The 57,671-nt window shown below is 44.7% G+C and carries 51 protein-coding genes (1 of these 51 running past the window's edge); 19 read left to right on the top strand and 32 right to left on the bottom strand.

Annotated features, from left to right (window positions below):
• The 4 genes from IPJ71_18295 to IPJ71_18310 form a co-directional block, all read right to left on the bottom strand.
• A partial coding sequence (locus IPJ71_18295; protein ID MBK7845599.1) for a hypothetical protein occupies positions 1–1,876 on the bottom strand: 1,876 nt, incomplete at its 3' end.
• 301 nt (positions 1,877–2,177) lie between these two features.
• Positions 2,178–3,386 carry a trypsin-like peptidase domain-containing protein gene (locus tag IPJ71_18300; GenBank protein MBK7845600.1) on the bottom strand — a complete coding sequence of 403 codons (1,209 nt, stop codon included), beginning with the start codon at positions 3,384–3,386 and terminating at the stop codon, positions 2,178–2,180.
• A 1,036-nt stretch (positions 3,387–4,422) separates the two neighbouring features.
• Positions 4,423–6,090: a hypothetical protein gene (locus tag IPJ71_18305; GenBank protein ID MBK7845601.1), complete on the bottom strand. Its 1,668-nt coding sequence runs from the start codon at positions 6,088–6,090 to the stop codon at positions 4,423–4,425.
• Between the two features lie 173 nt (positions 6,091–6,263).
• Positions 6,264–6,479 carry a hypothetical protein gene (locus tag IPJ71_18310; protein MBK7845602.1) on the bottom strand — a complete coding sequence of 72 codons (216 nt, stop codon included), beginning with the start codon at positions 6,477–6,479 and terminating at the stop codon, positions 6,264–6,266.
• 226 nt (positions 6,480–6,705) lie between these two features.
• Here IPJ71_18310 and IPJ71_18315 point away from each other — a divergent pair, with 226 nt between their 5' ends.
• A complete protein-coding gene (locus IPJ71_18315; protein MBK7845603.1) occupies positions 6,706–7,935 on the top strand; it encodes a hypothetical protein in 1,230 nt (409 codons plus the stop codon).
• Positions 7,936–8,556: 621 nt separating this feature from the next.
• Here the strand turns inward: IPJ71_18315 and IPJ71_18320 are convergent.
• Together IPJ71_18320 and IPJ71_18325 are read right to left on the bottom strand one after the other, a co-directional pair.
• Entirely contained in the window at positions 8,557–10,116 is a 1,560-nt protein-coding gene (locus tag IPJ71_18320; GenBank protein MBK7845604.1) for a hypothetical protein, read from the bottom strand.
• A 305-nt stretch (positions 10,117–10,421) separates the two neighbouring features.
• Positions 10,422–11,738: a hypothetical protein gene (locus tag IPJ71_18325; protein MBK7845605.1), complete on the bottom strand. Its 1,317-nt coding sequence runs from the start codon at positions 11,736–11,738 to the stop codon at positions 10,422–10,424.
• Between the two features lie 642 nt (positions 11,739–12,380).
• Between IPJ71_18325 and IPJ71_18330 the strand changes: the two genes are divergently transcribed.
• Both IPJ71_18330 and IPJ71_18335 read left to right on the top strand, forming a co-directional pair.
• Complete coding sequence (locus IPJ71_18330) at positions 12,381–13,214, top strand: hypothetical protein (protein ID MBK7845606.1); 834 nt, start codon at positions 12,381–12,383, stop codon at positions 13,212–13,214.
• Between the two features lie 367 nt (positions 13,215–13,581).
• Positions 13,582–14,229 carry a hypothetical protein gene (locus tag IPJ71_18335; protein ID MBK7845607.1) on the top strand — a complete coding sequence of 216 codons (648 nt, stop codon included), beginning with the start codon at positions 13,582–13,584 and terminating at the stop codon, positions 14,227–14,229.
• 763 nt (positions 14,230–14,992) lie between these two features.
• Here IPJ71_18335 and IPJ71_18340 read toward each other — a convergent pair.
• Complete coding sequence (locus tag IPJ71_18340; GenBank protein ID MBK7845608.1) at positions 14,993–15,349, bottom strand: hypothetical protein; 357 nt, start codon at positions 15,347–15,349, stop codon at positions 14,993–14,995.
• 160 nt (positions 15,350–15,509) lie between these two features.
• A complete protein-coding gene (locus IPJ71_18345; protein MBK7845609.1) occupies positions 15,510–15,791 on the bottom strand; it encodes a hypothetical protein in 282 nt (93 codons plus the stop codon).
• A gap of 199 nt (positions 15,792–15,990) precedes the next feature.
• Here IPJ71_18345 and IPJ71_18350 point away from each other — a divergent pair, with 199 nt between their 5' ends.
• The 8 genes from IPJ71_18350 to IPJ71_18385 all read left to right on the top strand — a co-directional run bounded on the left by IPJ71_18350 (position 15,991) and on the right by IPJ71_18385 (position 26,867).
• Positions 15,991–16,749 carry a hypothetical protein gene (locus IPJ71_18350; protein ID MBK7845610.1) on the top strand — a complete coding sequence of 253 codons (759 nt, stop codon included), beginning with the start codon at positions 15,991–15,993 and terminating at the stop codon, positions 16,747–16,749.
• Positions 16,746–21,023, top strand: a complete 4,278-nt coding sequence (locus IPJ71_18355) for a S8 family serine peptidase (GenBank protein MBK7845611.1) — start codon at positions 16,746–16,748, stop codon at positions 21,021–21,023. Before IPJ71_18350 ends, IPJ71_18355 begins: the two co-directional genes overlap by 4 nt.
• A gap of 70 nt (positions 21,024–21,093) precedes the next feature.
• Positions 21,094–21,396, top strand: coding sequence for a hypothetical protein (locus IPJ71_18360; GenBank protein MBK7845612.1), 303 nt, complete (start codon positions 21,094–21,096; stop codon positions 21,394–21,396).
• A complete protein-coding gene (gene tnpB / locus IPJ71_18365) occupies positions 21,393–21,749 on the top strand; it encodes an IS66 family insertion sequence element accessory protein TnpB (GenBank protein ID MBK7845613.1) in 357 nt (118 codons plus the stop codon). The genes IPJ71_18360 and tnpB overlap by 4 nt, the downstream gene beginning before the upstream one ends.
• A 32-nt stretch (positions 21,750–21,781) precedes the next feature.
• The gene (locus tag IPJ71_18370; GenBank protein MBK7845614.1) at positions 21,782–23,335 is read left to right on the top strand and encodes an IS66 family transposase; all 1,554 of its coding nucleotides are present in this window, start codon (positions 21,782–21,784) and stop codon (positions 23,333–23,335) included.
• Positions 23,336–23,513: 178 nt separating this feature from the next.
• Complete coding sequence (locus IPJ71_18375; GenBank protein ID MBK7845615.1) at positions 23,514–24,758, top strand: hypothetical protein; 1,245 nt, start codon at positions 23,514–23,516, stop codon at positions 24,756–24,758.
• A gap of 275 nt (positions 24,759–25,033) precedes the next feature.
• Positions 25,034–25,465, top strand: a complete 432-nt coding sequence (locus tag IPJ71_18380; GenBank protein ID MBK7845616.1) for a hypothetical protein — start codon at positions 25,034–25,036, stop codon at positions 25,463–25,465.
• Between the two features lie 148 nt (positions 25,466–25,613).
• Positions 25,614–26,867 carry a hypothetical protein gene (locus IPJ71_18385; protein ID MBK7845617.1) on the top strand — a complete coding sequence of 418 codons (1,254 nt, stop codon included), beginning with the start codon at positions 25,614–25,616 and terminating at the stop codon, positions 26,865–26,867.
• 14 nt (positions 26,868–26,881) lie between these two features.
• On the opposite strand, the gene IPJ71_18390 is transcribed toward IPJ71_18385, so the two are convergent.
• The gene (locus IPJ71_18390; GenBank protein ID MBK7845618.1) at positions 26,882–27,994 is read right to left on the bottom strand and encodes a tetratricopeptide repeat protein; all 1,113 of its coding nucleotides are present in this window, start codon (positions 27,992–27,994) and stop codon (positions 26,882–26,884) included.
• 315 nt (positions 27,995–28,309) lie between these two features.
• Between IPJ71_18390 and IPJ71_18395 the strand changes: the two genes are divergently transcribed.
• The 4 genes from IPJ71_18395 (at position 28,310) to IPJ71_18410 (ending at position 32,809) form a co-directional block, all read left to right on the top strand.
• On the top strand, positions 28,310–28,705 hold the full coding sequence (locus IPJ71_18395; GenBank protein MBK7845619.1) for a hypothetical protein: 396 nt from the start codon (positions 28,310–28,312) through the stop codon (positions 28,703–28,705).
• A 447-nt stretch (positions 28,706–29,152) separates the two neighbouring features.
• Complete coding sequence (locus IPJ71_18400; GenBank protein MBK7845620.1) at positions 29,153–30,736, top strand: IS21 family transposase; 1,584 nt, start codon at positions 29,153–29,155, stop codon at positions 30,734–30,736.
• Between the two features lie 28 nt (positions 30,737–30,764).
• The gene (locus IPJ71_18405; protein ID MBK7845621.1) at positions 30,765–31,526 is read left to right on the top strand and encodes an ATP-binding protein; all 762 of its coding nucleotides are present in this window, start codon (positions 30,765–30,767) and stop codon (positions 31,524–31,526) included.
• A 545-nt stretch (positions 31,527–32,071) separates the two neighbouring features.
• A complete protein-coding gene (locus IPJ71_18410; protein MBK7845622.1) occupies positions 32,072–32,809 on the top strand; it encodes a hypothetical protein in 738 nt (245 codons plus the stop codon).
• A 3-nt stretch (positions 32,810–32,812) separates the two neighbouring features.
• Here the strand turns inward: IPJ71_18410 and IPJ71_18415 are convergent, their stop codons facing one another.
• The 3 genes from IPJ71_18415 to IPJ71_18425 form a co-directional block, all read right to left on the bottom strand.
• Complete coding sequence (locus tag IPJ71_18415) at positions 32,813–33,064, bottom strand: hypothetical protein (GenBank protein MBK7845623.1); 252 nt, start codon at positions 33,062–33,064, stop codon at positions 32,813–32,815.
• Between the two features lie 25 nt (positions 33,065–33,089).
• Positions 33,090–34,055, bottom strand: coding sequence for a hypothetical protein (locus IPJ71_18420; GenBank protein MBK7845624.1), 966 nt, complete (start codon positions 34,053–34,055; stop codon positions 33,090–33,092).
• A 74-nt stretch (positions 34,056–34,129) separates the two neighbouring features.
• The gene (locus tag IPJ71_18425; GenBank protein MBK7845625.1) at positions 34,130–34,531 is read right to left on the bottom strand and encodes a hypothetical protein; all 402 of its coding nucleotides are present in this window, start codon (positions 34,529–34,531) and stop codon (positions 34,130–34,132) included.
• A 40-nt stretch (positions 34,532–34,571) separates the two neighbouring features.
• Here IPJ71_18425 and IPJ71_18430 point away from each other — a divergent pair, with 40 nt between their 5' ends.
• Positions 34,572–34,982 carry a hypothetical protein gene (locus IPJ71_18430; GenBank protein ID MBK7845626.1) on the top strand — a complete coding sequence of 137 codons (411 nt, stop codon included), beginning with the start codon at positions 34,572–34,574 and terminating at the stop codon, positions 34,980–34,982.
• A gap of 82 nt (positions 34,983–35,064) precedes the next feature.
• A complete protein-coding gene (locus tag IPJ71_18435) occupies positions 35,065–35,424 on the top strand; it encodes a hypothetical protein (protein MBK7845627.1) in 360 nt (119 codons plus the stop codon).
• A gap of 391 nt (positions 35,425–35,815) precedes the next feature.
• On the opposite strand, the gene IPJ71_18440 is transcribed toward IPJ71_18435, so the two are convergent.
• From IPJ71_18440 to IPJ71_18525, 18 genes are all read right to left on the bottom strand, one after another.
• Positions 35,816–36,031, bottom strand: coding sequence for a hypothetical protein (locus IPJ71_18440; GenBank protein ID MBK7845628.1), 216 nt, complete (start codon positions 36,029–36,031; stop codon positions 35,816–35,818).
• Between the two features lie 131 nt (positions 36,032–36,162).
• Positions 36,163–36,819 (bottom strand): hypothetical protein, encoded by a 657-nt coding sequence (locus tag IPJ71_18445; GenBank protein ID MBK7845629.1) that lies wholly within the window; start codon positions 36,817–36,819, stop codon positions 36,163–36,165.
• A 584-nt stretch (positions 36,820–37,403) separates the two neighbouring features.
• Positions 37,404–37,967 carry a BrnT family toxin gene (locus IPJ71_18450; GenBank protein ID MBK7845630.1) on the bottom strand — a complete coding sequence of 188 codons (564 nt, stop codon included), beginning with the start codon at positions 37,965–37,967 and terminating at the stop codon, positions 37,404–37,406.
• Between the two features lie 127 nt (positions 37,968–38,094).
• Positions 38,095–38,916, bottom strand: coding sequence for a hypothetical protein (locus tag IPJ71_18455; GenBank protein MBK7845631.1), 822 nt, complete (start codon positions 38,914–38,916; stop codon positions 38,095–38,097).
• Between the two features lie 60 nt (positions 38,917–38,976).
• A complete protein-coding gene (locus IPJ71_18460; protein ID MBK7845632.1) occupies positions 38,977–40,632 on the bottom strand; it encodes a hypothetical protein in 1,656 nt (551 codons plus the stop codon).
• A complete protein-coding gene (locus IPJ71_18465) occupies positions 40,616–41,671 on the bottom strand; it encodes a ParA family protein (protein ID MBK7845633.1) in 1,056 nt (351 codons plus the stop codon). Before IPJ71_18465 ends, IPJ71_18460 begins: the two co-directional genes overlap by 17 nt.
• A 149-nt stretch (positions 41,672–41,820) precedes the next feature.
• Entirely contained in the window at positions 41,821–43,935 is a 2,115-nt protein-coding gene (locus IPJ71_18470) for a TraM recognition domain-containing protein (protein ID MBK7845634.1), read from the bottom strand.
• Entirely contained in the window at positions 43,919–44,737 is an 819-nt protein-coding gene (locus tag IPJ71_18475; GenBank protein ID MBK7845635.1) for a replication-relaxation family protein, read from the bottom strand. Before IPJ71_18475 ends, IPJ71_18470 begins: the two co-directional genes overlap by 17 nt.
• 314 nt (positions 44,738–45,051) lie before the next feature.
• On the bottom strand, positions 45,052–45,459 hold the full coding sequence (locus IPJ71_18480; GenBank protein ID MBK7845636.1) for a hypothetical protein: 408 nt from the start codon (positions 45,457–45,459) through the stop codon (positions 45,052–45,054).
• A gap of 22 nt (positions 45,460–45,481) precedes the next feature.
• Entirely contained in the window at positions 45,482–46,411 is a 930-nt protein-coding gene (locus IPJ71_18485) for a hypothetical protein (protein MBK7845637.1), read from the bottom strand.
• A gap of 1 nt (position 46,412) precedes the next feature.
• On the bottom strand, positions 46,413–47,093 hold the full coding sequence (locus IPJ71_18490; protein MBK7845638.1) for a hypothetical protein: 681 nt from the start codon (positions 47,091–47,093) through the stop codon (positions 46,413–46,415).
• Complete coding sequence (locus IPJ71_18495; protein MBK7845639.1) at positions 47,090–47,641, bottom strand: hypothetical protein; 552 nt, start codon at positions 47,639–47,641, stop codon at positions 47,090–47,092. The genes IPJ71_18490 and IPJ71_18495 overlap by 4 nt, the downstream gene beginning before the upstream one ends.
• The gene (locus tag IPJ71_18500; protein ID MBK7845640.1) at positions 47,638–49,032 is read right to left on the bottom strand and encodes a hypothetical protein; all 1,395 of its coding nucleotides are present in this window, start codon (positions 49,030–49,032) and stop codon (positions 47,638–47,640) included. Before IPJ71_18500 ends, IPJ71_18495 begins: the two co-directional genes overlap by 4 nt.
• Complete coding sequence (locus IPJ71_18505) at positions 49,029–49,637, bottom strand: hypothetical protein (protein ID MBK7845641.1); 609 nt, start codon at positions 49,635–49,637, stop codon at positions 49,029–49,031. The genes IPJ71_18500 and IPJ71_18505 overlap by 4 nt, the downstream gene beginning before the upstream one ends.
• Positions 49,637–51,874: a hypothetical protein gene (locus tag IPJ71_18510; GenBank protein MBK7845642.1), complete on the bottom strand. Its 2,238-nt coding sequence runs from the start codon at positions 51,872–51,874 to the stop codon at positions 49,637–49,639. The genes IPJ71_18505 and IPJ71_18510 overlap by 1 nt, the downstream gene beginning before the upstream one ends.
• Positions 51,875–52,124: 250 nt before the next feature.
• Positions 52,125–52,457 carry a hypothetical protein gene (locus tag IPJ71_18515; GenBank protein MBK7845643.1) on the bottom strand — a complete coding sequence of 111 codons (333 nt, stop codon included), beginning with the start codon at positions 52,455–52,457 and terminating at the stop codon, positions 52,125–52,127.
• Positions 52,458–52,513: 56 nt separating this feature from the next.
• Complete coding sequence (locus tag IPJ71_18520) at positions 52,514–52,999, bottom strand: hypothetical protein (protein ID MBK7845644.1); 486 nt, start codon at positions 52,997–52,999, stop codon at positions 52,514–52,516.
• A gap of 126 nt (positions 53,000–53,125) precedes the next feature.
• On the bottom strand, positions 53,126–54,493 hold the full coding sequence (locus tag IPJ71_18525; GenBank protein MBK7845645.1) for a hypothetical protein: 1,368 nt from the start codon (positions 54,491–54,493) through the stop codon (positions 53,126–53,128).
• A gap of 340 nt (positions 54,494–54,833) precedes the next feature.
• Between IPJ71_18525 and IPJ71_18530 the strand changes: the two genes are divergently transcribed.
• Positions 54,834–55,667, top strand: coding sequence for a hypothetical protein (locus IPJ71_18530; GenBank protein ID MBK7845646.1), 834 nt, complete (start codon positions 54,834–54,836; stop codon positions 55,665–55,667).
• Complete coding sequence (locus IPJ71_18535; GenBank protein ID MBK7845647.1) at positions 55,664–55,963, top strand: hypothetical protein; 300 nt, start codon at positions 55,664–55,666, stop codon at positions 55,961–55,963. The genes IPJ71_18530 and IPJ71_18535 overlap by 4 nt, the downstream gene beginning before the upstream one ends.
• A 114-nt stretch (positions 55,964–56,077) precedes the next feature.
• On the opposite strand, the gene IPJ71_18540 is transcribed toward IPJ71_18535, so the two are convergent.
• Positions 56,078–57,529, bottom strand: coding sequence for a hypothetical protein (locus tag IPJ71_18540; GenBank protein ID MBK7845648.1), 1,452 nt, complete (start codon positions 57,527–57,529; stop codon positions 56,078–56,080).
• A protein-coding gene (locus tag IPJ71_18545) for a hypothetical protein (protein MBK7845649.1) crosses the window boundary here: on the bottom strand, positions 57,526–57,671 show its final stretch. It continues 502 nt past the right edge of the window; only the last 146 of its 648 coding nucleotides appear in the window; its start codon lies off the right edge, out of view; it ends in the stop codon at positions 57,526–57,528. The genes IPJ71_18540 and IPJ71_18545 overlap by 4 nt, the downstream gene beginning before the upstream one ends.

A 57,671-nucleotide genomic window follows, 5' to 3' on the forward strand; every position in this document is an offset into this window, starting at 1 on the left:
TTTCAAGAACACCACTAAAGCTGGAATATCCCTCACGAGATTCAGCTCCAAGGGGACTTGCGGAATATCCTCCTCCTCCACTCACTCCTTTTAAAATATCCGTATCATAGCCGGGGCCTCCATAACCGCCCCCCCCTCCAGAGTACGGCATCGAACCACCGCCGCCACCACCCGCAAAGCCTCCACCGTTATTGGGAATGGCATTGGCCCTTGCTTCTTCTCCCAATCCTTCACCAAAGATAGGAGCCTGTGATTGTGCATTGGTATCAGGCACACTGAGGTCACTGCCATCAACGGCTCTGGTTCCAAATCCTGTGTTCTGAAATGAGCTTCCACTGCCAGAGCTACTTCCAGTCGAGGCACTGCCTCCGCCCAATCCTGAACAAAGGGGATCGGATTGAGCATTCGGACCTCTGCAATTAACGCAAATTGGATTTGAAGCGTTGACGGGATCATTACAATCGCCGTTAAAGACGGGCTGTTGATCGACATTGGGAAAACCTGTGACTTGATTTGTGGCGGCCTGTTGGCAAAGGTCAGCAAAACTGCTTGCGGCTGCTGATTGAGCAGCCTGTGCTCCCATAGCCGATACATTTGCGTTGTATCCTGTGCAGCGAGTTCCTCTTCCTTCGGCATTGGCCTGAGCCGCACGATAGTCGCTCACCCAAGTGGAGGGGCAGCGTGGACCTTTGCCTCCATTGGCACTCCAAATTGTGTCGAGGTTTGAACACTCTGTGAGCACTCTTCGATATTTGTTCACAACTTCGGTGCATTTGTCTTCGCAAGAGCCCTTGTCAGTGAAGCATTTGCCACCGAGAGCTGTGTTGGCCCCCGCACCACCCAATGCCACGATCTTCATAAACTCGCAGCTCTTGGCAATTCCTGCCGAATCTCCACCTGAAGCTCCACCCATGGCAATCATTCCAGTCGCTCCAACCAAGAGTGTTCCCATCGCCGTCATCGAACTAGAACTGGGTCCATCAAGGCCAGACACACACTTGACGGGATCGGTGCAACAGGTGAAGGCTTTCTTATGCGCTTGTTCGCAAAGAGCTCGATCTCCCTCTACTTCTGGAGGTTGAGGAAATCCCTGAGGGAGATCTCCGGCTCCACCTGTGGCTTGATCCCCTCCATTGCCTTCGTTTGCAGAGGCCACGGGTTTTCCATCAGCTCCGCATTTTGGAAGACCACTGTCTTTTTGCGAAGACTTGGTCCAGCAGGAGGGACTGCCCTGGGCATCGCACATCGGCTGGCCTGCCACTTGTCCTATATCTTCAGTCCAACAAGAAGTGCTCTGTCCTGTGTACGACTCTTCTCCCGCTTGTTTTTTATTTTTACCTTTTTGAGCGGAACCTGAAGAGCTGTCGTCACTCTCACTATCTTTATCTGAGGTGCCTCCCTTACTAGAGGAGTCCGTCTTTCCTGTAGTAGTTTTTGGTTTGCGATTGCTGCTACTGCCACCGCCGCCAACATTGGTTGGCTTTGTGGAGGGTGGACTGGAGACGGAATCAGTCTCGGGACATTCTTCGCCAAAGCCGCAGTCTGTCTTCCTTTCACTTGGTGCATCCTTATTTGAATTTGACTCAGGAGCTGAAGCCACGGGTTCACATCCTCCAGCACTCATAAAATGGCTCCAGAGAGTTCCACAGTTTGGAAATTTAAGTGGATCTCCTTCGCAAGGAAGCACATAGGACCGATAAAAAGCGATCGATTTATCACAGAGGGGAAATCTCCCCTTGCCATCTATCGCACGAACGCAGCCAAATACATCCTGCCGATACCCCATAGGACATGAAAGGCCAAAGGCCAAGTATGACTTGCTTACAAAAACAAAAAGTAGACTGAGTCTTATCGGAGAAAAAGAAAGCGTTAGCAAACACATCCCTTCAGTAAGACTTAAAAAGCGAGATATTGGGACTGACCCGATCTTCCACTAATACCTATCAATCGCTTCTTATCGGCAGCCCGGCTGTTTCACTTTAGGACTTAGGTCTATAAATAAAAATTAATTATTCCAGAGGGATACCTTGAATTAGTAAGAATAAGCCACTGCCTCTTCACTCTGCTGAGAGGAACTATAGAAAACGGCAATCGATTGAATCAGTGGTAGAAGGGAAGAATCGAAGGGAAAGTATACAATCCTACATAAGAACTGAAAAGCCCAATTCGCTTCCATTTCATCTAGACTCTGCCTGGGCGAATTCCATAAAAGATTTGTAGAACGTGCTCGCATTGATGGCAATATTTCTCAGGGCGTTTCTGTCAGAAATTGAAGCAACCCCACCCCCCTCAGATTTTGTGCCACTTTGGCCTGAACTGGAACTCATTTCGTTCCGGAAAGCAGAATCTGAGCCTCTGTGAAGAGCCGCATAATACGGCTTACCATTCTCATCGAGAAGGGCGATTGCAGAGCCCGAAGCCCCCTCAAGAGTGTCCCCATTATGGAAATACAACTTCTCTGGATTATTGAATCGATTCGCCCCTGACCGGACGTCATTTGCTCCTACGGTGAGACTAAACGGCGCACAATTCTTCGAGAAATCGCGAATTTCCGAATTGTACCCGACCGTTAGCGCGGCGTTTGGAGCTTTATTCTGATCAACAATTTTAAATGGTAACGGTTTTATCTGGTGTTTTTCTGGCACTTCCATGCCATCAACTATTTTGCCGACCTGTTCCTCCAAGCGAAGGAACACATAATCCAGCTCTGGATGTTGATTTGGATTATCGGTTCCGAAAAAAAACTCTTTGATCTTAAATCGCCGAATAACATATCCCTTGGTTTTTGGACTCCACACCCTGGTGCTAAATGTGAAACCTTTCCTTGGATCAGCTTGAAATTCATCATTGTCACCGTACCGAAAAACGTGAGCGTTCGTAATGACTAAATTTGTGTCATGAACCAGGTGGCCGGTTCCGGTGCAATTTGCCCTTCCATTAACCAAAGGCCCACATTGACCCTCGCGATCAAAAAGCTGGCCCGTCCCATACATTGCCCGATCTGCATCTGTTGCATCAGGCCCATACCTTAGCGGACAGCGATCGTCCTTACCAATAATCTTTGTTTTGATAAAACGACCCACTTGCTCAATTTGGCGGGCGTTCTTAGAAAGACCCGGGGCATTTTCGCAATCGCGGCCAAAGTTACTTAAACTGGAATCCGTCTGCCAGGCAGAGCGTCCGGAATAGTCGTCTTCCACAAAGCCTGTGCGCTTCTTGTTCGGATCTCCGCCAAAAGGCACATAAGAATCTGTTTCGGGATGGTAGCTGTAATCTCCAGGGGGGAGGCTAGTGCTTGACTGAGCCACCGATGCAACTAGCGAGAATGGCAGAGATGCAAAAGCGAAAAAGCTACTTAAAAAAAGATATTTTGAAATGATACCCATAAAAGCCAGACCTACTTTAATTCCTCTTGATAGAGAAGCTATGAGACACTTTCACTGCTAAAAATATGCCATCCGTTATGATGGCGTCAAAAAAACCTAAAAAGCCCGGCCCCCGGTCATTTCAGGGGCCAGAACGAAACTACCCCTATCCTAGAGAAATGTACAAGCGTTAAACAGGCACCTGTTTAGACGCCATTTGGGCACTTTTGGGTCAAATTGGGTCAGAACTGAGTCCCAAGTTCCAAATGGACTGCGCAAATAAATCAAAGAGCCTGTAAAGTCTGCTCGCTGACCAACCTGTACGGTCAGATCACAAGCTTCTAACTTTCTAAATGCCAGGAATTTCCCTCCACGGTCATGACCCCAACGTGAAGAAAACATTCAACTGAATAGTTTCCTCTTGCCAGTGCGTATCCAAAATCCGTCCCGTTTCATCCGAAATTTGATGAGCATATTCGGACAGAATGTTGATTGAAATCAATTTGGACGAATACAGCTCTGGCATAAAATTCCCATTCTCCATCAATCAAATGAAGAGGAGAGTCACAAAATGAACAACTGCTGCATCGAATATATGAAGACAATGAGCCCCCTGTCAGAGGAGAAAATCGAACAAAGGGTATGCAAGTGCCAACAGGCAGTCTGGGTAAAATACCAAGATGGACGAGTGTTCCAATTTATCCAAACTAAAAAATACTCAGAATCTCAGCCGAGCCCTTTTGATTTATTCCAAGATCTGATCCCGACGGGTATCTCATGACATATCCAACAAATAGTGTCTGATATGAAAAGTAGCTGGAGCGAGCAGATCCATAAAGCGGATTGGGAAAAAAGCATTTCTACATATGAGTGACATGCTTCTCTCAGTTATAAAAACTTGTGACATCAGTGAAGCCAACTCCTTTAACTATATGGTGTCCATTTAAAAAAACTTTGAATTGGTCAGGTCCAACCCCGATAACTGGATGCCATGGGACTACACACGAAATTTGGAAGCAGTCATTCACAGTCAGTGAACGGATACGGTCGACTCTGCCTATTCTTTAGCTGGGTTATATACGTACAGGTCGCCGCCCAAAATATATATTTTGCCGTTATAGATATGAGCTGATCGCGGATCTATGTAACCCGTAGGAACGCTTATTTGAGTCCAACTGTCATCGCTAGCGCTGTACTTCCAAAACTTATTGTAACTCAATGACTCCGCCGTCATGGCGTACAATATACTGTTGTAGCTCGTTATCATCTGAAGATACTGTGCGGAAGAAACCGTCGAATTCGAGATTGATAATGTGCTGTACGTACCACTCTGCGGGTCGTAGATTTCTACTGGCAAACTCTCCCGACCGCCTACATAAATCTTACTGTTGTAAGCAACTCCTGTCGGATACAATCTAGCGTTCGAAAGCGCCGTAATCCACGTCCACTGATTCGTACTTGGATCAAATACCTCCGACGAGGTCGTTGAGTTATCGCCAAACACATAGACCTTGTTGTTAAATGCTACGGCACTCCAAGCATGTTGATGATTGCCACTTGCTGACGCATTTTGGGTCCAGGCTCCTAGAATCGTATCATACTCCCACATTTCATTTCCTGAAGACCCTACGTATCTTACAAAGTATAGCTTCGAGCCAATCACCACCAGTCTCGCATACCCGTACCCATGACTAAACGGCAGGGCCGTTAAAGTGGTTACTACCTGAGTCTCTAGATCTATCTTCTTAAAACTCGTGAACGGACCGAGGAGATAGCAAATATTTGAGACGCACGCCATGCCACTCGGTTGGTCTGCAAACGTAGCGACCTTACTCCATGGATTTGTAACGTGCTCCGAAAAATCAGGAATGGTCACGGACAGACCAAGATCATTGTATCTTTGAGCGAGATTCGTCCTAATTAGGCCAAAATCTACGTTTGCTGACGCCGCTGAAATTGCTGCGGTATAAGTACTGCTATTCATGACGCCATCGAGTTCTAAATCGGTTCCGATTGCGGAGATGGCCTCTGATAATTTTGCCGTCCACTCGCTCGACGTCGTTGACAGATTGTGAGCCACCTGAAGTACAATCGATGACGCCGCTAAAAGTTCAGATGACCCAGCGGAATTCGATGCAATACTTAGGTTTGAAAACTCCCCACTCACTGCAGAGCTAATCCCAAAAGACGTAAGAACCTGACTGGCTGATGTGTCGTATGCGCTCATAAATGAGCTTCCATATTGAATTAGCTTTTTAAGCCTTGGGTTTTGAAGGGTCGTTAGAATGTTCACGTTTGCCGGAACTACGGTTCGACCTTTATTGTCTTTCCCTCGAGCCATTCCGCTTTCGTCACCTCTTTCAAATTTCAACGAAACGATTGATCTCAACGTCAGAGGGCCACCCGACAAAGCACCGCTGATCTCATCGAAATAGTATCCTGTAATGATAATTTCGGCGTATTTGCCAGTGAGCTTCCCCGCAAACTTAAATTCCCCGAAATCATTCGTTGTCTGAGTGAGATACAGGCTCCCGGACGGATTCAGATCATTGTCAAGCTCTTGAATCTTCACTTCACTACCCAGCACGAAAGGTCCTTTTTGAATATACCCACTGACGTAATACGATTCTTCAGATGCAACTGTTCCGCCTGAATCCGCACTTTTGGTACATGCCATGTGAAGCAATGTTAGAGCAACAATTCCAAAGAGCGTCGCGATTCTCATACTCGAATCCCCTTTGCGTAATTAACTACGGCTACTTATCGGCGCTAACTTTGAATGACTAGACTCATCGACCTCAGTAATGGAACTATCATTCATGATGATCTCCGATGATTCATTCTGAGACTGTTTTTCATCGGAAGTTCGACTAAACTTTTGAAGGGAATTGAGTGTGTTTATTGATTGGTCTTCGCCTGAAAGTTCAACTGCGGAATGTCACATATGAACCCAAAAATGCCCTCAATTTGTAAGAGATACTCAAGTTCAAACAAATAGAGATAAACAGTCCATTTCTGGAGTGGCCCGGGATTTGCCATTAAGGACGCAGCTAACTGGAGGTCTCCTTTGCCAAATTTTGCCCAATTGACCTTAATCATTGTCTTTTCAATCACACTCCCCTCTTGCAAGAAAAGTAATGATCGCGAAGATTCGGTAATTATACAAAAAACAGACTATAAAAAATCAACTCGTGCCACCCGTCTGAGCGACGAATTCAGCCTGTCGTGTGAATCAAAAAAGTGCCCTAAAAGCACAGGGGTTCTGTTTTTCTCAAATCTACTTGAAAGGGGCTCATGCACAACATGGGTCGCTGGTGAATTGGATGGAAAGACCATAGTGATGACAAACAAGCATTGTGTAGAAAATGTCACTGATTGCGCAGAAGAGCTAGCCTTCAGATTTCCTGATACCAGCGAATCGGCCCAATGCCAAAAAATTCTGAAAATATCAGAATTCCCATTAAAAGATAAGAACAAGTTAATAACGCAGGTGCCAGACTATGCGATCATACTTTTGGATCGCAAATTGACTGCGAAAGCACTTCCGCTTAGCCAAGATGGTCTTGTTGCTAAATCCCCGATCACGATTCGAAAAGCGTGGAGCACCGGAAACCGTTCGTATGAGATGCGGGAAAGTTCATGTGAAACCGGAGTTCCTAATCCATTTACGATTCATTACACCGCCCCAACTTCACCTGTCATCAGCTTGTTTGGCTGCCTAGCACAGCATGGAGTGTCCGGCTCACCTGTTTTGAACTCCAAAGGCGAAGTAGCCGCAATTCTCTCTGATGGCATAGACGAGACCAAGTTGTTTCATCCCATTGACAAGAGTCAGAAACAGGACGATTTCAATCCTTTAAACTTATCTTATGCTACAAATCTCTCCTGTGTTGATTATTCGAGTTTGGGATTGTACCCACGAAAAACCGGCTGCGAGGTGCCCTACATAGATGACATCGGAGTCCATCTAGAATCCAAAGGGCAAGACTTTTTTACCCAGTCTGAAAGCAATGCAAAGGCGGAGTTACTTAAGTTTGTTGAGTCTACGGATCTGTCGGAATATAAGACCGAGGGTTCTTATGAGGAAATATTCGAGTGGACAGTGCGAGCCGACGACGGCCAACGAGTGAAATTCGATAAACCTGGGATTCGTGATGTTACCATCGAAATGGTGCCAGAGTGTGTGTCGAGACCCGAGAATCCAAACAACCCCCTGAAAGCGAAATTCTATAAAGAAGACACTCCTGGAGAATCTGAAAGATGGAAGTTTTCCGATAAAGTTACATTAGATACACCAGGTTGGGCGATGACTAGAAAACTGGATAAATACGGCGGCGCCATTAATGCAAAACTTGAGCGAGGCAGGAAGGCCGCTAAATATATAATACACCCAAGGGAAATCGCAAGCCTCAAAGAAGGTCAGACAGTATTAGTGGTCGAGATCGTAAATGGTCAATGGATAGATCTCCGACTACCACTTTGTAAAGATAAGACTCCCGCCGATAATAACGGAATTCTTCCTAGATCAGATGAATTAACTGGTACGGGACGGGATTCGACAAAAAATTAGAAGGAAACTGGCCCCTGCAATGAGTGCCGTCGATACGGCACGGTTACTAGAGCGAAAGCAAGACGAATCCAAAGGCCACAAAATTGGCCCACACTTAGGATTGATTTTCCACGGCCGCCTTTTTTCTAACACAGCTTGCTAGAATTTTGATATTAGATAAGCAAACAATAGTGACCTGGAAATATAGCGGCGCAAGATCCTTTTCGATCCGAAAGGAGTTGAGTCAGAAGAGCGTCTTATCTCGAGCGTGAGAGTCGGCAAGGTTCGGGAGCATCGGTAAATTTCATGGAAGAGACGTTGGGCTTCGTGTTTAAACTCGAGAATTCGTTTGTCAGAAGTCTCGAGAGGAACGCACTGTTGAGTTGGAAGTTCGAGAACCAACGCCCATAGGGTATTGAGGAAAGTGATAAGTCGCGCAGCCTGCATGACGGGCAAAAAGACGTGCTGAAGTACTTAAGGCCCAATTTATCGAGATTTTCTCTGGCCAAATTTTCGTTTTGATTGTTAACGCAAGGGCAAGGAAACGTGCCGTATCGACGGCACTCATTACTTATGCGGTTAACCGTATTTTCAATGAAAGAGTTGGTGTTGGCACCGTGGTGGACCGAGACGAACCGAACCTTACTTGGACATTAGCTTAAATGTGTATCCATCTCTGTGTGGTGAATTAGCCTTCAAATGCTTCGTAATCGTCGCAGAAGCGAGGCCGAGTGCTTTTGCTGCCTTAGTGATCGAGGAGAATGTTCCCACCAACCTTCTATCTTTGAAGATTTTTATTGAGTTTGAGCGAGCCGCAATCGAAGACTCTTTGCCGCAAATTGGGCAACCATGTCCTGCTAAGGTTCTGCTTTTCACTACAGATCGATAGTTTGGATGACCCTTGTTACAGACCCACCAAACTTTTCTATGACTTCCGTTATGAAGCATCTTTGGCCGAAGACCTCCATTGCCACGAATCGCTAATTCCGATGCAATTTGTGGTGAAATCTCCGCCAAACTCTTACCCTCTATTGGCCCCGGAAGGTGCTTTAGCAACTTATTGAGAAGAGACTGGTTTTTTAGAATGCCTCTGTTTAGATAGGTAACGATCTTTTTTGTTTGGGCCTCACCTAGGCCATGCTGCTGAATCATTGAAAGAGATGAAAGCACTAGCTCAACGTCACTAAAGACTCTCTTGAATGGCACATCAACTGCCGAGATTTTCTTTAACCCTATTTGACGAACGTTCATGGCTCGAACTTTATTGGCAATAAGTACTTTGAATTTCTTTAAGTCAGCCTTGTACTTCCTCTTGTGCCAATGTCCACCGTCAACCTCAATAGATAGGTTGAGATCAGGGACAAAAATGTCGGACTCTACTCCAAAGTGCTTTTTTCGGTGCTCCGTCTTGGGGAATAACCATTTCAGCTCTGAGTAAAGAAGTAGCTCAGGATAAGATGTGCTCATTTTACATTTGGGGCACCAGTTACCTTGTTGAATGTAATTGTACTTTGCCTTCCAACGATGACCCTGGGAACACTCCCATACCATGTAGGCTTTGTTGCTGCGGTATTTAGGAGTTATGCATCGACCGCCTCTGGATTTAGCCGCAGAACGACAATCTACTATTGATAACTTCTTTACCTGGGCACAGTGAGGACACCATTTGCCTTGCTTAACATGACCTGGAACTGCAAACCATCGGTGCTTGTTTTTACATTCCCATTCCAGATGAGTGTGAGAATTTTTGTATGAAATTGACAGACATCGCCCACCACGCTCTTTTGCAATAGACTTCATCTCGCCAATCGTAAGGCGAAGTCTACTTGCGTTTGATTCGATTGCACATTTAGGACACCATTTTCCCTGGATAACATCTGACGGAGTAGCAGACCACCGGTGATTCTTTTCACACCGCCAGTTTATTTTTGTTTTGGTATTTCGATAGGTCTTAGATAGACACTTGCCGTTCTTGCTTTTTGCAAGTGAGTACATCTCTGAAATTGTCTTTTTCTTTTTACCAGCACAAACAATGCACCATGAGCCTTGCTTTACGGTATACGGCTTTGCTAACCAACGATGCCCCTCTTTGCATTGCCACTTCAGTGGGTGGTGAGCGTTTACATACTTCGGAGATAGGCAACGGCCGCCTCTCTTCTTGGCAATAGATTTCATTTGTTGAATAGTTAACGGTTCAGACAAATCGTCCCCACCCCATAAAAAGCCCGAAGTCTGTATTGTCTCAGCCCCTCGGGTTCAACGTTTTCGTCCCCAATTTTCATTTCTGGATTTGCCGCTTCATCGAGACGGCGAAGACTAACTCATCCAAACTAGTATCAAAAACCAAGTTCTGAGTTGCGAGAATTCCGGGGGACGACCCGGGTTCTCAAACTCTGAAGATGGTGGACTCGACAGTTTTGATGTCGAACCCGTTGATCTCGAATTTAAGCTGGTTATATGAGGTAGGCAAGCCACAAGTAGAGTTCCCGGTAATCCTATTGTGCAGGTCAATTATGCCTTACGATAAATGATACCACAGTTCCAAGTAAGATCGAGTAGTAGCAAAACAGAGTTACCGCAAAACCATGATCCAAAATCGTGCTTTCAAAACGGGTGGAGTGTTGCATTGTGGCATAGCTAACAAACCTATTCGTAGTTCCTGCAGCCGCACGAACAATCTTCTCCAGTGTCGCACTGGAATGTACTTGGGAGTTTCTTTCCATGTCCTCTACCGAAGATCCTAAACTCGCGAAAAACAATGCACAAAAGATCACCATACCTATGAACACAACCCTGCGTGCGGAAGTTCCCCAGTCTGTTAAAAGGCCCCAAGTCTTCAGCATGGTACGCTCTATCCACGAAGGAGTAAGCGTTGGATAAGTGGCAAGAGATGAAAGCCTCAAGCGATTGATTCTATCAACCATAAATGTATTGCCAAATGTCTTATAGTTCTCTCGTAGTATCCCAAGTTTCCCATAGTTTTTAGGTCCAACATTTTCGTGAAATGGAAAGTGTTGTTCGACCGAATTATATATCTTTGCAAAGTCAGAAAGAAAATTTTGAGCAAGCCCGTCCATTTTTCCAGAACCCTGCTCAATTCCAAATACCAAGAAGTCAAATAGCTTTCTGGTTAAATACTGAGGCAAATCCTTGTATTCCGAACCATACTGAGCTTCAAGCCTTGGCACAATGGCTGTCCAAAAATAGTAGAGATCGGACACGTCATTCTTAATGTGATATCGGAAAAGATAGCTTGCAGAAAATACCGGACCAGGCATTTGACGACCCCCAACAACCATATATGGTTCAAGCCGACCGATTTGTTCAATCAGAGACAACAGCTTATCTTCTGAAAAATCAGCCTCAACAGAGTTTAGAAAATAATCAGCTCTTACATTCCATAGAAGCACAATTCCAAAATATAGATTCGCTGCTTCTCGAAATGCGGAACTGTTGGCACTCTTGACCGCATCATCAATTTCCAAAAGAACTTTGTTTAAAAGTGATCCGAGCAATTTGTTCTGTAAAGACCGCTTTAACTGTTCTCGAATTTCCTCAAGCTGTGGCCCAGTCTTTCCTGGGAAAGCAGGGTTTAGACTTTGAGGCCGTGGCACTAAAAGGTTTGTAAACGTCGTAACCTCATTTAAAAAACCTAAGTTAGAATCGTTAACGGCGTTTGGTAGAACTGTCGCCTCTACTCTCGAAATATATGAATCACCAATGGTCGTCAAAATTTCTTCCAGTTTCATGCTACTTGCATTTGCCTCATTGCTTGTCACTACCCCTCCAGCCATAAGTATCAGAATCATGATAAGAAAACGCATACCCTACCCATTTTTATCCATTTAAACGGACCACCTCCATGCAGTTGGTCTCCGTTCAAGCATAAAATCCCTCGATAAAACAACCCTATCTCACGTTCCTCAAATACGATCAATACAACTGAACTCAAGCGGATTATCTTCCTCAGTAGTCGCTCCGTGGCAAAATCAAATTCAACATCTAAAACACGGAAGGTTGAATTTGAATTTACCTGTATCAGTTGGCAATTTTGTAAAAATCGGAAGTCTCGAAGGCACTCCCTTTCTAAAGCTCACGCGTGGTTCGATTCAGAACGTTGTGGACACTAGACTGATTAATGGAATTCAGGAAATCCAAATCGAACGGCAGCATCGTGGTCTAATGTGACATTCCGCAGTTGAACTCTCAGGCGAAGACCAATCAATAAACACACTCAAATCCCTTCAAAAGTTTAGTCGAACTTCTGATGAAAAGCAGTCTCAAAATGAATCATCGGAGATCATCATGAGTGATAGACCCATTACTGAAGTCGAGCAATTTGGTCATTTAGGTCTCGTGGCAGCTCTGTTTTGGTGACATTTCGCAGTAGAACTCTCAGGCTAAGACCTATCCACACAGCCCTTTCACAAGTTTAGGAGATACTGTTTTCGACCGATCAAACCGTCATGCGGTATTGGGTTGTAATACATGATTATTCTGCATTAAAAGTCGAGCCGACTCTCATCGGCAAAAAGTTACGGCTTAAAGGTAAAATTGATCGCATAGCAAAGGGCGATAAAGTCTTGTACTACGCAACTGGCGACATGGTTATAGAAGGCGCTTATACGGTTGTGACAAGGGGATTTGACTATACATCTGATCATCAAATTGAGCCGTGGGATGGTACAAATTGGGCTTACAGAATAAAGCGTAGTACAAGAGCCAAGAACCCTGTGTCAATCAAAGAAGTTGTTGAGGTTCTTAAACTTGATCTTTTTCCTAAAAACAGGTTTCGACCAATTCTATTCAAGGGACGCACTTCCGTTGAAATCAGTAAAGGCGACTTCATTAAAATCGAAAAGTTTATTAAGAACTACAAGCCGTCAGTTATCAACCTATTTAAGGGTGCGCCGAACGAGGGCAATCTTGGTGCTCCGATTGACTTAGATATTCTAAATTATGCACCTACGTCAGAGCAGGGTGCAGTTGTCCTGTTTGCCTCTTTTATGAAGCAGTTGCCATACGGATTTGTAAAAATGGAATTTGTGAGAAGCGGCTTTCCGGATGCGTGTGTAATTCAAAAAACGGGTAGTCAGTATACACGTCGATATATCGAGTTTGAGTTTCGCGCGAGTTCTTTCAAGGACCATATTCGCAATGAAAACCATAAGAATATCAAATGTGACTATGTTGTTTGCTGGGAAAACGACTTCCACACTTGCCCCATTCCAGTAATTGAGTTGAAATCTGAAATTTCGAAATTGTCAGATCTTATTAAGCATAAAAAAAGGCGCATATAGTGACATTGGCCCAACTAGATTAAATAAAGTCGAAGTCCTCCACATGATCTTTAAAGATCAATCTGGCTATTTGCCCCTATTTCATCGAGATCCAATTAATTCCTATTGATCACTCATTTCATACTAGCGAACCAACTCACCCAATTTGCAAGCCAAGAATGGGTTTGATCGGGTTTAGGATGCAGAACCTTGCTTTCTCTGTCTGGTACTTCTTTTCATGAGGGTGCCTTTCTTTTGTAAGATAGTGGAATCATTCCACGAAAGGCTGGTGCCCTCGGCTTTCAACTAGATTTTCTAGTTTGTGTTGTTGAATGCGCCAAAAATCAACTACTCTTATTTATGTTAATCACATTTTCAAAGGGAACCGATGAGACCTTTAATCGCCTTGATGTTATTTTTTCCAATGCTGGCATTCGGCAACGCAAACACAGATTTCAAGTCTGATGATCCCTCGGTCGAAGAAAAGAATTCAACTATTCAGATGCCTGACCATCACTCGGCCCTTAGAAAAAGGGAACATTCTCTATCTTGGAAGTATTCCTCTGGCAGAGGGGAAATTGAAATTGAAGGCCTGGCAGGAAGCCTAGAGACAGACTCAGGCGAATCAAATATTTCATATGGCTACAATACAGGTAGATTTGAACCCGGCATTTCCTTTTCTTCGAAAGTAAGTAAAGGTGAAGATACTAAATCGTCAGTTGGTCTATTTACCCTTTATGGTAGGCTTAATATTATTGAAAACATACCAGGAAACGACTACATTCCTTACCTGGCTCTCGCTTTTCAGTCATATGCAGAAGAAGGCGAATCATCTGGAATTGATTATGACGCTGACGGAAGAGGATTGGCATTTCAGCTGGGAATCTCAATATTCCCTCTAAGTGAAATCTTTGCAGTGGAGATCGGATTTTTCTCAAGCAAGATTTCAGGGGACTTCAAATTGGATGGATCGCAATCGGTCGACTTTGATCTAAAGAGGTCTGGTCTTGGAATTGGGTATTCAATCTATTTTTAAGATTGATGTGACATTTCACAGTAGAACTTCAAATCCACCTCTCAATTTTTTTAGTCGAGCGCCAAAATGATCTACGGCAGCAGCCCTTAGCTTCTTCAAATCGAAGCTAGATTCTAAATGACCTCTGATCCATTTTCTTCTGGAAAGGGAGAACTCCGTTCGGACTCCTTAGAAATGATCCAGAAAACCCAAAAAATTACCCTCTCAGATAAAATTGTATAAATGGATGGAGGATTCAACCCATCTTTGCGCTCGACTAGAAAAAATTGAGAGGTGGATTTGAAGTTCTACTGCGAAATGTCACTTTAAAGGGCTCGAGTCCTCTCAGCGGATTATCATCGAGTGCTTCGGTTCGAGCGCCAAAATGATCTACGGCAGCAGCCATTAGCTCCTTCAAATCGAAGCTAGATTCTAAAAGACCTCTGATCCTTTTTCTTCGGGAAAGGGAGAGCTCTGTTCGGACTCCTTAGAAATGATCCAGAAAACCCAAAGAATTGCCCTCTCAGATAAAATTGTATAAATGGATGGAGGATTCAACCCATCTTTGTGCTCGACTAGAAAAAATTGAGAGGTGGATTTGAAGTTCTACTGCGAAATGTCACATCCTACCAGCTCTCACAAGGACGGGAGTAAGAACTAACAAGCGTAACGGCGAGGAACATAACTGCAATTGCGGGTGGTTGGCCCGAGCTCCCTTTGACCACTGCTAAAATAACGCCTTTAGGTTTTTACCCAAAATAGTGTCGCGACATGGATTAACCACCTAGAACAACCCCGAATCCATCAAGCCTTTTTTCCCTTCAATACACTCCCTCTTTGAATTGTACCAAACATAAAAAGCCGTGCTCTTGGGGGTAGGGTAACAGGTCACATTTTGGCCAAGAATAAACTCTCCACATTTCGTGGTAACCCCCAAAGTAAGTTTTTTTCTTTCAGGAACCTCCGTCTTTGAATCTTTAATGATGTTCTCAAGTAATTCACGCCCAGCATCCTTGGTACACTCTGTAAACGGCCCACTACTTATCTGGACTATATACCACGGCTCCTTCGAATAAATTGCCTCTTGTGATTCAGATGCCAGATTGATCGCTAGGATTCCAATAGATATTAGGAACTTCATTTCGACACTCTCCCCTTTTTGAGTTTTAAATAGATCGGATTTACTGATGAAAAATTAAACGTATTTTGCGTATTGCAACATTGATTTCGATCAACATCAATACGACCCAGCCTAGGACAAACTATTTGCATTGATACAAGTGACATTTCGCAGTCGAACTTCAAATCCTCCTCTCAATTTTTGTTGATCGAGCGCAAAAATTGAGAGGAGGATTTGAAGTTCGACTGCGAAATGTCACTTTAAACTCTTCATACATACGGCCAAAAATACTCACCCGTACCTTGATGACATTTCTCATCGTTTGAAAGGCCCATTTTAAGGTCGGTCTTTGAGTTTTATTCCCGTTCTGACTCGGAAGTCTCAGCTGTTTGGTCTTCAGCGCTTCTCTCAGCTTCAATTGCCCTAGGTTATTTACAAATAGCGATAGAGCCATGACCGCCATTAAGGACCCTATTGGGCTCTGGTTTCATCCTAACGAACGAACGATTTTATCTGAGATTCAATAGATTCAGGTCAAAAATAATATGTCTCACTATAACCAAATTGCGAATTCTCGACTCTACTCACTCACTTTACAAGCCCAGAAAGGGATTGATCGAGTTTAGGGTACAGAACATTCCTTATAAATCCGATAGTTAGATATGAATGATCCAATACAGTGGATACGAAAAATTGATCAGTCACGAGCTATTTTGATGGCAAAATATATTTTACTAATCACTATTTTGATCGCCCTTTTAGGAAACCTATATTTTTTCAATTTGCCGGATATTGACAAGCTGTCAAACGCTGAGAGGTCTCAACAGAAGCGGCCAGAGTTGGCGGTTAATGGTCACATCCTCATTCAATCTTTTCAAACAACGGATACTGAAAGTGCGGTCATCAAAACTCCGACAAGGCAACTGGCTTCTGAAAAGAGGAGACTTGTAAAAACACGATCATCCAGTTCCCGAAAGAATGATAGCAGCGAACAATCAAACATTCTGGTCAATGACGCTTCGTATATCTGGCTCAAAACTCTGTCTGCAAGAAAGACTGCGCAATATTCTGAGAAGTCCGAAGCGGCAGACGGATATGAGATATTAGTTTCTCCAGTTCCTAGAAACACTTTTGGAATATTTGATAGCAATGCGCTGTACGTAGTTATCGATGGCCCAGGATACGAAAAAAAGATTGTGACAGGCGCCTTCATTTTGAAAATGGAAAGCACTGACAATGTCGATTCGCTGGCACGCTCTCATAATCTTTCAGTGAGCTATAAAGCGACTCATATCGGAGTGGCAATTCTCCAAGCACAAGATGGTCAAAATCTTTTTGAAATTGAGTCAGCTCTAAAAGCTTCGCCTGCGATTATAAGTGTAGAGATTGAGATTCTGGGCAAAGGAGCGAGGGTCAAATGACAAGGATGACAGTTCGTTTCATTGGATCATCGCTTTTTATTTTTCTGGCCGCTTGCTCAGGCGGTGGCGGGGGAGATAGCGCCGGAGGTGGCGGTACTGCGCCGCCAACAGATAGTATTACTATGCCAACTACAGCTTATCAGGATAAAGCCCTTTCTGTTGATTTATCTGGAATAAATTCACTGTCCTCTATCACTCTTCATAATGCACCAAGCTGGCTGACATTCAATTCGACTTCCAAAACGTTGGAAGGAATACCTAACGACAATGTAAATGTTGCGGATTTAAATATTCTCGTCACAAAAACAGATGGCACTAACAAGACGTTCGGTCCCTACTCGATAACGGTCATCGGGGACCCGCTCAAAAAATATCAATGGCATATAAAAAATGAAGGCCAAGCCAATTTCGCAACTAACCCCGGACTGCCAAACAACGATGTCAACGAGGCGCAAACAATTCAGGATGGTATTACTGGGAACAACGTCAAGGTCGCAGTCAGTGATTCAGGAGTAGAAATCGCCCACGAGGACCTTGCAGCAAATGTGCTCTCTGGCGCATCCAGAAACTACACCCTATCCGCACCGTATATAGGCAACCCCACTCCTACGAGTACAACTGACTATTCCGTTTTTCATGGAACTGCCGTAGCGGGAATTATTGGCGCGGTTGGATGGAACGGGAAAGGTGGCCGAGGCATTGCGCCAAGCTGTCAGTTAGCTGGATTCAGATATATTGGAGCCACTCAAAATACGGCGACTTCAATTGATCAGGCCAATGGCTCATTTGATATTTTTAACTATAGTTACGGAGGCGAACCGATTTTTCCAAAGCCTGAAAATACGACCTATCAAGCACAACTACGGTATGGAACAACAAGCCAACGGAATGGAAAAGGGTCCCTCTATGTGAAGTCGGCTGGAAATGAATTTGAATCGGAGTGGGAATATGATGCCTCTGGTGGAACCGCGAATTGTTTCAATGTCGGATCGGGTGCTAACGGAGTTTGCCATTATTATGGGAACTCAAATCTCGGAAGCATTGAAAATACGAGTCCCGACATTGTTGTCGTGGGAGCGCTGAGTGCTAAGGGAACACGGTCTTCATACAGTTCCCCTGGTAGTAATATCTGGGTTTCTGCTCCTGGAGGCGAATTTGGCACTGACGATCCTGCGATCATGACAACAGACCTTCAAACTTGTAGTAAGGGACGATCATCTAATTTGATTAGCCCTGCAAATTCATTTGAAAATAGTGCCTCGCTTAATACGAATTGCAACTATACTTCCGCGATGAATGGCACATCGTCAGCAGCACCAGCTACTAGCGGAGTTATTGCACTTATTCTCCAGGCAAACCCGAATCTCACCTGGCGGGATGTAAAATATATTTTGGCTGCGACTGCTACAAAAACTGACGCATCAGCAATTGCTACTCAGCATCCTGGCAATATGAATTTGGCTGGGTATACTTATCAACAAGGTTGGGTGCAGAACGGTGCAGGCTTCTGGTTTCACAACTGGTATGGTTTTGGAAGAGTCAATGCTGACAATGCGGTCAGCATGGCAAAATCTTATCCTGGCACTCTAAATCCGATGCAAATTACACAGGAATCAAATGGGGATTGGTACTACACATCGGGTACGATCTCTCAATCGATACCCGACAACTCTGCTGCTGGAACAAGTTCATCCATCAATGTTCGCCATAATCTAATAGTTGAAAGTGTCCAAATGAAATTTGCGACCACTCATCAGTGGATGACTGATCTAGGCGTTGAAGTTACATCCCCTTCAGGAACCAAAAGTATCCTCTTAAATATTAATAGCGGAATTTTTAAAAATCCAACTCTTACATACGATGCACTTCTCTTAAGTAACGCCTTTTATGGAGAACCTTCTGCGGGAAACTGGACATTAAAAATTGTTGATGGTGCCACCGGAGGCACAGGCACTCTTACCAGTTGGCAAATTGATATAATAGGGCACTTAGATCCATCTCCGTCTGATACGACTCCCCCACAACCCGTCACAAATTTAACTCATGCGTCTGCATATAATTCAAGCTCGTCAAGTCCGATCTTTTCGTGGGCGGACAGCTCCTCAGGAGACGTATTAAGATACGAGTATTCCATAGGTACATCAGCTGGTGGAACGGAAAAAAAGGGGTGGACATCCGTTGGAGCTATGACCTCTAGTCAAGCTGAAGGAATGTCTCTTATCCCAGGACAAACATATTTCGTTACTGTTAGAGCTATTGATACTTCCGAAAATATTTCTCCTGTTTTAATTTCTACAGGCTGGTTGTACTCAACCGAAGCAGAACCAACTCTCGCAATTTCTTCTCCCTCAGTATTAAAAATGAATTCGAGTTTTTCATCAGACTATATTGTTGCGTACTCGGGAGCTTCAACTATAACTCTTGTGGCTGAAGACGTAACCCTAAATCAAACAGGTGGTGTCTCGTGTTCAAAATCAGTCGGAGGTTCTGGAATTACAACAAGAACGGTAACGATATCAAGCTGTACAGGTAATGGCACTTTAACAATATCCATAGGACCTAATACAGCAGTCAACGGAGTTGGTGTTCAAACTTCATCGTTGGGTCCCAGCTCGATTATTACAATAGATAATACAGCACCTTCGGTTTCCGGCTTGACAAATGATGGCGCTGTAACAAAAACGAAATTTTGGACATGGAGTTGTAACGATTCACCATGTACTTATCGGCATTCGATTGATACCTCAGCAATTACAGTACCAAGTGGAGGATACTCTTCATCTGTTACAGCAACACAATCAACTGGTACATCGACGTACTATATTCATGTTCAAGCAAAAGACGCTGCTGGAAATGAAAGTTCAGTCGCACACGTGTCTGCTGTTCTCGACAATACTGCTCCGAATTTAACTGGTTTAAGTAATGATTCAAGTTGGGCGATATCTAAAATTTGGACTTGGGGTTGTGATGAATCTGGTTGCAATTACCGCTTTGTTGTAGATACAAATTCTAATACGGTACCTAGCGATTCCTTTTCCTCAACTGCTTCAACAAGCAAAACAAGTGCGACTGGCACTTTTTATATTCATGTTCAGGCCCAAGACCCCGCAGGGAATACGTCCTCTGTAGCTCATGTATCGGCTAATATTGACAATACCGTACCAACTCAGCCCGGTACTATCACTAAGGCCAACTACTCCACAAGCTTAACCTCATCCCCAACATTATCATGGGTTACTTCCTCCGATATTGGAGCCGGGATTAATCGTTATGAAGTTGCAGTAGGGAGCACTTCTGGTGGCGCTGAAGCATTAAATTGGACATCTGTTGGAAATGTTTTAGGTACGACCGTCAACTCTCTCGATCTATCGAATGGGACAGCTTACTTTCCATCCATCCGCGCAGTTGATGTGGCTGGTAATATTTCGGTTGTCAGAACTGGAACGTCGTGGACGGTAGACAATGTCGCTCCCACTACGGTATCAAGTCTTAACGACGGAACTACCACCCATTTGGTAGACCGTAGTCCTTTGCTAACGTGGAGTTCGTCATCAGATTTAGGTTCGGGTATATCAACTTACCAGATTGCCATTGGGACTACTTCTGGTGGCACTAATGTAACTGGTTGGACCTCTGTTGGAAATGTAACAAGTCATACAATAACAGGTTTAACTTTGCTTCCTGGGTCTACCTATTATGCATCAATTCGTGTTGTTGATAGTGCTACCAATATTAGTTCAATTGCAAATGGAGATGGTTGGTTAGTACACCCCTGTTCCCCTACTGGATCGATAGTCTTTCTCGCTCTGACTAACACAGAACAGAGTTTTCAAGTGCCCTCAGGATGCGATGAAATACTTGTAAAATCTTGGGGTGCCGGTGGTGGAAATGGTGGAACAGGTTCGTCAACACAAGGAGCATCAGGGGCAGGAGGTGCGTTTGCATCTGGTGAAATTCCCGTAACACAAAATGAAACCCTCACAATAGTCGTTGGTGAAAAGGGATCTGACGGTGTCGGGGTCATAAGCGGTGTTGGTTCCGGTGGAGGTGGCGGTGGTGGTGGTTTTACTGCTGTTTATCGTAGTTCATTACCTTTATTAATTGCTTCTGGCGGTGGTGGAGGCGGTGGTGGAGCAAGAAACCCATCATATTCACCACTGCCCGGTAATCCAGGAGGAATCATTGCTGCAAGCTGTACATCTGAGTTTAATTGTTCACTTATGTTAGGCGGTATTGGTGGTGGTTCAGGGTCTCTTTCTGCTGGTGGTACGTAAGCGCTCCATAAACCCTATTTTTGTGATTTGAACTTTCCACATATATTGCTCAGCAACCAAGGAGGCTTGAGTGGAAAATTCTGATCAAAGATTAAAAACCAAACAATATTGGCAAACTAAAATCAGGGAGGCAGAAAATTTCTCTGGCTCCGAGACCGAGTTCTGTCGACAAGAGGGACTGAACAACACCACGTTCAAGAATTGGAAGTATCGACTATCCATGGGAAGCAAGAGAGGGAGTGTTGGACGCCGAAAGCCGGTGAGCTCTGCTTTTGTTCCAGTGAAAATTCAGAAACCAAGAGCGGTTCGTTCGCTCCCTGACGCACAATGGGTGGCTGAGCTGATCTTTTATCTGCAGGGAGGTACTAGGTGAAATCTCCCAGTCAATTTGAGGGTGTTTTTCTGCATCGAGATCCTGTCGATTTGCGCCGTGGGATTCCGGGATTGAGTCAGATTGTGGAGAGTGCCCAGATGGGAAAGTTGAACGGGAAAAATCTTTTCGTGTTCTGTGGTCGACGACGGCACACGATCAAGATTCTGTATTTTGATCGAAGTGGGTTCTGTCTATGGCAAAAGCAATTGGATGTGGAAAAGTTCCCATGGCCGAGGAAATCTTTGCAGGAAGTAGTCCACATATCCACAGAGCAATTGAGCTGGCTTCTGGAAGGTTATGATGTTTGGAAAATGAAGCCATTTTCAGAAATAAATTTTGAAAGAGTCTGTTGATCTTTCGAAGAAAATGTTGAAGAGTCCCGCGCATGCAGCCGCGAGAGCTATTTTCAAAACAAGAAGAGTTGTCCTCAGAGAATGAAGGCCTGAGAGCGCGTGCTCGTCTTGATGAAGAGAAGATCAAGTTCCTGCAAAGTGAGGTCACTTGGTTGCATGAGCAGATCCGTTCTCTCAAACGAGCGCAGTTTGGTAGAAAGTCGGAGTGTTGGGTGTCGCCGGAGCAGGGGGTGCTCTACAACGAAGTGGAACTTGAAGTCTCCAAAGGAACATCCGAAGAGGATGAAACGCAGGTCGAGGTCACGGTTCCTGCGCATAAAAGGAAGCGAGGTCATCGTCGTCCAATCCCCGAGAATCTTGAGCGGGAAGTGGTGAAGATCGAGCTTCCAGAAAATGAGCGATTTACTGAAGAGGGAGACCCTCTCAAGGTGATTGGCTGGGAGGTTTCCGAGAAGCTCAAATATGAGCCAGCCAAAGTCAGTGTCCTCCGCTATGAGCGGGCCAAGTATGGAGTGGATAGCGGGGACTATGTGAAGACCGCTCCGCCTGTGCCTTGCGTGATCCCTAAGGGGATTGCCACTCCCGAGTTGCTTGCCGCCATTATCACCTCCAAATATTGCGATGGACTTCCGCTGTACCGGATTGAGGAGATCATGGAGCGTCAGGGAGTTGATCTTCCCCGCAGCACGATGGCCCGCTGGGTTGTGCAAGTGGCGCAGGCTCTTGTGCCTGTCTGGAATGTTCTTTCAGACCGGCTGATAACCTCTTTTTATGTGGCCGTGGATGAGACGCAAGTGCAGGTTCTCAAAGAGAATGGCAGGAAGGCCGAAGACAAATCATGGATGTGGGTGAGGAGTACGCCCTACGGGGACGAGAAGATTGTTCTGTTTGATTACCGCATATCCCGGAGCCAGGAAGCGGCCAGGCAGCTTCTGGACGGGATTACAGGATATCTGCAATGTGACGGATTGAATGCCTATGATGTGTTGGAAAAACAAGAGGGCGTGATCCGCATAGGATGTGGGATGCACTCCCGCAGGAAGTTTGAATCTGCCACAGTGGATGGGGCTAAGTCCGGCCGAAGCCTTGGAGAGGCAGGACTTGGTTACTTTAAAAAACTGTATGATCTGGAAGAAAAAATCGGCGAGAAGCCGCCTGATGAGCGGTACCGTCTGAGGCTGGAAATAGCTGAGCCCATCTGGAAAGAGATGAAGGAGTGGGCTGAAGGGCATCAGCCCAAGGTTCCAGCAAAAAGCAAGATCGGAGGGGCCCTCCGCTACTTTTTGAATGAGTATGAGTACCTGACGGGCTACCTCAAGGATGGGCGTCTGGAGGCGGACAATGGCTTTACGGAGAGAGCGATCCGCAAGTATGCCATCGGAAGGAATGCGTGGCTGTTTTCCGACACCCCCGCAGGGGCCGAAGCCAGCAGTATCATGTACAGTTTCACTGTCACAGCCAAAATCAATGGGGTGAACCCCTACGCGGCCATGGTTCGAATGCTCACTGAGCTACCACTGGCCAAATCCCTAGAAGACTTCGAGCGCCTCGCTGAGATCATTTTATCACCTGATTCTCGAGCCTGAAAAATACAGGTTATGAATCGCTTACCTGTCGACTCTTTCTTTTTTTCATTTGCTTAAAGCCTATCCTCCATCCAGATTGCTCATTAAGTGGCTCTCTTATTGCAAATCCCCAATTCGGATTTTTTAGTTTTTTGTCAGATTTATCGAACTACCAAATTTTATTTTCCGGAGGAAGCTAATGATGAGTAAAAGTATTTTAAGCCTGAGTTCACTCGTGGCCGTTGCCTTAATGACGGCTTCAACAATTGGTTGCAGTAAGCCCACACATAAGGGTCAGAAGACATTTGACAAGGACCTGGTCGGGTACTGGGCTCCTTCTCCAAAAGATGTAGACTCTCCTGAAAAGGCCTCTGGCGCAGAAGACCAATCTAACGTGGCTCAGGTCACACGGATTGATCCTAACGGCGATGTCTTTGTTTTCGACGAAGAGAAACGTAGTTTCAACAAAATTGGAGTCGTGCAGGCGGACGGCTCGATTCTCCTGACGCCAGAGGTTTCAAATAGCGAGTTCGGTCCTGTCTCGTTTGTGTTAACTAAAATCGATATCGATAATATCAAGGTCGTTGGAACTGGTCCGGTGTCATCGGTACCAGGTTCAGGAGAGCCGGTGGGCAATCAGAAATTGGTGAAGAAGGACATATATTTTTTTAAGAGATTCACTCAAAGCCAACAAGAAGAATTTAACAAGGCCTTAGCGGCGGGAACCCAAAGGAAATCCCCCCCGAGCTCAGGTACGGTAGGCGGCCCTAGTGCGGCTACTCCTGGTGCCTTTGATGTGGATTTTGTGGGATACTGGGTGTTTCAGGGGCCGTATTATAACAATTATTACGATGTCTCGCCAGGGTCTGAGATTCCAAATGAGGCGAGAGTCCTTAGAGTTGATCAAAATGGGCAGGTCTTTATGTTAGCTCCTGCTCTTGGTCTTGCCATTGAAGATGGCGCACCCCCTTCTGTAAATGTTGGCGTTGTGCAATCGAACGGCGAGATTCTTTTGACACCAGAGTTTTTAGAGCTCGCTCCTGTTGGACTTATGGTTCTAATAAAAGATCAGTTCGGTCAGGTCCAAATTCGAATTGTGGAGGCTCAATTGGATTCAGACGGAGAGAGAATGGGTCGTCTTGATGATGAGTTCCACGTCGAACACTTGGCAAGAGTAACGGAAGATCAATTTAAAAAGGCTGTCGAAAAACGAATCAAGAAGAGCATATCTGTCGAGGCTGTTGAGCCAGAAGCGCCTGCCGCTGCTGCCGAAGGAGAGCCAACGCAGCAGGAAGCAGCGGGCTTAGAAGAACCGCAGGTAGCTGGAAACCAAGAGTTAGAAGAGCCATCGCCAAGAATTCCAACAAACGAACTGGTTGAGATTGACCCAATAACTTGGGAAGCTTCATTTCGCCAGCCAGTAAACCCCGCACTTCTTCAATAGAAAAATCTGAAGGAGAGTGGCCGAACATTCCCATCCCATCCCTATTTCTTAGATCTGGATGGCGATGGGAGGCTGCTCAAGTTGAGGCAGATCCCTTGACCAATTGCTGGACAAATGCTGCCTCAAATTATTTCACTAAGTGTATCAAGGCCTTATGGCTTTTTGAGGCCTGGTAGGCATTTTTTTCCTTTATTTCTCAATGTGGGCCGCCGATAGGTACTCTGTGAGTCGATTTTTGACTTGCCTTGAGGCAATATACTGGGAGGTATAGGAGCATGGTACGTACAATGTGTATTCTTGTGTGTGATGAGCGTGAGACAGCTGACAAGTTGAAGTCCTTTGGACAAAGCAACGGTCTGACTGTTCAGGTTTATACGAATATGGAATGGCAGAAGGGAATGAGAGATTCTAGTTTTCTTCAGCAGCTTGCTGGAGAACTCCCATCATTGGCGATTGGTTCAAAGCCAATTGATGTGGGTGCAAAGATTCTTCCTTTCCCAGGTCCAGGTCAGCGCATGGATCATAACGGAAAAGTACAAACGATCAATGAAATGGAAGCTCATGCGATTGAGAACGCCATTCATGAGTTCAATGGTAACTTAACTGAAGCAGCAAAGGCTCTGGGTATTGGCCGAGCCACCTTGTATCGCAAGGTTAAGCAATACAACATTGATCCTTCTGCTGCGAGACGGAGACGAGTTGCTTAGACGAAAGGATTTTAACCTTTCACTTATTTCTTTATTAGCCTGAAAACGAGAAGACCGGAGCGATAAGTCCGGTCTTTTTTTTCGTGCCGTTGTTCAGTCCTGCAGATGTATGGCTGTGCAGATGTGCAATTGAGCAGTTGAGATATTCTTGAGAGCAGCGATCGGAAGCATGTTGACAAAGCAAGCATGGATTTTATGGATCGGAGGATCTCTTCTGGTGTCCCTCTTGGCGGGCATGGCTTATTTTTCAGAAAAGCACAGAATTCATCTCGAATTGATTGCTTATGTTTGTAGTCTGGTTGAAGAGAAATTCTACGATGAGTCCGCTGAACTTAACAATTGGGCAGATGGCTGTAGGTCAGAGGCCCAGAAAATGGACTACCTCGAAGATACGCGTACTGTTCTGTCCCGCTTGCAAGCTCAACTCTACCGTCTTGGAATCTCTCATTCGGCGATTTATACTCCTTCAGAGGATAGGCTTCTTTGGGAGGGTCAGGGGAGAGAGAATGGGACCCGTGTTCGCCAAATTGAAGATAAATATGTTGTCATCGAGGTGCTGCCTGGTAGCGCTGCTCTCAGGGCTGGAATAGCTCCTGGAGATCTTGTTGAAGAATATGCTGGAGAGGCCGTCTATTCAGAGTGGCAACTCAATCAATTTTCTGGAACATTTGTTCTTCGTCGTGGTGATAAGCGATTTTCAGTTTTTTTGGAGCCGACAGAAATTAACGTCGATTTTAATCCTGTATTGGTCCCTGCAAAAAAGGACGTGGGCCTTTTGAAGATATCGAGCTTTCGGAATTCCTATTTTAAGAAGGAAGACTGGTTAAAAATCGTGAAGGCGATGGCGCAATACAAGGAAATGATAATTGATATTCGAGAGAACCATGGCGGCGGCTTTGTTTCTGCTCTTCGTGCTCTTTCTCCCTTCTTTTGTGACAGAACCAAGATTGGTCGCCTTCTCCAGCCGAGAAAAAACAAGGCGTTGAAATTGGAATTTGAGGACAACATGGACGAGACCTATCAGCACGGACTCTTGGATGTGGCCGGAGAGGTGGGTCTTTTTACCTATCCGGGATATGGCTGCTTTCGGGGGCCGGTAACAGTATTGACTAATTTTCAAACGGGCTCGGTATCGGAGATCTTCGCTTACGCTTTTAAACTGAGAGCCCGTTCCCGAGTGTGGGGAGAGCCGACTGCAGGAGATGTGGTTCTCGCGATATGGTATTTTTTATTTCCGTTGCCTAGAGGCTATAGTATCTCTGTTCCTGAGGCTATCTATCTCACTCACGATGAGATCAATCTTGAAGCGGGAGGGGTGTGGCCCGATAGAATACTTAGCTATCGCCTGGAGGACGCCATTCGTGGGCGTGACACATGGATTGAGCAGGCCGCTATTCAATAAGAGGTTCTTGGCTGCTACTCTTTGATTTTTCGTTTGCAGTCTTGAATTTGTTTTGTGTAGCGACGGGAGAGTTCATCTTTCTTTGCCAGACGCAATTTTCCTGCAGCTTCTCTGATTTTTTCGACCACATTTTCGTCGATTTCACAGGCCTTTGAGAAGGTTGCCAGGGCGTCCTCGTGATTTTCCTGTTCGAATTGACAAACAGCCAAGCCAGTCAAAGAGCGTGCTGACTTCTCATCGGCTGAGACAGCTTTGGCAAAATATGTTTGTGCCCCTGCGTAGTTTTTCTGGCGCAAATAGTATTCACCTGTGGCCCATTGGGCAAGTTCCGATTTGGGAAATCGGCGCGCAGCTTGAATCAATACTTTGCCCGCACTTGTTTCATCTTTACTATCGAAGAGGCTTTGGGCCAAGTAGACATAGTTGTCCTGTAAATCCTTTTCGATACGCATTGCCTTACGACAAGCCTTTATTGCGGATTCAAGATACCCATCGATCGAATCAAGCCGACAAAGGTGGGAGTAGATAAGGGGGTCCTTTCCAAAGATCTTGACCATGTCCCGTAGAATGCTACGGCTTTCATAGTTGTTTTTTGTGCGCTGGAAAATATCCAGCAGAGAGTCGTAGGCTTGCCGGAACCGTCTCTGAATTTTAATTGCGTCTCTCATACTGTTTGTGGCTTCGGTGAATTTTTCAGATTTAAGGTAGGCCAGGCCTACTTTGTAATGTATGTCATATCTCTTTGGACCACTTTCGAGAGCCTTTTTTAAGACCCTGACTTCGTCCGTGTATTTTTTGACATTTTGGTAGGCTATTGCGAGCTGAAGGAGCGAGCTCAATGAGAGTTCATCAGTAAAGGGGCTCAGCAGTTCGATCACCTTCATTTCCTGGCCTTTAGATCTAGAATATTGAAGCGCCAGCGAAGATCTTATTTTAATGCTATCTGGTTCAGCTTTCAGCCTTTCTTCAAGCGAGGAAATGGATTCTTCTGCTTCAGCCAGACCTATACTGGGTGAGTATTTTCCCAAGTAAGAAAAAAATGAGAGGCAAAACAAAAGGAAATACGAAAACAAAAAAACGGAATTTTTCTGAATCGGCCGTGATCTTGGATAATCAAGAAAGCGCATTCCTTAGTTTAGCTCTCCTTTTCTCACCTGAGAAGAAAAGATAGGTCTTTGGCCGAGGTTTAAGGAAATTTTTCTGCACGGAGTACACAAAAAAGCGTCCCGATCCGAAATGGTATGAGAAAGGGCTGTCGATTCAAGCTCTTTGCTGCGGTTTGTATCATTTTGAACCAAGCACGGGAGGCAATAAATGTTGAGCAGTCGTCGAATCTTTCGTCACTTTAGTGCGCTGAATTGATCGTAATCCCGGCATGGCCTTCGCAAATTATGAAATCCAGACGCTAATATAGGCGAGTGAGATAACAGAAGGAATATCAGATGTCAGAGCAGGGCGGTAAAGTCATAGAGCTACCAATCAGACCTCGGGTCCAAGAATCGAAGAATGGGGTTTCTCTGAAATCCTCCAATTTTGAATTGAAACAGCACCGAAGAAAGATTCTAACTTCGGTTTCGATTGTGTCCATCGTATTAGGGGTAACCATGGTAAATAAAGTTCTCCTTGATCGACCGGGATCGGATTCTGGTTCTTTGCGTCCTTCTAGCCCTTCTCGTTCTATTGCAAGCCTTGGAGAAATAGATAGTTCCAAAAATCGCGATTGGACCTGGGAGCGCAAAATGACAAATCAGCTCATTGAATCGGGCTCGGTGGTACTGGCGGATATTCAGGTACATCAATTTACGGAGGAACTGGTGGAATCGGTGGATCATTATTAAGTAATAGAGGCGGTGGTGGTGGTGGCGGTGCAGGTTATTATGGGGGGATTGGTGGCATTTGCCCAAACAGTGGGCTTAATTCTGGCGAAGGTGGAATCGGTGGATCTTCATATAAAGATGTGTCCGTTTTAAATTCTGCTGTAACCGCAGGCAGCGGCATAAATCCGGGGGCTTCTTCAGATTCTGATTATGTTTCACCATACGGAAGATCACAGAACAACGGAAGAATGATTATTTATTGGGGCTATTAGATAACTTTGGTAATGAGAGATATTTCTGTCCCGTCTCACGTAACGGGACCGGTATGACGCAGACAAATCTCACACAAGTGGACCGGTTATGTGGGGTCAAAATCTCATATACTTGGACCGGCCAAATGCTTAAAAATTAGGCATAGAAACATCCACCTGAACTTCATGCAAGAATGACCCCTAAAAGGGAGGAAGCATGAAGCGAAAAAGGAACTCGATTTTAGGGAGAATCACGGTGGATCGAAAAATTGTCGAACAGTTTCGAGCGGGCCAATCGGCTTCGCAAATTTCCAATCAACTCTCCAAAGGCAAAGGCTATGTGATCAAGGTCCGAGGCCTTGCGGTGGAGTACGGATTCTTAGAACAGATCAGTACAGAGCCAAAACTCTTTCGGTCGACTGATAGGAAATTGCCGAATTATCCCGAGGCCCTTTTTCCGATCATAGATCTCCGCAAGTCGAAACCAGCAGAAGCCGACGCTCTGCTCGATCCGCACAAGAATTGGATCTTGGAGCGACTCCATCTGGGTTGGTCACCACAGACAATCTTCGAAGAGATTCCGGTGTCGATTCCACGTGCAAGTTTTTACCGCTATCTTGAGAGGCAGCATTTTCAGTCCGACCGTCTGCTTCGGGGCTCATCACCTGAAATCATTCACGCCCCCGGGGAATGCTTGCAGGTGGACTGGGCGAAGGCTCTCGATGTGATAGATCAGGACGGTCGCAAACGTGCCATATGGGCCTTTATCGGGATTTTGGGTCACAGTCGGTACACGATGGTTCGAGTGATGGACAAGTGCGATTTTGTGACAACGGTGAAAGCGATCCAATCAATGCTCTTTGAGGTTGGTGGGGTTCCAAGGAAAATCACCTCTGACAATCCAAAGGTATTCGTGAATCGTGCCTCGGAGCATGAGCCGATTTTGAATGCCGGTTACGAGAGATTTGCATCGCATACCGGTTTTACGATAGAGGCCCTCCCTCCGGCGGATCCACAGAAGAAGGGCAAGGTTGAACGTACGGTGCAATTGGTTCGGCGGCTTTTTGAGTCCTTTGATTTGAAGGAATTTTCAATCGAGAAAGCCCAAAGCCATATTGATTTGAAAATGAAGATTGCCAACTGTCGCAAGCACGGCACTCATGGCGAGAAGCCTGTGGAGGTTTTTGAGAATCAGGAACAAAAGACATTGCGTGACTTGCCCCAGGTTCCTTATGAGATCGAGACCATTTTGAATGGATTTGTTCGCCGTGATGGATATGTGAGGTTTTTGAATAAATACTATCGAGTTGACTTGAGGTTGTCGGGCCAGAGTGTGACTTTGATTGGTAACGGAGAAAAGCTTTCGATTTACTGCGCTGGGAGGCTACTGGAAGTCTATGATGTAATCAAAGACAAGTTCCAGCGCCAGGCGTGCAAGGATCACTACAAATCCTCGAACGAAACGAATTTGCAGAATCACGCCCATTACATCAAGCAGGCAGAGGCTATCGGCGGCAATGTCGCTCGAATGATCCAGATCATTTTATCGAGGGGGGAAGGTTTTGTAGACACTCGGGTGGTCTGGGGAATCCTGACGTTGAACAAGAAATACCAGAATGCCTTGATCGACAAGGCCTGTGCGTCTGCAATTGAAATCAGTTCGATCAGTTTTCGCACGGTCCACTCGTTTTTGAAGATGACACCAAAAGTAAAAATGGAGACTGAAAATTTTAATACAACGGGCGGCAAGTTCACAAGGCCGATGAGTGAGTATAGGGCTCACTTACGGGTCGTGAAATGATGTGGCCAAAACCAAGAGGGAGCGTGGAGTGAGCATAGAAACAATCCGTCAGCAACTGACGATGCTAAGGCTACCGTCGGCAGCTGAGAATTTAGAGTCGGTTTTGGCAGCCAGAAAAATCAAGTCCGATTTTTCCTGGCTGACGACATTGTTTGAGCATGAGCTGAATACGCGCAAGGAAAACGCGATTGAACGTAGGATTAAAAAGGCGACATTCCCAGAGAGGAGAACATTGGAGCAGTTCAATTGGAGTTTTAACAAGAGGATCAATCGCGAGAAGATCGAAGAGCTTTCGAGTTGCAAGTTCGTAGAGGAAAATGAAATTGCATTGTTGCTTGGAAGTCCAGGAACTGGCAAAACCCACTGCGCAATTGCATTAGGCATGAAAGCCGCAGCACTGGGCCACAGTGTGTTTTGTTCGAGCGTAAAAAGACTCAGTGCCAAGATCCGGATGGCCCGGGAGCGGAACACTTTGGATAAATTGTTCAAACAAATTTTGACGTCCAAACTTTGGATCCTTGACGACTGGGGCGTAGTGACGATGCCACGGGATGTGAGTGAAGAGATATTTGATCTCTTTGATCGACGCAAATACAACTCGGCGATGATCTTGACCAGCAACCGAGATGTCGAAGAATGGCCACAAGTCTTTAGTGATCCGATCCTAGCCAATGCGGCGATCGATCGGATGTTTGAGCAGGCTAAAATCGTGGTATTTGAGGGTCCAAGTTACCGCATGAAAGGACGAATAATTTTGCCAGATATTGACATCGAAAAAACTGAAGTATAGACCTCCAAAAATCAGGCGGTCCAGTTATGTGAGATTAGCCGGTCCAAGTATGTGAGACGGGACAATATTTCAAAGAGAACTGAAGTTCTACTGCGAAATATCACCTCTATCAGAGGAAAAAATCGAACAAAGGGTATGCCGGTGCCAACAGGCAATCTGGGTAAAATACCAAGATGGACGAGTGATTCAATTTATCCCAAGTCAAAAATACTCAGAATTTCATCCAATTGACTTCGAATCACTCCAAAAACTGGTCTCGCCGAACTATACATAGATATAATTAATTGTTAACGTCTCAAAGGTAAAATGATGGAGGCCTAAAGAAACGGTTCAATTCTCCCCGCCTCCACCATTCACGAATGAATCGTGAGTGAAATGTCCAACGGATGGATTAAGGAAATGAAAACAACAACTTGGTAGTTGTTAAGCCCTTTCCAGCCACTCGGTTCAGTTCCCGTGGACTCCCGTAAGTTCGCAGGACTTGCAACAACTTGTAGTAAACAGCGTGTAGTAAACATTTTGTTTACTACGGAAGGAGGATGGGAATGACAGCCATCGCGATGGCGAAAGCAAATGGAGTGGCTGTGTTGGTCACTGATTCAACAAAAGTTTGCGATGAACCAGGCAAAACCCTTAAAGTTTCAAAAATAGATGAAGTAATAAAAAATGTTGAATATGTCGGTTTCGGTGGAAGTGAGACAATTCGGTATGGCCACAATCAAATGCTTTGCTGGAGTCACTTTACTCAGCAGGCTCATGACTTAGAGTCATCCGCTTACATAGATCAAATTATTTTTGCGAGCAAAACGTATCAAGATGCAGTGACACTTGTTACTGGTAAGCCCGCAATGGCACCACTTGAATCACTGATCTTTGTCATAAATCAGAAAAAGGCATTTTTTTGGGACCTAAATTTATGCCCTACAAATTATTGGAAGCGCGCAAATTCCTCACCGAAATACTTATCTAATAACGAAATGATCGTTAGTTATTTTGGAAATCTCTCTCCTTCTATAAGTTGCACAAATGATCCAACATTTAGTGACCTTGAATCGGCAATCAAAGCGCAAGAACTATTCTATGCCTCGCGCGGCAAGAGCCATTTGTTTCCTTATCAAATGAAAAACTCAACTTTTTCGGCAGTAAAGTTGGGCAATAACGGAACTGAAGTCAAAAATCCGTTTCAATCATTTATTGAATTTATGGCTTCACACATGAACTGTTCCGATGCCGACAAAGTATTAGCTAATATGGCCAAATCCCCCAAGGGTTGGGATGATTAGAAACTACGGAAGTTCAATCGTGTACTTTTCCGCGAGTATTTCGCAAAGCAAGGTATAAGCAGCAGCTACCTTTTCGACCAACTCTGAAAATACATCCTTGAGATGCTTTCCAGTTGGACGATTTCCCAAATGAGCTACGCCCTTTTGACTTCGCATATCCCAAAGCTCTTTTAGCGAATCTTGAATCTCTTTTACAATGGCCTCATCTATTCCGACTTTACGCAGGCAATTTCCCAGCGTGTTGATGCTTCCCAAAGTTTTGTCGTAACAACCCAAGTACTTAGCAAGCTCCGAAAGATTGGCTCTCGCGAGAGTATCTACACAGCGATGCCAGCTTAATTGTCTCTGACTTCCACTCTTCCAAACCATTTGTTACGACCAAATTAAGACTATTTAGTACCCCATCGAAGTCCTTTATCGTGGGGGAAAATACAACATACTCTTTGTCATTTACCTTGAATGTCGGAACCCTCTTTACCAAAGCCTTGAGAGTATCAATGGGTTGAGCATCGGCCCACTTTCCCTCAAAGTCAGTTTTGAACGCACGATCGGAAAGTCCCGCTTTTGGCTTTTCATTAAACGATTTCCAATATAGTTGTTCGGAGTAAGGTAGGTGTCTTAAATAGCAGGGATAAGTTGAAACCTGCCCAGCATCATCTATATCGTAGGTTTGCAAATACCAACCGCCGATGCAGTTAATCGTTCGACTGGAAATCTCATATTTATCAGGATCAGCCTTATATTTAAGTAGTACATCAGGTTTGAAAAATGCTGGTGATGTTTCAAAAGGCAATTCCGATTCGGTGAAGTAGTTTGCGGTTGCGCCTGGCGCGCAGGAAACTTCAGTCACCTTCTTGTTTTTCCAATCATGAACTATGTAAGTGCAGTATTGTTCTTCCTGCTCTAGGTCCCGATCAGTAAAAACATCAAGTGCCTGCGCATCCGTAAGACTTTCCCCAATTATTTGAGATCCACGGGCAAAACTGCCGGATGGTGTTTTGGTTTTGTCATACATCAAAACTCGTCGAGCATGTACGTCCCCATCTCTAGCGATGGCCTCTTCACTTCTTGAATCTTCTTGAAATCCGAATATGTCCCGATTTCTGTGGATGTCGAACAATCTAACAAGTTTCTGCTTTGTGTAGTGTTCGTACACTTCTAACTTCCGTTTGCTGGCAAAGAAAACTTTTGTGCTGCCACGAACGACCATGAATAAGTGAGGCATGTATTCGCCATCCTCATTCATTGTACAAAAAGCATTTTCCGAATCTACCCAGTGACATTCAAGTGCATGAATCAATCGCTGACTGAATTCATAGTTCAGTCGATCGTCGTTCCTGCGTCGCGAAAATTCCCTATAATAATACAAAGCTTCAGCACCCTTAAAAAGTCACTTCTTGGATCTGCAAAAGGCTCCTCAACATCCACCCACTCTTTGTCACCAGAACCCCAGTGCGTAAAGCTCAGTGCTCGCGATGCCATCATTAGGTCCCAATCATTTAACGATGCCTGTTCAAGGCCATCAAACTTCACATTTGGAACAAAAACTGAATATAACGTCACACCTTTGGAGTGAATCAATACTGGAACAAATTCTTCTTTCGCAGTTCCTTTCAGAAATGAAAAGAAATCTTCAAACAATAACCAATCCTGGTATTTTTCGTTTTCAGTGGGGGGCGAATCTGCATACGCCAAGTACTTAAAAATATGATCTACGCTCATAGTGTCCTCAATATACTAACTAACGTATAATGATGGTAGCATGAAGGCAGAAGTAAAGAATAGGGCCTTTGCCCTCTATGTTCACGAGGGCAAGAGTCTTAGAAAGATCATTCAGGAAGTTCAAATATCGCGAAGCACAGTGGAGCAATGGTGTAAGAAAGAGGATTGGGTCACAAAGCGGCGTAAGCATTGGCAGGGTATTGCACAGAAAATTTGCGAGCAGCAATCAAACCAGCGAATCGGTAAGCAGGCTTCAATAGCTGGAAAACTCCACAAAATGGTTCAAATGATTCATGCCCAGCATATGGCTTTTTACGAAGGAAAATTACCTCGATCGGCGATCAAGTACAGCATCCGCGATTTGTGTCGGCTCGCTATTTCGGTCCACCAAATTGGTTTACACGAACTTCAATGTGCTGAAGGGGCTATTAATTTGAATCGTAAAAATTGAAAATTTAGGCATTTGAGTTTATATTCCCACCGTGGCCGATCATTTTGGCCGTGCGCGTTAGGCGAAAGTCAGGTGGGGTACAGTGGGCGCCAGTAAGCTCGTAAAACAGCTTGAGGGCCAATTATGGCATCCAGCCATCGGTTGGCAGGTTTTGAGGCGTTCAAAACGCTATCAAGCTGCTTTTGCGCGATTCAGCCAGGCCGCTGATGAGGTTGAAGGGCAAGGTGGACCGACTGACTTCGCGGTGGAGTTTGCCTCACTCGGTTGTGTGCCTGAAATTCAAAATGAGCGGCTAATTGATGCTGAAAAAACGGGCAGCACTCCAATGCGTGTGCGCGTACACGATGATGGTGCAGGCGCCAGTTTCCAAAGGGACCATTTCAGCCGATTTGCCGGTCCTATGGTCCTTTCTAAGGGCCGAAGTTTAGAGGGACCTTTGTAGATATATTGATCTGATATTTTTATTTTTAATTGCAGAACTCCTTCTAAAATGTCACTCCAATGGAGTTTCCGGTGACAAGTCGGTTTCGTTACGTTTTTAAGACCAGCGAGACTTCCCTAGAGGTCATAACAAACCTTGAATTCAAGCTCGAGTCATTGAACAACAGGCTCTTTATTGATTGCCTTCGTTTTAACTCTTGGTGGCCTGAATTTTCAAGTTCTTGATGCTCGGGAAGGCCTCTGGCTCCTTTTTCTCTTATCCACGAAATAGACCCGACTTGTTGCCTCTGTGTAATCTTTAAGAAAGGTCATTAGCGGCCGGACACGTCTCCCTTTCAATTCCAAATACACTTTGTCTACGAATTAATTTTTGTGGACACGGAACTCATTTGTCAAATTGCCAAAGGTCCCATTCCAAACCGGCAATAACGGTCCCCGGAGGACCGGCCAATCGGCCAAAAAGCTCCCAATGGAAACCGGCGCTTCCAGTTACTTAGCTTTGGCAACAGCTTATCGATTTTGTCAGTTAGTCCATAGTCCTTAAATATTGCTGCCACTAGACCTAGGTGACCAAATTCCTCTACTTCAGTAATGGGCTTATCACTCATGATGATCTCCGATGATTCATTTTGAAACTGTTTTTCATCGGAAGTTCGACTAAACTTTTGAAGGGATTTGAGTGTGATTATTAATTGGTCTTCACCTGAGAGTTCAACTGCAGAATGTCACTTATATAATCCTAGAACACATAGCCAACGCCAAACACAATAAAAGATGGCCGAAACATGACGTCTGCTAACGCCAACGGCGGAGTATTACCAAAATCATGTCTATAATCGGGAGTTACCGATGTTAAAGCGAAGCGATACCAAGAGGTTGCTTCATAAGCTAAATGCCAAGTTAAGCGATTCCTGACCCATTGATAGCCAACTGATGACCGCAACATATCAACATCGCCCGTCGCTTTTTCTTCAATAAAACGATTTTTCACGCCTACCTTAGAGGTTGAGAGTATACCAGAGAGGTACCAGGTATCCTCCTTAATTGATTCACCCAGAGCGTATTCAACACCTACGCCAATAGAATAGGCTGAAATGTTGTACTCACTTATGTCTATTTGTGAATCTGTATATTTCCAATAATCTCTGAGGAGATGATCTGATACAAAAGTCCCACCTTGAAGACCAAGGCGCAATTTCGGCGTAACATCACGATGCAAGCTCAATACGAGATTACCAGTTAGTCCGTCTGTGAGGCGCAGTCGAATTGAGTTTGCTTTATCTGGGGCGAACTGACTAATCTCGCTTTGAACGAGCTGGTTCGGCGCGGGCTCTTCCGCTGAAACAACTGTGGTAGATAGACCTAATAAGCAGCCGACCAATAATTTCTTATGCATTAAAATTCCTTCCCTTGCATCCCGGGAGCGCGGCCGGGTTGCCATGAGAAGGTCTCAAATAGGCCCGCACCCACACCTGGGATGGTCCTTAAATAACGCAACACATTATATTTGTCAACTGATATCGTTTAGGTAAGAAAACTGCAATAATCATACATGATCAGGCGCAGAATTTGAGGCTCTGAATACCCTCCCCGCCCGTTACGATTGTTACAATTTAGTCGGGTGAGCCGACACTCTCGAGTTAAGAGAAAATCTCAACTGGTTGATTTATTTGGCTTATAGCCATTTCTCCAGGCCTCCTCCGTGGCTCTCAAATTTGAAAGCCCGATCCGTCACATGGGGGCAATTCTCTCTTCGTGTTACGATTCTCGCAATGAAAGTGGAGGGGACACTACAGGTCTCTTGCAATATTTGAGAGTGACCTAATCAAAATAGGATCAGGCGCAAATTTTGAGGCCATATAGACTTCCCTCCACCCCTATTCCGATTGTTACAATTGTTCCGTCACAGACCAGGGGGCTGAACAGCTGGGACGAAGAGGAGGCTGATGACCGAGGACGCGACATCCTGGTCCAACCGCCCTAAGATGCTTTCTCAAGATATTGGATTAAGGCCTCGCGAATGAGCCTTTGATATTTTGTGTTCTTCAATTCTGCAAGATCCTTAAGTCTCCTCAAAAGATCATCTGATATCCGAAACGTAACCGTCTTATCTTTAGGGACAAATTGGAAATAATGAGAGAACGGCTTCCAGTCTCCATTTCTGATGAGATCTGAAAAATCCCTCTCAACAGGGTCACTCTTCACTCTTTTATTTACCTTTGCCTTTTTTACTTTTTCTTTTTCATTTAATGCCTCTATTTCCTTTTTTTTCGCGTATCTGGCACTAATTACACGAATCATAAATCGACCTTCAATTATCCGAAGCGTAAACACTCCTACCAAATACCTGCCATCATAAAGACCAAAAGCTACGTACCTATCTTCGGCCTCGCTGTGTTTATTATCAGGTGTAACCAACGGATCACTCAGAAAAAATGCCTCGATCATGGATATCGACAGGCCGTGCTTCTGACACTTCTTTTCGTTATGCTGATCCCAGTTGAAATAGCTAATCTTCACCATGCTAAGTATAGCAATGTACATGCAAAATGTAAATACAAAATGTCAATTTATTATTTCCTGGTAAATTCAGATGTTTATATGACGAAAGGACCCCTCAGTTGAACCCTAATCTAGGGTTCAACTGATCTATTGAAAGATCGATCTCCCCTCATGCCGCCGCAAATTCCATCTCTCGTCTCCAGACCATGGTCCTGCGACGAGAACGAAATTTCCTTTGAAAACCTGAGCTCAATTGATGAACTAAAATGATATTGGAGATTTGAAACAGTAATCTCAAGACCACAAGAGAGATGGTGTTGCTCTTTTGAGCTTGTTCGGGCCTTAGGCTTTGATTCATCTCATGTGCCTGAAGCTCCAGAAGACGCTTTCTGTGCTCGTTGTTCTCATTGGTCAGCTTGCGGGCCACTGACAGCCAGCCTTTTTGCATGAACACCTCAATTGCCAGATCGTTCTTCATCATCGTGGATTTGAGACCAGAGATCGTCTCTCTCAACACTTCGCCTTGGGCAATATTGCCCATCCCCTTCCCGATCACGTTGGAAGAAAAGGACCAGGACGAGTAGAGAAAGAGAAGTGCCAGCACTGTTTTGACCAGAATTTGACTCACCAGGTTTGAGGGTTTGAGAAAGGCAAACACGATCAAGAGTCCTTCAACCAAAAGGGCTGCAAGAATGGATTGTTCAAGATTTGAATTGTTTGACTGATAAAATTCAACCGCTTCACGGAGTAAAAAGTAAGTGATTCCAGCAATAAGGAGTATCTGGACCAGGAGGCCAAGAAATTCAAATTTGAAAGTTTGACTCCGAGGTTGACCGATTTGAGGACCACGTTGAATTTCAAACAAGGAGAGTTGGGATTCAACAATTGAGGGTTGAATTTCAGTCTTTCGCTTGAGCCGATGTTCTCTGATTCGCTCTTTGTTGCGAAGGTAATATTCCGAATTGTATTGCTTTCTGCAAAACTGACCCACCTTGCCTCCTTCCATGAAAACTGTATCCCTTTGTCCCCTACCCGATCCGGGGGTAGTTTTTTAAGATTTAGAGAGGCCCTCAACAATCTTGGCCATCACGAGCCTCTCATGAGAAACACTTCCGATCTTGACCAGTCCGTTTTCGGGAACAAGGGAAAGCTTCTCCCTCTCTGTCATGTGAGAGGCGATCTCCTGAGCTTTAGCTGTGAGCTTGTCCTGAGCCTGGCGCTTTTCGAGATCCGCCATCTCACGCCTTCTTTTTTCGTTGTTTTCCACCTGGACCTTGAGCTCGTTGACCAGATCTTCAGAAATATAGGCTCCAGAACGCCTGAGGATGCCCATCAGAAAGGCAAGCTTTGATCCACGGCTGCTGATCCCTCCGACATCTAAATCGTAAGCAAAAGCCTCCAGCGACTCCTGAACCTCTGATGCTGATAAGGTACCCAACTGGAAGAGTTGTTTGATCTGAGTTTGACCAAAACCGATGGCCTTCACATTCTCCGGTGTCTGAATCTGAAGCCAGTCTTCGGAGAGGTCCTGTCGCTTGGATTCAGGGCCGATAGTATTAGTAATATTCTTATTATTAATATCACTACTACTACTAGAGGGGGGTGTTTCAGAACTTGTTCCAGTGTTTGTTCCAGAAGTTTTTCGGTGTTCCGAAACAAAGTTTGAGAACTTTGTTTCGGAACTATAGTTATTTGTCACTCTGTATGACATGTATTCTCTGAGATCAGATTCCTTTGCTCGAATGATAATCTGAGATCCAGGACCTCTACCGAGGGATTGTATCGAAAAATAAGATTGTGGTGTCTTATTTAGCCTTTTAATTGTTGTTCTAACAGATTCCTTTTCTCCAGCAACTGAGGTGGAAAGTTGGTCATAAGTTGTTTTAATGGATTTTGTTTTATGTTTGAGACACTCGTCATAAATGAAGGTAATAATTCTTTTTTTAAGACCTATTAGCTTGGAGAAGTTTTTAGTGGGCTCTCCCGTTTTTTTAGTTAGATCAAGTACGTCTTCACTTGAGAGATCTATATTTTCTTCGAGATGAGGATTTTCTGGATAGTAGGACGGTAGTGGCCCAGAATTTTGTTTCGGAACTTGTTCCAGAACATTCTGTCTGTTCTGAAACTTTGTTTCGGAAATTTGTTTGGGAACTTGTTCCAGAATAGCCTGTTTGTTCTGAAACCTTGTTTCGGAACTTGATTCCTGAACTTTGTTAAGGTGATTCTGTTTGTTTTGGAACTGTGTTTCAGAATTGTGTTCTGAAACTGTGTTGCCGAACATTGTTTCGGAACTTTGTTCAGGAACAATGTTATGAGAATCTGTTTGCTTTATAAATTCAGAACTCACTTGTTCAGAATATGTTCCAAAACTATGTTCCGGAACTTTGTTCTCAAATGTTGTTTCGGAACTTTGTTCTGTAACATATGCTTGCTGGTTCGCTTGTTTTGTAGGCTCAGGAATTGTGCTGTCAAGATTTGTTCCAAAACTATGTTCCGGAACTTTGTTCTCAAATGTTGTTTCGGAACTTTGTTCTGTAACAATGCTCTCATTTTTTGTTTCTAAATTATCTTTAGAGGGCTCTCTTGAAAGATTAGGACCTTTGACTTCAGGACTCCTCGTATCAGCTGAAGGGGTTTCAAATACACGTCTACGCTTAACGAGATTACCTTTTGGAGTTTGGTCAAACGGATTATATTTGAGTGACATTTGTTGCCTCACTCTCTAGGATCTTGTCCCAAATAGTCTTTATTGCTTCATAGTAGTCATCGGCCAAAGCACTTGTTGGAGCATATTCAAAAATAGATTTTCGAAGAGTTAGAGACTCCTGGCCAGCCGAAGCTCTCCTTATTGGAGTAGGCAAAGCATTTTCAGGATACTGATTGAGGTACGAGCCATATATCTGCTGGCTTATTTTACTCTTGTCTAGCATAGTCGGAATCAGAAAATAATTGTCCCATTGAACGTGGACTGCCTCAGAAAATTCCTCGATATTTAGCGTGTGGTTTTTCAAGGCTTGATAGGATCCAAGTTCGCATCCAATTGGTGAAATCACGGTATCTGCGCACACCAAGCTGTTTTCAATCAAGGCATTCCAGTTAGGGCTGTTGTCAAAACAAATTACAGAGAAGTCCTTCAATTGAGGCATAAGTTTATCCTGAAAAAAATATTCCTTCCGTGTTTCAAATCGCAGCCGCTTTTCAAGGTGATTAAGGGCAGAATTTTCGGGAATAATAAAAAGATTAGGTAGGTCAGTGGGTAACATCACTTCACTGATCGTAGCCTTTTCAAATAGAAGTTCATAAAGCCCCATTCTTTCAATTGTGTTTGCTTCCTCAAGGCTTTGAAACTGCAACGGCGGTAATGTATAATCTGAAATCGTGCCCTGGAGATCGAGTCCGATTATTAAAATCTTGGATTGCTGGGCACCTTCAGACTTTACTGAGTTTAAAGCAAGAGCCCGAGCGAAATTGAATAGGAGCGAACTCTTTAAAACTCCCCCCTTGGACAAAAAACAAGAGATAATGTGTTGTTCCCGGCAGCCTTTTAAAAATCCAAATTTTCTTCCAATTTCCGGCAATTGCCCTGGGGTCCATTGACGAACAGCAATTTTACCTCGTTGTTGTCGAGAAGCCTTTGGAATTTCACCGCGCTCTTCGGCATTTAAGAGTGAAACGGGACTTTTGTATTTTTCCCCAATCCTAAATATTTTTTGAACATCATTAGAACTATAAAGATCATTTTCCATTTTTACCAACCTTATAGGTTATTTATAATTTTAATGCTTTAAACCTACAAATTATTAAATAATCGCTAAAAAAAAATATCAAGTGTATTCAGCATTACAATTTTTACGCTGTATAACGTCATTATGTTTATATCTCCACATTGATGTGATCAATTTTGGCTCCAATCAGAGAATCCAAAATCTTGATTGATGGACAAGACTTTAGTCATAGAACATTGAGAATCAACATTTCTGGAGAGGGTCAATATTTCACCCTGTCCGAGCTGTCGGATTTGATTTGGGTGCACGACGAATTCCTCAGTGTCCCTGACTGACTTTTCACCGGTGTTTTGATCCCAAAGCAGTCCTCGTTTATAACGCACCGTTGATTTTTGTATGCTTCGAGTTCCGGCCATGGAGGCAAAGTACTCGGCATCATCCGGGCTGTCGGTTCCGAAAATCAGTTTGGTGTTGCAGTTTCTTTCTAATTGATCACAAAAAGTGGGGGAGACTTTCATCAGATCTCCTCTGGATTGATGGGCGACCATGATTCCGAGTTTTGCACCTCTTGCCCTATTCAGAAGATCGATGAAATTGTCTGTGGCAAAGCTTGCGAATTCATCGACTATTAATAGACAGGGTTTTCTTTGATTCTCGGGGACCTCGTCATAGATTTGTCCGACCACTCGAATGATATTCTGAAGGATGAGTTTTCCCGTGATCACACAGGATTCCTTGTCGGCCATGGAATTAAGCAGGAAGTAATTGATGCGTCCCTTTTCGATGGTTTCCTTGATTGAAACACTTTGACGCTTCAGATCTTTGTTGTCTAAGAGAGGTCCTGCGGACGAAGTGATCAGATTTTTTAAGCCGACCGACAGTCCGGCTATGTCGCGTAGCCCATCTTTTGATTCGAGAACTTGAATGAGCTTTAATAATTTTGCGTTTGATTCGGGGCTCAATGCCGGATGAGTGGCGAGCTCTTTGACTCGTCCGATATCGTTTGCACAGTCCGAGATATCGGCAAGACTATAATCAATGTTTGAGTGTCGTTTCAATTCGTCGAGTACTGAAATGATATCAGACAGGAATCTTGATCCTTGAGCTCGATAGAAGGGCTCAGACCACTCAAAGGAATTCATGATTTGGGCGAGAACTTCCTGGGGACTTCCTCCTTGAAGGGGATTAAATGATCTCGAAATCTGATGTTTGGTGAGACAAATCAATTCGAGATCTGAGGAGCGCCCGGCCTCTTGTGTCTCCCGTTGAATCCAGCTGATGGTATCGGAGTCGGCTTTCAAGTCGATAAAGATGATTCCCATTTTTAAATGGATCAGTTTTTTCATAATGACCTGAATCAAAGTTGTTTTGCCGGCTCCACTGCCCCCGATCAGCTGGACATGGTAGTTGAGATTTGCCTTGGTCAAATAGACGGGTTCAAGTGGATTTCCAATTTTATGTCCAATGAGGATCTCTCCCTCCTTTTTTTGCGATCTCTCGGAAGCATCGAGAATGGATTCAGCGAGTGGGGGACTGAAGTGAGAAATGAATTTACCTAAAAGGGGAAGGAAAAAACAGGGGAGTGCTAGAGCCTTGTACATGGGCAAGATGTCAGAAAATACGTCGAAATTGATGATCCCTAAAAGGAGAACGACGCCTGAGATTCCAATTTTTTCGAGAAATCGGTTTGGATTTTCTGTTTTCTTTAGGCTGCTCAGAAATAGGAAATTGAGAACTGGCTTCCACAATCCATAGGATCTGCTAGCAATTGGGGTAAGAAGGTTTGTGGAGAGGGCCCCATGGGAGAGAAAATTGAGGTAGATAAATCCAAACTGGGCTAAAATTCCTATCAAAAATATCCTTAAAAGATAAAGCTGCACATCCACGGTCGAGAGGGAGTTGATTTTCAAAAGCTTTTTTATCCAGGCAAAGAGATGTCCTGTTTCGATCAGGTGGTTATACGTTACGGCCCCCCAGTGAAAGAGATCGTTTCCCCATTGATACTCAAAGATCCCCCAGTAGACGTGTTTCGGTGTGGGAAATCCAAAAATTAAGATGGTCAGTCCAAAAGGGACTAGGAGGTTTGTAAGAAGGATCAGTGCTTTGGTTTTTAAGGAGGATTTTAATCCCCAAGTTCCACTGAGAATCATTCCTAAAAAAAGACCAAAAAGGACCATGGGCAGATACTTGGCCACTTTTATCAGGAGCATCAGTGCTCCAAGTGATCCTGCCGTAATGAGAACTCCCGTTTGATCTTGAGGATTCATCTTACTTTGTCCAGACATGATTGATTCCTCCATCTGTCATCAGTTGCTCAAAGGTCTGAATTTTTTGATCCCAAATACGAATTTCAGGTTTATAGCGGGCAAGTATGGATTCATTGGCGCAAACAATATGGACACCCTGATAGTGAGGCTTCATGCTGACGACGAGATTGGTCAGGATCAGGGATCGCTCTTTGATGCGGGTTTGAGATTTCTGGGTGTGCTCATACTCGAAGAGAATTTTGGCCCCATCAGATCTGACGTAGACCCCATCAGGGATATAGATCTTCTGAATTTTGTTGAGTTGGCGAAGTTGGTCTTTTTTGTCCTCAAGGCCGATTCTTCTCTCTGATCTCCATGCTGTGGCCAAGCCCATATTTTCAAGGGCAATTCGAGACCAGATAACCTGAAGTGAGTGCACCATATCTTCCGGTACATTTTTTAAGTGGCTCAAATGAATGCAGTGATTGAGGTGGGAGCAAAGAGCTTGAACCCCCTTTTGAGTTGTTAAATAGAAGGGGTTTCTCAGCTCGCAGAATTCCTTTTTAATGAACCCACTTTGATGGAGAAGGTGCAGCCTTCGACGAGCGACTCTCAAACGAGTGTTGATTTTTGATATAGCTATGGCGTCAAAGAGTTTTGCTGCTACAAGTTGAGATGTGGCAGGCCCCATCTCGTTAAGGAACTGGAGAATTTCCAAATCCCTCTTTTGAAGATCCATTGACCTCACAATCAGGCCTTGAGGGAGTTCTCGCCTCTCTTCTTTCATCATGCTCATTTGTCGCTCAGCATTGTTTTTGAATTGCTCTGAATTTATAGTCATAGGTTTTCCTTCACTTCTCTAAAAATGGACCTTCGAATTTCATCTCTCACTCATCATTGAACTTTCATTTTGTAACCGGATCCCGCGTGCCGTCCCCCACAACCCCCTCCTCCCATCTCCTTCTTTTGTGCTCTCCCTCTGACTTCAAAATCTTCGTCCGAAATGGGCTCTGGCGCTTTGTTGACCACCCGACCTCAACTACTTGTTGGGGGTGGGTGGTCAACAAAATGGACGAAGTACATAGCCAGAGCCCAAAACCATTCATTTCAATAGTTTAACTCCCCCTCGGGTGTACCGTTGCCTGTACCGTTGAGCTATGGTGTCGCGGTACACCCAACGGTACAGGTCGCGGTACAGGCAACGGTACAGGGAGAAAAAAAGAGGCTCTTTATTTTCATAGCCTCTCGCCGTGTTTTCTTAAGACAATTTCCTGGAGCGTTGTGGTGGTCTTTGTTTTCAATCAGCCTCGATCTGGGAGGCGAGGACTTCACCAATCCCAGAAGTTTTCCTCTGACCTCGGGATCTGAAATGGCCTTTCCGATCAGAAAAGATTCCTCGGCATATCGGTTGATGAGCTTCCACCAGGCGTCCTCTTTTTCATGGAGGAGAAGTTGGGAGATAATTTTTGTCCAATCAGAACTTCTCAGGCCTAAGCCTTTGGCGTGTTCCTTGAAAAACTTGATTCGATTTCCAGCTTCCGGGTTGAGTTTGATAACGGGCATTTGTGACTCCTTTTGTTGATTGTTAGTTTTCAATGGCAGGGGCAAGAACGAGGACTTGAATTTCAAATGGACCTTTGAGTTCTGAGAACTCAGGAAACTTTTTAAGCTTTTCTCGAAACCTCTCAGCCGAGCTCATGGCACTTTGGCTGAGAGCTTTTTTTGTAGCGGAGTTCATCGAGGTGTCCTCAACAGTTCCGCCAAAGGGGTTCATGTATTTTGGGACCTGAGCGTCAAAATAGGCCGCCATAAAAGTCGAGATAAAATCACCCGCAAAATACTTGGCCTCTTTTGAATGATAGATTCCCTCAAAGCCGGGTGTGCCGAGATCGGTCAGAGCAGTTCCCTTAAAGGAAAAAGAAGAGGTCTTGGATTTTGGAGAGAGCAGTTCAAAATCAATGAAGACTCGATTTGAGTTGGACTCAAGGCGCGAGAATCCGACAAGTCTTGATGAGGCGAGAGATCCCGAAATGATCCGAGCGATCACGGGTGCCTTTTCATCGGCAAAAGCGATCACTGAGTGCTCGACTTGAGCTCGAAGAATGTCTCCTGGCCGGATGGACTTCAGTTTCTCTTTGATGGAATCGGTGGGAAGAAGTGTGAAGCTCTCGGTATCCGTTTGTTTTGAAAAGTGACTCACCAAGTAATGGGCCGGAAGATTTGAGGTCAAGCCACTCGATGCGCTCAAAGGGGGGCGAGCTTTAGAATCCCCCCTTTTGAAACTGAGGGGACTTTTTTTAACGGCTTCTATAGTTTCTGTTTTTGGATTTATTTTAAGACTTAAGCTGTCTTCGTTTTGCTTTTCTTCTTGAGGTCCCACTCCACTGTTGGGAGCCGAACTTTGAGAAGGATCCTCAAGTACGATGAGGGGATTGCCATCGAGAGTTTTGTTTGACGCAAAAGCTTTCAAGCTTTCAAGAAATAGAAATAAAAAGAGAAGTGCTTTTGAATTCATCTCAAGGTTGTCCTTCTTTGATCGGGGCTGGGGTTTTGCTATCCAATTGAGCTGACGAATTTGTGTTGGACGGGGGGACAAGGGTCTGCTCATTTTCACCTGATGGGATTGAGACTTGTCCTATGGGCTTGGCTGTTTTCTTGAGTATTTCAGAAAGAGAGGGAGATCTTTTGATTTCACCCCCGGCATGGCTCTTGTCTTTGGCCTGGAATTGATTTTTGATTTTACTTCCGTCTTGGCGCTCTCCATTTTGATCCATCTGATCTAAAGACTTTTCAAAAAACACAGGTCCTTTGGTTCCGCCGAGAATTCGGATCACGTCTTGGTGGTTTTTTTGATTGGCAATGACGTCAAAGACAAAAAGTCCATGAGAGCAGCGAACGATGAGATTTGTCGGATCTGAGAGGTTTGTTCTTGCCGACAAGACGAGCTCCGACTTAAGGGTCTTTGAAATCTGGACATCGAGGCTTGATTTTAATCCCACCTTGGCTTCGTCAATCTCGCAGGGAAATTGAATGAGGCTTGAGAGTCCGGGTCTGATGTAGATTACGCCCACTTTGGATCGGTCAAAGAACTGAGAGGAGATCCTGGGCTGGGAGGAGGCCCAAAAACTGGGCAAAAAACACATAAAAACACTCGAAATATGCACGAATCTGTAGGGAAAAAGGGCCATAAACCTCATAGTTTTTCCTCTCTTATAGATGTGATTTCCATACCCCAGGGGTTTAGCTCTGCTCTCTCCACCTTTTCGATCTTAAGCGTCACCTTCATTTCAAAGCTCTCGACCTGAAGACGGGATTTTTGCTCGATCTGGAGCAGAGCTTGAAAAGTATCCTTTTCGACCTGATTGAGCTGTCTGAGTCTCGCAATTTGAAGAAGACCTGACTTTTCAACAAGGGCCTTTAATTTCTGAATATTTTCTCCCTCACTCCTCCATAAGGTTTCTGACATGAGGTTTGTGGCCTCACCCACGTTTTGGGAGAAATCCTGAGCAGAGAAATTATAGGCCTTCGAGAAATAGTGTTTCAAAAATGAAATCAATTCGGTCTTAAACAGTGGATCATCTTGGCTTGTGATGATTCTCGTACCATTTGAGTCAATGCCGATCAGGAGAGTTTTTCCCTGATTCTTGATTGCCTGAAAAGTGGCAAAGGAGGTCCAACAAAGAAGAGTGAAAAAGAGAAATGATTTCAACAGATGAACTTTAAGGATTTCAAAGGCAAGTTTCATGTCCGAGTCCTCTCTTTCATTTTCTCTCTCGCTCTCTTTTCGAAATGTGAATCCGTGAGCGTCTGATTCGTGAAGCCTTTGTTGGAATGTGGGACAAGAGACGAATTTTGCGAATTGGAACTTTTTCTTTTAAAAGGACCTGTCAAATCAGAATGATTTGACAGGTAAGAGGCTGCGCCACTGATTCCTCTTTTTGATTCTGAAAGTTGTGCCGATCCCTGATCTGATTTCGAAACATTAAATCCACGATCCCCACTCGATGATACGGAGCTTTTGCCAAGCTTGTCTTTTTTGTTGGAAGTCTTATTTAATGAAGGAGAGGTTGCCTGACTTGATGGGCCTTTTCCTAAATCCGCAGAGCCTCTGAATCTCGAGTAGTAGGGTAAGGGTGAAGAATCATCCTCTGACAAACGTTCATATGATTCCATCGAGCAAGCTGGCTGATCCATGTGCCGTCCATTTTGACTGACTCCAATACCAATTGGTCCCGATCCATTAGATTTGGGTCTATTGAATCCTGATCCGAGGGATCTCGATCCCATGGCTCTCGACCCAAAGGGTGCTGACCCATTGGAACCCCCGTGCCCCAATCGTGCGGGAGAGCGGTGAGGGGAGTATCGTTGTTTTAGAGACTGACCTTGAGGAGGGAGGCAATAGGCCGATGCGTGACCGAAGCCCCCGGCTATTCTTCCAGCGGATCTTGCTCCGAACGAGAGAGAAGAGAGGGCGGAGCTTCCGAATGGGGATTGAAGAAGAATTTTACAGAATGAAAGAGGCCCTATGATCTTAAACAGCTCAATGAGGAAATCAATGGCCCAGGAGAAGATGAGACTTTCAGATTTGAGATCACTTTGCATCAAGGTTCCGCCTACGCGGTCGAAAACAGAAAACATCAGGGGCCAAGAAGAGCCGATGAGAATGAGAAAAAAGAAGATCTTGATGAGAGACGGCATGGATAAAACTGTGCCGAAGAGAAAAACAATCGGGGCAAGGGCTGACATAAATATCAGGGCTATGACGAAGAGGCCTTGAGCCAAATAATAGAGTATTGAGCTGAGTAGACCCAGAGTCTTTCGGATCATGGAGAGACCGGGTGTGGGAATGGGACTCTTCTCTGAAGACAGGAATCTCTCTCTTGCGTGCTCGCTCATGTCGCCCTCTAAAGCTCTTGAGAAATCAAAAGTTAAGGAAAGGAGATATTCATAGGAGAGAAGAAGGGCCAGAAAGAGGGCCGCTCCTTTGAGCAGATCTCCATAGTCTCGGGCCGAGGCCGCCGTCATGTTGAGATATAAAAGTCTCAAAAAAAAGAGCACTGGAAAAATTAGGATGATATAACTTTTGGTCTCTCGAAATACCTCGCCACTCATTTTTTGGGTGAATTCAAAGCTCATGGCTGAACTCCCCGTCGTTTGATGAATTCCTGGGTCATCAACTCATCAAAGCTTCTCGACTCGATCTCAGATCTTCTTATCTGAAGCTTCAATTCGGTGAGAATCTCGGTCTGAATAGCGAGTGAGGATCTTTGGATTTTTAACTGATCCTGGAGCGTGAAGACAGTCTCTGCTTGAGCGTAGGCCGAGGCCGCTTTTGGAAAGCTGGCCAGTGCCAAGAACAGACGCTTCACTCTTTTCAAGTACTCACTCGAAGACCTGATACTGTCAGTTAAAGTCATCTTTGACAGCTTGGGAGCCCTCATCAGGGCCTCTATTTCGTTCTTGGCCCAGACGGCGGTCTGAGTCTTGCCCTCGATTTTATCTAGGTAGGCTGAGAGCTCCACGAGGGATTGATCCAGCTGAGTGAGAGTTTTTTCAGAGGCACTTGAGTCAACGGTGCGGAGAAGTTCATGGGTGGCATCGACAAGAGCTGAGGCCTCGGCTATTTTTTCAGCAGTATCGACAATTTTGTCAAAAAAGGCTGAGGCCTTAGAGGGAGAGAAAAGCCAGGAAAAAGACAGTAGTAGTAGTAAGGGAGGAGCTTTATAAGAATTAGAGTTCATTAATCTTGAACCTTTCTTTCTAAACTCAGAATTCTGATGGCCTCATGGCGTGTCAGCCTTGGAACTGATTTCACGAGACTCTCGATCATCTCATTGTCTTCTCTTGTGCTGGAGAAGCTCCAATACTCCTCGGGGCTTAGGATAATTCGAAAAATCCTGGAGCCAAATTTGTCCTGAAATAGAACTTCTGAAAATCTCTTCTGCTCTCTTGTTAAATTCTCAAGCTCTTTCATCTTGTCGTTTGAGAGTTGAAATCTCTCCTGAAACTCTCCTCTGTCTCCATCAACGCTAAAGAGCAGTCGGTTGGGACTGTTCTCAATAATACCCTGATCATTTTGAACGATAAGATCTGTTGATTTTTGGCTGATGGAAATGAAAGCTCCGCCAAATTTCCTCACGTTAGCCGTTGAGAACTTAAAAAATGGAAAGCAGCGCTTAATAAAAAATGGTGTCTCGTCTGCGATAAAGACAAGTTTTTTGTCCTTTAGCCTGATCATCTCAAGGTTAAATTGAGCCATGACGAGCGAGAATCCGCCCTGGCCAAAGTCAACGTCACTGGCCTGATGAATATCAGAAAAATTGTAGTAGCGAAGGCGAAAGTCTTCAGAGAGTAGTTGAGAGGGGTCTACATCCTCTCGACTCATCAGAGCATTTTGATAGATGCCTCCTTTGGCCCACCTGTAGAGCAGAGATTTTCTCGGTAGATCCTTTGATTCTTTTAAGAACCCATCAATGGAGAGAACCTCTCCCTTGTTTCTCTTATCCCCCTCGGCATAGAGAAAAAGGGCCCTTTCCACCTCGGCTCTGAGTTCTTTAGAGAGAGTCATCTCTCCTTCTTCGGTCATGAGCACGTTGAGGAAATTCGATAAAACAGAGATGGAGGACTCATGAACCCCCTCTTTGAGACACAAAAAGGGATTCATCCCCGATGGCTGATCAAGGCTCAGTCGATATTCTCTTCCCCCCAGAGATTCAGTTTCCTTGGAATGGCTTCCTCCGACATCGACTTTGATAATATGAATTTTCGAGTCATGAAGAAGGGCTCGGGTGAGGAGATTGGTGAGCACACTTTTGCCACTTCCCGTTTTTCCACAGATAATCGTGGAGAAAGCATCGTAGTTTCGAGCAAACAAATCAATCGAGTCGAGGCTATGGTCTCTGCGGTGAAGAAGAAGACTGTGGTTGTCTTCAAGATTTTGATCCATTCCGTTGAGACTTTGAGTTTTTTTTTCTCTCCTCTTGCAAGAACCAAGAAGTGGAAAATAGAGGCTTAATATATCTCCTCTTTCCTTAAAGCTTAAGTGATGAAAACTTCCTGGCAGAAGAGACTTGTAGCAGTTAAAGCTTCCAAAGGTCTCAAGGGCAAAGGCTCCCAAGGGTTTGAGAGCATGAATGACAACTTTTGAGTCCTCCCTGATTAACTCCTCAGAGACTCTTGGCAGGATTACGTAGAGCTCGTAATTAAATAGGGACTCCCTCTCAAGGGCTACTTTTTCCAAGAGATCTTCGGAATCATAATACTTCTGAGCAGAGATTTTATCTCCTCCGCTTAAGCCCTGAGAGGATTTGCGCCTGAGCAAGAGTTCAGAGAGGCTTGAGGGCATTTTTCTGACTTTCAATGATATCTGGTAGGGCTCGGGGATCTGTTGTCTGAGACTGTGAAGAGAGCGTAAGTTCAAGGGCGTAGGAGTTGGACCCTGAAACTTTACAATTCCTAGAATCTCGGGCGAGATTTCAATGCCGGCCTTGAGTATTCTTAAAAAATCACCCTTAGCGTTCAAGACAGGAGGTTTTTTAAGTGGCAGGCACTGAAGTCCCAATTCTTGTAAGTGTTCGAGATGAAACCCATCGAGAAGCGAGAGGGCATAGGACTCCTCAAGGTGGTAGGATTTTCTTCTCAAAAGGGTCTTGATCAATTGAGTAAATCCCCCGATTTGGGTCTCAAAACTCATCGTGATCTTTTCCCGCGAGAATCCGATCTCTGAGAGCTCCTCTTTTCTTGATGAAGAGAGGGTATTCTTTGAGGAGAAGACCCATTGAGAGCTGAGATGAATTTTAAGTGTGATCTTCGGATCGAGCGAGAGGGCAAATTGGGTGAGAAGACGGCTCACATCCTCCAGATCGTCACGCTCCGGATCGATCCCATCCACCTCAAAGGCCGTCAACAGGCTTAAGTTTTCAAAGACCCAGAAGCGATGAGCTTTGAGATCGAATTGATGAGTGATTTTAGGATACATAACTTGAACCCTCCGATTGAATATCCCTGATAGGAAGTCTCTGACTGTGTGTCGTCGAAAATTGACTCTTAAGAACACAAGAGAGAGTGAGCAGATCAAAAGATGAAAAAGGGGCAGAAACTTTGAGGACTCAAATTGTTTAAAGAGAACAAGGCCTGCTAAGAAGAAAAGGCCTAGGAAAATGAAGTCCACTTCATTGAGTCCGAAAAAGACACTTGAGTTATTCAAAGAGAATGAGGGCTTTTTTACATTAGGCACCAAAAATACTCCTGAGAAGTTCAATAATGGCGGGGCCTCCGAAGGTGGCGGCAAGTCCTATGACTCCACCGATCAGAATTTGTTTTCCCAAAAACGGAGCTCCAAAGTGATAAAATATGGCCCCGAGAGCAAAGGCAATTCCGCTCGTGGCTTGAGCGAGACTTAAAAGACTCTGATTGGCCACATTGGCAGCCTGACTCAGGCGACTGGCGTAGAGGGGCTCAGAAATAAATAAAACGAGAAGACAAAGAGGAGAGAAGTGGTGAGGCAATGAAAAGCCAGAGCCGCGGTCTATTTTATTCTTGATTAAGCGATTATGTTTCACGTTTTAAAGTCCTTTCTCAAAAAAATCTGTTTGGAATGATTTCCTTTTTTCTAAAGCTATGGATTTAGAGACGGGGGAATGAACTCGTACATCAGGTTATAGTGAAGCCAAGTGTTGGGGTTTCCTGAGTCTTGCACCCATTGGTCGACGGAGTACTTTTTCCACTCGCCAGGACTTATGAGTTTTCTCGCCTCATCGGGCAAGGAGTGATTAAAGAGCCCCGTTCCTTGAGAGAGCAGTCTCGGAGCCTCTGATTTTTTGAACTTCATTAACTCAAGCTTTAGAGATTCAGATTCGGCTTTAAAGTCTTGCGAGGCCTTCTGATTATCAAACAGATAAAGGCTTGCAATTGCGACAGTTGAGGAGAGAAGTCCCGCCCAAAGAGCTCCATGGGTGAGTTTGCTCTCATCTTTTGGTGCCATTATAGCGCCAAGAGATCCTCCAAGGATTGCTCCCACACCCATTGAAGACAACTGCGATTGTCTGTGAGTGGCACAGGCGTTTAAAAAAAGTCCCACAAAAATCAGTCTCATTGCTTTCATCTTAAGCTCCACAAATAAGTCTCATCGATTAAAGGCCAATAGAAAACTCTGCCCTCTCATCCATTGGACCATCTCTCCACACAACAGTGAGTAGGTAGGGGAGAGATGAAGAAGGGCTTATTTAATTTATGGATTTCTGTTCGGAGTCCAAATCCCCAGCAATTCAAAGTGAGAAAATAGTGGGAGAGCTCTCTGATCCAAAATTTTCATGGACGATGTTTTTGTCGTTTGAGCTCTGAGATTAAGTCCAGATTCGCTCACAATGAACTTCAGGCTTTCAAGTTGTTGGCCTGTGAGGATATCACCCTGATCGCGAACGAGCTTTTTTTCAACACATCTATTGTAACAACGAGTTGGAAGAAACTGAACCTTCAAGAATGGCGACTCATCAGCTAGGCCCTCTTGATCAAGAGAAACGGGATAGGGCCTCGTGGGGCGCTCTACACAAACCTCTTCTTCTCTGGCACATTCTTCGTGGCAAGTAGTCGCTCCCCTAAAGGTTCTCATCGTGTCTTGAGGTCTTCCCTGGTCAAAAAGAGAGAGAGTATTTGGATCTGATCCATAAAGCCCCACATACAGTGGTGTCTGAGGTCTTAAGTGAAAAGTGAGATCCTTTGGAAATCCCTCACCCAACTGAACTCGGTCCATGGCAAACTGCAAAGACTCTTCACCCAGTGGAATCAACTCAAAAGGTCCTGGATTTTCGATATTTAAATGCTGTTCATCGACTGCGAAATTACATCCTAAATCTCTGTAAGCCCTCTCGTAGATTTTTGTTTGTATAAACCCCACTCCTCTTTGTCCGAGGACGATCTCGACTGGATTTTCCTCAAATGAAGTGATCTGAAGAACTCTCAATAGAACAAATCGTCTTTCGATTAACTTAATCTCAGAAAACGAAAGACTTTCATTTTCCTTCGACAGACTTGAAAACTCCTCAGGTGTTAGGCTCTTTGATTCAATTCGACTGGGAGGAGTTAAGAGATTAAATTTTAGCACCATCACATCTTTCTCTTTTTGGCTATTGATCTGAATTCTCACCGAAGCTTTCCTTGATTCAGAGGGGGGAAAGATATTCTTAAGCCCATGAACATGAAATTCTAGATTGAGATTGGACTTCAAATCAGGAGTTAGACCCGCCACAATTTTAACGGCTGAGAGAGGAAGCTCAGCTTCTGATTCCATGTATTTGATAAAGGCCCTCACTCCTCCCTCGTGAATGGAGGAGTTTGGAATATTGGAAAGAGTCAGCACCATCTCGTCAGGCACAAGAGCGGGAAGTGAGAAGCTATCGCCCGAGAGCTCTGTCTCAGATCCTCCTTTAGAATCCGCTCTTTTTAGCTTCATCTCTCCATGAAGGACTTCATCGAGCTTGAGAGAGAGGCTCAAGGCCTCTGCTTGAATCGGAGTGGGAGTCTCTGAATGGTCATTGTTTTTAAACGAACACCCAAGGCAAAAAGAAGAAATAAGGAAAATATTCCAAAAAACGCGCATAGATCACCCCTTTTGTCCAAAAATCGGACAACACGACGTGCTCACCCTTGCGTTGAAAACCAAGACGGAATACCTTCCAGGCACGTTGCGTTGGAAGATATTTTTCCGCGTTGGCTCTCCCTGCTTCTTTAGTTTCCGCTAAAGGAGTTTGGGTGAGCTTTTTTTTTATTTAGTACCCACCATGAAAAAAACTCGAGCTTTTCACATTTACTCAAGCCTTCCCCATGAAAACTTTGTTGAGACATCCAAATCAAAATATTCCTTTTGAATAAAGAAAAATCATTCAGTAAACGGATTATGATCGCCGCGGTGATTTGATTCATCGAGCAATCAACTACTTATGAGGCAAAATAACCGCCGCGGCGGTTATTTTGTGTCTGAACGCAGCAAAGATGGGGGAGCGCAGATGAGATTGATTCCTGAGATAAAGGAAAAACTAGAAAAATGGATAGATAGTGGACCGTCTCGATCTATTGCTGAACTGGCAAGACGGTCTGGCGTGTCATATACTTCCACTCGAAGGATGGTCCAGAACGAAGGGTTGCCCAGCTACAATAATTTAGCGAATATATTGAGTGTCTTACTAGAGAATGACATAGATGCGTTACCGACGCTTTTGAAACAACAGTTCCCTCATCTTGGTCGTGCCATTGATATGTTTTTAAATGATGGGGTTATTAGTGACCAGAATAGAGAGGCATTAAATAGAACCATTAATGAGAATTCTCTCGCATCGGTTATTTATGCGATGTCTGACTCAGATGATGGAACTAGTCTAAGTGATATCATCGAAGAACACGGTCGATCCGGATTGAAAGCCTTGAAAGAGTTAACTTCCGTAGGTTTGATTGAGGAGAGCGGCGGACGATATAAAACCACTGAAAAAAATGGGAAAGTTAATTTTCCAGTCCAAACAATAATCAATGCGATCGCAGCTCATGCAAATATTTCAAATGTTGAGAACATAGAAAATGGGTTTGGAGTTACTTCTCTTCAGTGGGCCACTACAAATAAAATTGGATATAATAAAGCCATTGAGCTAACAATAGAATACACGGGAAAGGTTAAGATGGCACTCGAAGCGAACCCCGGAAAAATTCCGGTTTACTTTGCAGCTATTGGAAATTCATATGTGGAACTCTGTGCTTTCCTTAAAAAGGAGAATATTAAATGAAACTAATCATATTCGTATTTGCAATCCTCCCATTTGGCATTGCACTTGCCGGTAATGGCGGAATAGCCGGAGGCGGTGGCCTTCATACTCAACCAGTTGAGAAAGATCAAGAAGACGGCGGTTATACTCGTGTGCAGTTTGTTGAACGTCAGCAGGGAGAAACGACCTTTATTCTTAAAATAGATGGCGTTGAACATGTTTTCTCTCTACGGCCAGAGGAAATCGATCCTCAGATGATGAATCTCATTTTTAAATCAGAGCAAAACAGGAGAGAATTTGTTTTGCTAGAAATTTAGACTTTTTATAAAGAGTGAAAATAATTGGAGAATGAATCTCTTCAACAGGATGATAATCTCTCAGAACAGGGGTTCTCAGGAAATGAAAGCCCCTTTGTTTTTTAAGTGCTGACCTCACTGCCGTTTTTCACAACCAATCAAGCGCCCTTGAAGGCACATGATTCGGTAGCGGCGGCTGATTTTTTCAAAGATATTTTGGTGAGCGCTGCCGATTTCTGGATTTCTCTTCCATTCATTTGTTGCCGCAGGACTTCGCGAAGGGTCACCGTATTTTTTTCCTCCCGGAAGATATTGTTTCAGATCGAATTTATCAAAGGGATTGTCACTTCGTTTTCCGTTTTCAAGAACACCACTAAAGCTGGAATATCCCTCACGAGATTCGGCTCCAAGAGGACTTGAAGTATAGCCTCCACCACCACCGACGCCCTTTAAAACGTCTGTATCATAGCCGGGGCCTCCATAGCCACCACCCCCTCCCGAGTAGGGCATAGCACTTCCTCCGCCGCCTCCGCCCCCGGCAAAGCCTCCACCGTTATTGGGAATGGCATTGGCCCTTGCCTCTTCTCCCAATCCCTCACCAAAAATGGGAGCTTGCACTTGTGCATTGGTGTCGGGAACACTGAGATCACTGCCGTCCGCGGCTCTGGTTCCAAATCCTGTGTTCTGAAATGTACTCCCGCTTCCTGATCCACTCCCGGTCGAGGCACTGCCTCCGCTTAATCCTGAACAAAGAGGATCGGATTGAGCATTGGGTCCTCGGCAATTAACACAGATCGGATTTGAAGCGTTGACGGGATCGTTACAATCTCCGTTAAAAACAGGCTGCTGGTCAATGTTGGGAAATCCTGTCACTTGATTCGTGGCAGCTTGTTGGCAAAGATCGGCAAATCCACTTGCTGCAGCTGATTGAGCCGCTTGTCCTCCCATGGCCGCCACGTTGGAGTTATAACCGGTACATCGAGTGCCTCTTCCATCTGCATTGGCTTGAGCGGCTCTGTAATCACTGACCAAGCTCTCAGGACACCTGGCACCTTTTCCACCGTTTGCTCTGAAGACCGTGTCCAATTGATTGCATTCGGTTAAAACTCTGCGGTATTTATTCGACACTTCCTGACACTTGTCTTCGCAAGATCCCTTATCAGAAAAGCACTTTGTTCCCAAAGCCGTATTGGCTCCAGCCCCTCCGAGGGCTACAAGTTTCATAAACTCACAGCTCTTGGATATTCCAGCAGAATCACCTCCAGAAGCCCCACCCATTGAGATCATACCAGCGGCTCCAACTAAGAGTGTTCCCATGGCTGTTATCGAACTCGCACTCGGTCCATCAAGACCCGACACACACTTCACCGGATCATTGCAACAGGTATAGGCTTTTTTGTGAGCCTCTTCGCAGTAAGCTCGATCACTCTCAACTTCCGGAGCCTGAGGAAATCCCTGAATGGTATCATTCGTTCCAACAGTGGAGTCTGATTCCGCTTGATCTGCATCTTCATTCGCTGCTGTGCTCTTCGGCCGTCCATCGGATCCGCACTGAGGCAGTCCATCCTGCCGTTGAGATTCCTTCATCCAACAAGACGGCTCCCCATTGTCATCGCACATCGCTTTGCCTTTGACTTGGCCTGAGTCAGATGACCAGCAAGAGGCTGTTTGGGTTGAAGAGGATTCATCTTTCGATGAAGACTTGCCAGTTTTCTCTGAGTCCTTTGAA

This window comes from Bdellovibrionales bacterium (genome assembly GCA_016714165.1).
GTDB lineage: Bacteria > Bdellovibrionota > Bdellovibrionia > Bdellovibrionales > UBA1609 > JADJVA01.

What these genes read in the sequence shown, in the direction of transcription:
- IPJ71_18380 (MBK7845616.1), top strand. Translation starts at nt 25,034, where the DNA reads ATGGTACGTACAATGTGTATTCTTGTGTGTGATGAGCGTGAGACAGCT.
- IPJ71_18410 (MBK7845622.1), top strand. Translation starts at nt 32,072, where the DNA reads ATGACAGCCATCGCGATGGCGAAAGCAAATGGAGTGGCTGTGTTGGTC.
- IPJ71_18370 (MBK7845614.1), top strand. Translation starts at nt 21,782, where the DNA reads ATGCAGCCGCGAGAGCTATTTTCAAAACAAGAAGAGTTGTCCTCAGAG.
- IPJ71_18540 (MBK7845648.1), bottom strand. Translation starts at nt 57,529, where the DNA reads ATGAAGGAATCTCAACGGCAGGATGGACTGCCTCAGTGCGGATCCGAT.
- IPJ71_18505 (MBK7845641.1), bottom strand. Translation starts at nt 49,637, where the DNA reads ATGAACTCTAATTCTTATAAAGCTCCTCCCTTACTACTACTACTGTCT.
- IPJ71_18315 (MBK7845603.1), top strand. Translation starts at nt 6,706, where the DNA reads ATGACAAACAAGCATTGTGTAGAAAATGTCACTGATTGCGCAGAAGAG.
- IPJ71_18300 (MBK7845600.1), bottom strand. Translation starts at nt 3,386, where the DNA reads ATGGGTATCATTTCAAAATATCTTTTTTTAAGTAGCTTTTTCGCTTTT.
- IPJ71_18305 (MBK7845601.1), bottom strand. Translation starts at nt 6,090, where the DNA reads ATGAGAATCGCGACGCTCTTTGGAATTGTTGCTCTAACATTGCTTCAC.
- IPJ71_18465 (MBK7845633.1), bottom strand. Translation starts at nt 41,671, where the DNA reads ATGGAAAATGATCTTTATAGTTCTAATGATGTTCAAAAAATATTTAGG.
- IPJ71_18445 (MBK7845629.1), bottom strand. Translation starts at nt 36,819, where the DNA reads ATGCATAAGAAATTATTGGTCGGCTGCTTATTAGGTCTATCTACCACA.
- IPJ71_18330 (MBK7845606.1), top strand. Translation starts at nt 12,381, where the DNA reads ATGCGGTATTGGGTTGTAATACATGATTATTCTGCATTAAAAGTCGAG.
- IPJ71_18460 (MBK7845632.1), bottom strand. Translation starts at nt 40,632, where the DNA reads ATGTCACTCAAATATAATCCGTTTGACCAAACTCCAAAAGGTAATCTC.
- IPJ71_18510 (MBK7845642.1), bottom strand. Translation starts at nt 51,874, where the DNA reads ATGTATCCTAAAATCACTCATCAATTCGATCTCAAAGCTCATCGCTTC.
- IPJ71_18420 (MBK7845624.1), bottom strand. Translation starts at nt 34,055, where the DNA reads ATGAATGAGGATGGCGAATACATGCCTCACTTATTCATGGTCGTTCGT.
- IPJ71_18450 (MBK7845630.1), bottom strand. Translation starts at nt 37,967, where the DNA reads ATGTACATTGCTATACTTAGCATGGTGAAGATTAGCTATTTCAACTGG.
- IPJ71_18480 (MBK7845636.1), bottom strand. Translation starts at nt 45,459, where the DNA reads ATGCCCGTTATCAAACTCAACCCGGAAGCTGGAAATCGAATCAAGTTT.
- IPJ71_18470 (MBK7845634.1), bottom strand. Translation starts at nt 43,935, where the DNA reads ATGTCTGGACAAAGTAAGATGAATCCTCAAGATCAAACGGGAGTTCTC.
- IPJ71_18335 (MBK7845607.1), top strand. Translation starts at nt 13,582, where the DNA reads ATGAGACCTTTAATCGCCTTGATGTTATTTTTTCCAATGCTGGCATTC.
- IPJ71_18395 (MBK7845619.1), top strand. Translation starts at nt 28,310, where the DNA reads ATGTCAGAGCAGGGCGGTAAAGTCATAGAGCTACCAATCAGACCTCGG.
- IPJ71_18500 (MBK7845640.1), bottom strand. Translation starts at nt 49,032, where the DNA reads ATGAGCTTTGAATTCACCCAAAAAATGAGTGGCGAGGTATTTCGAGAG.
- IPJ71_18340 (MBK7845608.1), bottom strand. Translation starts at nt 15,349, where the DNA reads ATGAAGTTCCTAATATCTATTGGAATCCTAGCGATCAATCTGGCATCT.
- IPJ71_18535 (MBK7845647.1), top strand. Translation starts at nt 55,664, where the DNA reads ATGAAACTAATCATATTCGTATTTGCAATCCTCCCATTTGGCATTGCA.
- IPJ71_18325 (MBK7845605.1), bottom strand. Translation starts at nt 11,738, where the DNA reads ATGCGTTTTCTTATCATGATTCTGATACTTATGGCTGGAGGGGTAGTG.
- IPJ71_18440 (MBK7845628.1), bottom strand. Translation starts at nt 36,031, where the DNA reads ATGAGTGATAAGCCCATTACTGAAGTAGAGGAATTTGGTCACCTAGGT.
- IPJ71_18430 (MBK7845626.1), top strand. Translation starts at nt 34,572, where the DNA reads ATGAAGGCAGAAGTAAAGAATAGGGCCTTTGCCCTCTATGTTCACGAG.
- IPJ71_18400 (MBK7845620.1), top strand. Translation starts at nt 29,153, where the DNA reads ATGAAGCGAAAAAGGAACTCGATTTTAGGGAGAATCACGGTGGATCGA.
- IPJ71_18525 (MBK7845645.1), bottom strand. Translation starts at nt 54,493, where the DNA reads ATGCGCGTTTTTTGGAATATTTTCCTTATTTCTTCTTTTTGCCTTGGG.
- IPJ71_18350 (MBK7845610.1), top strand. Translation starts at nt 15,991, where the DNA reads ATGAATGATCCAATACAGTGGATACGAAAAATTGATCAGTCACGAGCT.
- IPJ71_18375 (MBK7845615.1), top strand. Translation starts at nt 23,514, where the DNA reads ATGATGAGTAAAAGTATTTTAAGCCTGAGTTCACTCGTGGCCGTTGCC.
- IPJ71_18355 (MBK7845611.1), top strand. Translation starts at nt 16,746, where the DNA reads ATGACAAGGATGACAGTTCGTTTCATTGGATCATCGCTTTTTATTTTT.
- IPJ71_18345 (MBK7845609.1), bottom strand. Translation starts at nt 15,791, where the DNA reads ATGGCGGTCATGGCTCTATCGCTATTTGTAAATAACCTAGGGCAATTG.
- IPJ71_18520 (MBK7845644.1), bottom strand. Translation starts at nt 52,999, where the DNA reads ATGAAAGCAATGAGACTGATTTTTGTGGGACTTTTTTTAAACGCCTGT.
- IPJ71_18425 (MBK7845625.1), bottom strand. Translation starts at nt 34,531, where the DNA reads ATGAGCGTAGATCATATTTTTAAGTACTTGGCGTATGCAGATTCGCCC.
- IPJ71_18475 (MBK7845635.1), bottom strand. Translation starts at nt 44,737, where the DNA reads ATGACTATAAATTCAGAGCAATTCAAAAACAATGCTGAGCGACAAATG.
- IPJ71_18390 (MBK7845618.1), bottom strand. Translation starts at nt 27,994, where the DNA reads ATGCGCTTTCTTGATTATCCAAGATCACGGCCGATTCAGAAAAATTCC.
- IPJ71_18495 (MBK7845639.1), bottom strand. Translation starts at nt 47,641, where the DNA reads ATGAAACTTGCCTTTGAAATCCTTAAAGTTCATCTGTTGAAATCATTT.
- IPJ71_18485 (MBK7845637.1), bottom strand. Translation starts at nt 46,411, where the DNA reads ATGAATTCAAAAGCACTTCTCTTTTTATTTCTATTTCTTGAAAGCTTG.
- IPJ71_18490 (MBK7845638.1), bottom strand. Translation starts at nt 47,093, where the DNA reads ATGAGGTTTATGGCCCTTTTTCCCTACAGATTCGTGCATATTTCGAGT.
- IPJ71_18530 (MBK7845646.1), top strand. Translation starts at nt 54,834, where the DNA reads ATGAGGCAAAATAACCGCCGCGGCGGTTATTTTGTGTCTGAACGCAGC.